The 57,671-nt window shown below is 45.5% G+C and carries 50 protein-coding genes, 2 tRNA genes, 3 rRNA genes and 1 other RNA gene; 21 read left to right on the top strand and 35 right to left on the bottom strand.

Going from position 1 to position 57,671, the window contains the following annotated elements:
- Positions 1-94 precede the first annotated feature (94 nt).
- Positions 95-862, top strand: a complete 768-nt coding sequence (locus AC6R00_RS18300; protein ID WP_500641479.1) for a potassium channel family protein — start codon at positions 95-97, stop codon at positions 860-862.
- A 15-nt stretch (positions 863-877) separates the two neighbouring features.
- Here AC6R00_RS18300 and AC6R00_RS18295 read toward each other — a convergent pair whose 3' ends face one another.
- Complete coding sequence (locus AC6R00_RS18295; RefSeq protein ID WP_500641478.1) at positions 878-2,395, bottom strand: CYTH and CHAD domain-containing protein; 1,518 nt, start codon at positions 2,393-2,395, stop codon at positions 878-880.
- A 206-nt stretch (positions 2,396-2,601) separates the two neighbouring features.
- Here AC6R00_RS18295 and AC6R00_RS18290 point away from each other — a divergent pair, with 206 nt between their 5' ends.
- The 3 genes from AC6R00_RS18290 (at position 2,602) to AC6R00_RS18280 (ending at position 5,460) form a co-directional block, all read left to right on the top strand.
- On the top strand, positions 2,602-3,282 hold the full coding sequence (locus AC6R00_RS18290; RefSeq protein WP_004744740.1) for a TIGR00153 family protein: 681 nt from the start codon (positions 2,602-2,604) through the stop codon (positions 3,280-3,282).
- Positions 3,283-3,414: 132 nt separating this feature from the next.
- Positions 3,415-4,674 carry an inorganic phosphate transporter gene (locus tag AC6R00_RS18285; RefSeq protein WP_500642206.1) on the top strand — a complete coding sequence of 420 codons (1,260 nt, stop codon included), beginning with the start codon at positions 3,415-3,417 and terminating at the stop codon, positions 4,672-4,674.
- Between the two features lie 174 nt (positions 4,675-4,848).
- Positions 4,849-5,460, top strand: coding sequence for a TIGR04211 family SH3 domain-containing protein (locus AC6R00_RS18280; RefSeq protein ID WP_500641477.1), 612 nt, complete (start codon positions 4,849-4,851; stop codon positions 5,458-5,460).
- A gap of 65 nt (positions 5,461-5,525) precedes the next feature.
- Here AC6R00_RS18280 and AC6R00_RS18275 read toward each other — a convergent pair whose 3' ends face one another.
- Together AC6R00_RS18275 and AC6R00_RS18270 are read right to left on the bottom strand one after the other, a co-directional pair.
- Positions 5,526-6,329, bottom strand: coding sequence for a general secretion pathway protein GspB (locus AC6R00_RS18275; RefSeq protein WP_500641476.1), 804 nt, complete (start codon positions 6,327-6,329; stop codon positions 5,526-5,528).
- Positions 6,322-7,944 carry an ExeA family protein gene (locus tag AC6R00_RS18270; RefSeq protein WP_500641475.1) on the bottom strand — a complete coding sequence of 541 codons (1,623 nt, stop codon included), beginning with the start codon at positions 7,942-7,944 and terminating at the stop codon, positions 6,322-6,324. The genes AC6R00_RS18275 and AC6R00_RS18270 overlap by 8 nt, the downstream gene beginning before the upstream one ends.
- 88 nt (positions 7,945-8,032) lie before the next feature.
- Here AC6R00_RS18270 and AC6R00_RS18265 point away from each other — a divergent pair, with 88 nt between their 5' ends.
- Positions 8,033-9,283 (top strand): multifunctional CCA addition/repair protein, encoded by a 1,251-nt coding sequence (locus AC6R00_RS18265; protein ID WP_500641474.1) that lies wholly within the window; start codon positions 8,033-8,035, stop codon positions 9,281-9,283.
- A 436-nt stretch (positions 9,284-9,719) separates the two neighbouring features.
- On the opposite strand, the gene eno is transcribed toward AC6R00_RS18265, so the two are convergent.
- The 5 genes from eno to rlmD form a co-directional block, all read right to left on the bottom strand.
- A complete protein-coding gene (eno, locus tag AC6R00_RS18260; protein ID WP_004744746.1) occupies positions 9,720-11,018 on the bottom strand; it encodes a phosphopyruvate hydratase in 1,299 nt (432 codons plus the stop codon).
- A gap of 77 nt (positions 11,019-11,095) precedes the next feature.
- Positions 11,096-12,736, bottom strand: a complete 1,641-nt coding sequence (gene pyrG / locus AC6R00_RS18255) for a CTP synthase (RefSeq protein WP_486787301.1) — start codon at positions 12,734-12,736, stop codon at positions 11,096-11,098.
- A 146-nt stretch (positions 12,737-12,882) separates the two neighbouring features.
- Positions 12,883-13,695 (bottom strand): nucleoside triphosphate pyrophosphohydrolase, encoded by an 813-nt coding sequence (mazG, locus tag AC6R00_RS18250; RefSeq protein ID WP_500641473.1) that lies wholly within the window; start codon positions 13,693-13,695, stop codon positions 12,883-12,885.
- 320 nt (positions 13,696-14,015) lie between these two features.
- Positions 14,016-16,235, bottom strand: a complete 2,220-nt coding sequence (gene relA, locus AC6R00_RS18245; RefSeq protein ID WP_500641472.1) for a GTP diphosphokinase — start codon at positions 16,233-16,235, stop codon at positions 14,016-14,018.
- Between the two features lie 72 nt (positions 16,236-16,307).
- Positions 16,308-17,627 (bottom strand): 23S rRNA (uracil(1939)-C(5))-methyltransferase RlmD, encoded by a 1,320-nt coding sequence (gene rlmD, locus AC6R00_RS18240; protein ID WP_494505438.1) that lies wholly within the window; start codon positions 17,625-17,627, stop codon positions 16,308-16,310.
- A 374-nt stretch (positions 17,628-18,001) separates the two neighbouring features.
- On the opposite strand from rlmD, the gene barA reads away from it, so the two are divergent.
- Complete coding sequence (gene barA, locus AC6R00_RS18235; protein ID WP_500641471.1) at positions 18,002-20,791, top strand: two-component sensor histidine kinase BarA; 2,790 nt, start codon at positions 18,002-18,004, stop codon at positions 20,789-20,791.
- An 11-nt stretch (positions 20,792-20,802) separates the two neighbouring features.
- On the opposite strand, the gene acpS is transcribed toward barA, so the two are convergent.
- The 11 genes from acpS to rpoE form a co-directional block, all read right to left on the bottom strand.
- Positions 20,803-21,183 (bottom strand): holo-ACP synthase, encoded by a 381-nt coding sequence (gene acpS / locus AC6R00_RS18230; RefSeq protein ID WP_500641470.1) that lies wholly within the window; start codon positions 21,181-21,183, stop codon positions 20,803-20,805.
- Between the two features lie 2 nt (positions 21,184-21,185).
- On the bottom strand, positions 21,186-21,917 hold the full coding sequence (gene pdxJ, locus AC6R00_RS18225; protein WP_004744753.1) for a pyridoxine 5'-phosphate synthase: 732 nt from the start codon (positions 21,915-21,917) through the stop codon (positions 21,186-21,188).
- A complete protein-coding gene (gene recO / locus AC6R00_RS18220; RefSeq protein ID WP_069667201.1) occupies positions 21,914-22,636 on the bottom strand; it encodes a DNA repair protein RecO in 723 nt (240 codons plus the stop codon). Before recO ends, pdxJ begins: the two co-directional genes overlap by 4 nt.
- A gap of 112 nt (positions 22,637-22,748) precedes the next feature.
- Positions 22,749-23,726 (bottom strand): GTPase Era, encoded by a 978-nt coding sequence (gene era / locus AC6R00_RS18215; RefSeq protein WP_069667202.1) that lies wholly within the window; start codon positions 23,724-23,726, stop codon positions 22,749-22,751.
- Positions 23,719-24,396, bottom strand: coding sequence for a ribonuclease III (gene rnc, locus AC6R00_RS18210; RefSeq protein WP_004744756.1), 678 nt, complete (start codon positions 24,394-24,396; stop codon positions 23,719-23,721). Before rnc ends, era begins: the two co-directional genes overlap by 8 nt.
- A gap of 164 nt (positions 24,397-24,560) precedes the next feature.
- A complete protein-coding gene (lepB, locus tag AC6R00_RS18205; RefSeq protein WP_239850859.1) occupies positions 24,561-25,457 on the bottom strand; it encodes a signal peptidase I in 897 nt (298 codons plus the stop codon).
- 90 nt (positions 25,458-25,547) lie between these two features.
- On the bottom strand, positions 25,548-27,341 hold the full coding sequence (lepA, locus tag AC6R00_RS18200) for a translation elongation factor 4 (protein ID WP_367937898.1): 1,794 nt from the start codon (positions 27,339-27,341) through the stop codon (positions 25,548-25,550).
- A 127-nt stretch (positions 27,342-27,468) separates the two neighbouring features.
- Positions 27,469-27,939: a SoxR reducing system RseC family protein gene (locus tag AC6R00_RS18195; protein ID WP_239850857.1), complete on the bottom strand. Its 471-nt coding sequence runs from the start codon at positions 27,937-27,939 to the stop codon at positions 27,469-27,471.
- The gene (rseB, locus tag AC6R00_RS18190; RefSeq protein WP_069667205.1) at positions 27,936-28,901 is read right to left on the bottom strand and encodes a sigma-E factor regulatory protein RseB; all 966 of its coding nucleotides are present in this window, start codon (positions 28,899-28,901) and stop codon (positions 27,936-27,938) included. The genes AC6R00_RS18195 and rseB overlap by 4 nt, the downstream gene beginning before the upstream one ends.
- Positions 28,898-29,512, bottom strand: coding sequence for an RseA family anti-sigma factor (locus AC6R00_RS18185; protein WP_275664509.1), 615 nt, complete (start codon positions 29,510-29,512; stop codon positions 28,898-28,900). The genes rseB and AC6R00_RS18185 overlap by 4 nt, the downstream gene beginning before the upstream one ends.
- Before the next feature lie 25 nt (positions 29,513-29,537).
- Positions 29,538-30,116 (bottom strand): RNA polymerase sigma factor RpoE, encoded by a 579-nt coding sequence (rpoE, locus tag AC6R00_RS18180; protein ID WP_004744762.1) that lies wholly within the window; start codon positions 30,114-30,116, stop codon positions 29,538-29,540.
- Positions 30,117-30,530: 414 nt separating this feature from the next.
- On the opposite strand from rpoE, the gene nadB reads away from it, so the two are divergent.
- Positions 30,531-32,144 carry an L-aspartate oxidase gene (nadB, locus tag AC6R00_RS18175; RefSeq protein ID WP_500641469.1) on the top strand — a complete coding sequence of 538 codons (1,614 nt, stop codon included), beginning with the start codon at positions 30,531-30,533 and terminating at the stop codon, positions 32,142-32,144.
- Positions 32,145-32,154: 10 nt separating this feature from the next.
- On the opposite strand, the gene AC6R00_RS18170 is transcribed toward nadB, so the two are convergent.
- Both AC6R00_RS18170 and AC6R00_RS18165 read right to left on the bottom strand, forming a co-directional pair.
- Positions 32,155-32,574 carry a protein YgfX gene (locus AC6R00_RS18170; protein WP_494505442.1) on the bottom strand — a complete coding sequence of 140 codons (420 nt, stop codon included), beginning with the start codon at positions 32,572-32,574 and terminating at the stop codon, positions 32,155-32,157.
- The gene (locus tag AC6R00_RS18165) at positions 32,522-32,782 is read right to left on the bottom strand and encodes an FAD assembly factor SdhE (protein ID WP_004744765.1); all 261 of its coding nucleotides are present in this window, start codon (positions 32,780-32,782) and stop codon (positions 32,522-32,524) included. The genes AC6R00_RS18170 and AC6R00_RS18165 overlap by 53 nt, the downstream gene beginning before the upstream one ends.
- A 200-nt stretch (positions 32,783-32,982) precedes the next feature.
- Here AC6R00_RS18165 and ygfZ point away from each other — a divergent pair, with 200 nt between their 5' ends.
- The 3 genes from ygfZ to AC6R00_RS18150 all read left to right on the top strand — a co-directional run bounded on the left by ygfZ (position 32,983) and on the right by AC6R00_RS18150 (position 35,269).
- Positions 32,983-33,951, top strand: a complete 969-nt coding sequence (gene ygfZ / locus AC6R00_RS18160; RefSeq protein WP_500641468.1) for a tRNA-modifying protein YgfZ — start codon at positions 32,983-32,985, stop codon at positions 33,949-33,951.
- The gene (locus AC6R00_RS18155) at positions 33,944-34,420 is read left to right on the top strand and encodes an aminoacyl-tRNA deacylase (RefSeq protein ID WP_500641467.1); all 477 of its coding nucleotides are present in this window, start codon (positions 33,944-33,946) and stop codon (positions 34,418-34,420) included. The genes ygfZ and AC6R00_RS18155 overlap by 8 nt, the downstream gene beginning before the upstream one ends.
- A gap of 642 nt (positions 34,421-35,062) precedes the next feature.
- The gene (locus AC6R00_RS18150) at positions 35,063-35,269 is read left to right on the top strand and encodes a DUF1107 domain-containing protein (RefSeq protein WP_004744768.1); all 207 of its coding nucleotides are present in this window, start codon (positions 35,063-35,065) and stop codon (positions 35,267-35,269) included.
- 39 nt (positions 35,270-35,308) lie between these two features.
- On the opposite strand, the gene AC6R00_RS18145 is transcribed toward AC6R00_RS18150, so the two are convergent.
- From AC6R00_RS18145 to AC6R00_RS18135, 3 genes are read right to left on the bottom strand one after another with little or no spacing between them, the layout of a single operon-like run.
- The gene (locus AC6R00_RS18145) at positions 35,309-36,541 is read right to left on the bottom strand and encodes an FAD-dependent 2-octaprenylphenol hydroxylase (protein WP_500641466.1); all 1,233 of its coding nucleotides are present in this window, start codon (positions 36,539-36,541) and stop codon (positions 35,309-35,311) included.
- Positions 36,542-36,565: 24 nt separating this feature from the next.
- The gene (gene ubiH / locus AC6R00_RS18140; protein WP_500641465.1) at positions 36,566-37,741 is read right to left on the bottom strand and encodes a 2-octaprenyl-6-methoxyphenyl hydroxylase; all 1,176 of its coding nucleotides are present in this window, start codon (positions 37,739-37,741) and stop codon (positions 36,566-36,568) included.
- A gap of 11 nt (positions 37,742-37,752) precedes the next feature.
- On the bottom strand, positions 37,753-38,331 hold the full coding sequence (locus tag AC6R00_RS18135; protein WP_500641464.1) for a YecA/YgfB family protein: 579 nt from the start codon (positions 38,329-38,331) through the stop codon (positions 37,753-37,755).
- A gap of 236 nt (positions 38,332-38,567) precedes the next feature.
- On the opposite strand from AC6R00_RS18135, the gene zapA reads away from it, so the two are divergent.
- The 5 genes from zapA (at position 38,568) to serA (ending at position 41,938) form a co-directional block, all read left to right on the top strand.
- Positions 38,568-38,876, top strand: a complete 309-nt coding sequence (gene zapA / locus AC6R00_RS18130; protein WP_494505447.1) for a cell division protein ZapA — start codon at positions 38,568-38,570, stop codon at positions 38,874-38,876.
- 19 nt (positions 38,877-38,895) lie between these two features.
- A non-coding RNA gene (ssrS, locus tag AC6R00_RS18125) (6S RNA) lies at positions 38,896-39,078 on the top strand.
- Positions 39,079-39,111: 33 nt separating this feature from the next.
- Positions 39,112-39,699 carry a 5-formyltetrahydrofolate cyclo-ligase gene (locus AC6R00_RS18120; RefSeq protein WP_500641463.1) on the top strand — a complete coding sequence of 196 codons (588 nt, stop codon included), beginning with the start codon at positions 39,112-39,114 and terminating at the stop codon, positions 39,697-39,699.
- A gap of 100 nt (positions 39,700-39,799) precedes the next feature.
- Positions 39,800-40,456 carry a ribose-5-phosphate isomerase RpiA gene (gene rpiA, locus AC6R00_RS18115; RefSeq protein ID WP_171323212.1) on the top strand — a complete coding sequence of 219 codons (657 nt, stop codon included), beginning with the start codon at positions 39,800-39,802 and terminating at the stop codon, positions 40,454-40,456.
- Between the two features lie 252 nt (positions 40,457-40,708).
- The gene (gene serA / locus AC6R00_RS18110) at positions 40,709-41,938 is read left to right on the top strand and encodes a phosphoglycerate dehydrogenase (RefSeq protein WP_500641462.1); all 1,230 of its coding nucleotides are present in this window, start codon (positions 40,709-40,711) and stop codon (positions 41,936-41,938) included.
- 65 nt (positions 41,939-42,003) lie between these two features.
- Here serA and ilvN read toward each other — a convergent pair whose 3' ends face one another.
- The 6 genes from ilvN to AC6R00_RS18080 form a co-directional block, all read right to left on the bottom strand.
- Positions 42,004-42,498 (bottom strand): acetolactate synthase small subunit, encoded by a 495-nt coding sequence (ilvN, locus tag AC6R00_RS18105; RefSeq protein ID WP_004744777.1) that lies wholly within the window; start codon positions 42,496-42,498, stop codon positions 42,004-42,006.
- 1 nt (position 42,499) lies between these two features.
- Positions 42,500-44,224: an acetolactate synthase 3 large subunit gene (locus AC6R00_RS18100; protein ID WP_239826463.1), complete on the bottom strand. Its 1,725-nt coding sequence runs from the start codon at positions 44,222-44,224 to the stop codon at positions 42,500-42,502.
- A 437-nt stretch (positions 44,225-44,661) separates the two neighbouring features.
- On the bottom strand, positions 44,662-46,470 hold the full coding sequence (locus AC6R00_RS18095) for an AMP-dependent synthetase/ligase (protein WP_500641461.1): 1,809 nt from the start codon (positions 46,468-46,470) through the stop codon (positions 44,662-44,664).
- 163 nt (positions 46,471-46,633) lie between these two features.
- Positions 46,634-47,593, bottom strand: coding sequence for a transcriptional regulator LeuO (gene leuO / locus AC6R00_RS18090; protein ID WP_425666086.1), 960 nt, complete (start codon positions 47,591-47,593; stop codon positions 46,634-46,636).
- A 396-nt stretch (positions 47,594-47,989) separates the two neighbouring features.
- Positions 47,990-49,036: an MJ1255/VC2487 family glycosyltransferase gene (locus AC6R00_RS18085; RefSeq protein WP_500641460.1), complete on the bottom strand. Its 1,047-nt coding sequence runs from the start codon at positions 49,034-49,036 to the stop codon at positions 47,990-47,992.
- A 3-nt stretch (positions 49,037-49,039) separates the two neighbouring features.
- A complete protein-coding gene (locus AC6R00_RS18080) occupies positions 49,040-49,567 on the bottom strand; it encodes a phosphatase PAP2 family protein (protein ID WP_425666088.1) in 528 nt (175 codons plus the stop codon).
- A 498-nt stretch (positions 49,568-50,065) separates the two neighbouring features.
- On the opposite strand from AC6R00_RS18080, the gene leuA reads away from it, so the two are divergent.
- The 6 genes from leuA to AC6R00_RS18050 all read left to right on the top strand — a co-directional run bounded on the left by leuA (position 50,066) and on the right by AC6R00_RS18050 (position 56,046).
- Entirely contained in the window at positions 50,066-51,613 is a 1,548-nt protein-coding gene (gene leuA, locus AC6R00_RS18075) for a 2-isopropylmalate synthase (RefSeq protein WP_004743519.1), read from the top strand.
- Between the two features lie 69 nt (positions 51,614-51,682).
- Positions 51,683-52,774, top strand: a complete 1,092-nt coding sequence (gene leuB / locus AC6R00_RS18070; RefSeq protein ID WP_500641459.1) for a 3-isopropylmalate dehydrogenase — start codon at positions 51,683-51,685, stop codon at positions 52,772-52,774.
- Positions 52,775-52,845: 71 nt separating this feature from the next.
- Positions 52,846-54,246 carry a 3-isopropylmalate dehydratase large subunit gene (leuC, locus tag AC6R00_RS18065; protein ID WP_500641458.1) on the top strand — a complete coding sequence of 467 codons (1,401 nt, stop codon included), beginning with the start codon at positions 52,846-52,848 and terminating at the stop codon, positions 54,244-54,246.
- An 11-nt stretch (positions 54,247-54,257) separates the two neighbouring features.
- Positions 54,258-54,860, top strand: coding sequence for a 3-isopropylmalate dehydratase small subunit (leuD, locus tag AC6R00_RS18060; RefSeq protein ID WP_500641457.1), 603 nt, complete (start codon positions 54,258-54,260; stop codon positions 54,858-54,860).
- Between the two features lie 123 nt (positions 54,861-54,983).
- Complete coding sequence (locus AC6R00_RS18055; protein ID WP_500641456.1) at positions 54,984-55,766, top strand: DUF547 domain-containing protein; 783 nt, start codon at positions 54,984-54,986, stop codon at positions 55,764-55,766.
- Between the two features lie 19 nt (positions 55,767-55,785).
- Positions 55,786-56,046, top strand: coding sequence for a hypothetical protein (locus tag AC6R00_RS18050; RefSeq protein ID WP_500641455.1), 261 nt, complete (start codon positions 55,786-55,788; stop codon positions 56,044-56,046).
- Between the two features lie 171 nt (positions 56,047-56,217).
- Here the strand turns inward: AC6R00_RS18050 and AC6R00_RS18045 are convergent.
- From AC6R00_RS18045 to AC6R00_RS18025, 5 genes are all read right to left on the bottom strand, one after another.
- Positions 56,218-56,294 (bottom strand) — tRNA-Asp (locus AC6R00_RS18045).
- Between the two features lie 70 nt (positions 56,295-56,364).
- Positions 56,365-56,480: ribosomal RNA gene (gene rrf / locus AC6R00_RS18040) — 5S ribosomal RNA — on the bottom strand.
- Positions 56,481-56,536: 56 nt separating this feature from the next.
- Positions 56,537-56,612, bottom strand: a tRNA-Thr gene (locus AC6R00_RS18035).
- A gap of 65 nt (positions 56,613-56,677) precedes the next feature.
- Positions 56,678-56,793 (bottom strand): 5S ribosomal RNA (rrf, locus tag AC6R00_RS18030).
- 90 nt (positions 56,794-56,883) lie between these two features.
- Positions 56,884-57,671, bottom strand: a 23S ribosomal RNA gene (locus tag AC6R00_RS18025); the annotation flags it as partial.

Below are 57,671 nucleotides of genomic sequence, written 5' to 3'. Positions count from 1 at the left end.
GTCAATTTTATCTTTGCAGCGCTTTGTACTAGAGTGAGCGTAACTGAGACCCAATCCTCTGGTTTCACTGCAATTTATTTATTTCGAGCCTCGTATGAATAGAGATAATATCAAAGACGATACAAAACCGATGAGCTTGCTATCACTAATCCTGTCTTTTATGGCGTTATTTGTGATCTCTGGCTTACTGTTTTTTCCGCTGCACCCCGAAACTCGACAAGTTCTTATCGGCCTCGACTTTATTATCTGTAGCATATTCCTACTACAACTCGGCGTAGATTTGATCCGCTCTACAGATCGAGTGCAATTTATGAAACGCCACTGGATAGATTTCGTGGCCAGTATTCCGATGATCGAGCCTTTGCGCTATGCAAGATTATTTTCAATTCTGCGAGTGATCTTAGTAATACGTTCAAGTCGCAGCGTGATCAAACAGTTACTGAAAAACAAACATGAAACCACATTGGCTTCGATCTTGTTGCTTATGGTGATCTTACTGACAGCAGGATCAAGCATGATGTTGTTTATTGAAGGCCACTCACCTGATGCCAATATTCATGATGGTGGTGATGCGATGTGGTGGGCGCTAGTGACGATTTCAACGGTCGGCTATGGGGATCACTACCCAGTCACCAATGCGGGGCGAATTTTAGCGGCGGGGTTGATCATCTGTGGTGTGGGCTTGTTTGGTATGATTTCAGGCTTAGTGACTTCAATGATAACCTCCCCCTCGAAAGTACAAACCACTCGTTCAGAAAACAAAGAGCGCTTACTGCTTGAGTTAGTCGAAAAACAAAACCAAATACTTGAGCGGATAGATCGGTTAGAACGACATCAAGAGAAACAAAAACGGGAACCCTGAGGCTCCCGTTATTAATTAATCTTGCCAGTATGGCTCGGCTTCAATACAGATGACTCGCGTCTGCTCCATCGCATGTAAAATAGAACTTTCTTGTCTTGCTAACCAACGCTCTAATTGTTCGCGCTCTTCACCTTCCAGCTTCTCAACCAGTTGCTCTAAGGTTTTTAGCTTAAGCAGATCGTCAGTACCATGCAGCAAATCGCTCCACGGCAAGCGGAAGCTATTCCGCTCATCAAAATCAAACAGGCTCGCAAAGCTCACCCCTGTATAGAGGTTACGCATCAAGCGGTATTGCTGCTCGATGTAATCAGCGCTAGTCAAACTTCTTTCTGGCGGAAACGCTTCCATCAACTCAGCCCAAGTACGATCCAATTGCTGAACGGAGAAATGCTCAATATTAAGTGACATCTTCTCACGTGACTTTTCATCTAAGAAAGGCTGCCAACCACGAGTAAGAATCCAGCGGCTCAAATCGAGTAAAAGACCAGTGTAGCGAGCAGAGTTGAGTAGCTCTAGAATCTGCTCGCGAGTTGGTAGCTGCTGCTGTAACAGCTTAAGCTCACCAACAAGGAATTTGCGTGCGTCCAATTTACGCAGCGCATGGCCTTTGTCATCTAACAGATCATCTAAATAGTCGTAGTCATGCAGCCATTCGAGATCTTGCTCTAACCATTTCAATTCTTGACGTAAGATTGCGCTAGCGCGACGAGGTACCACGCCACCATAAACGGTGAGGATTTGACGAATAAAACTGATCGAGTTTTTGATTTCATGAACCGCTTCAATGGAGTTACGCTCTGAAAAAATCTGCTCGTGGTAATGCCAATGAGATAGCGCATGCTCTAGAGAGTTGATAAAACAAGATTCAACCGTATCGCTTTTGTCAGTCTTAACCAAAGGCAGAGACTTAACTTCGTCACCTTGATAATCCATCGCTAAACGGTAGCCCTTAGCCGCTTTACTCAAGTTACCTAGGCGCATCCCACCTTGCTCTGAGAAACTTCTCGCCAAAGTAAACAAGGCATCGGTTTGACCCGACTTCAACTCAAGCTCCACTTCACAAATAGGATCTTCTTTGCCATTTGCTTCCACTTTACCTTGGTCAAAGGCCACTTCAACTTGGCTGCCGTCTGGCATACCAATCAACCATTGCTCGCGGGTGAAGTTAGTAGCAAACAGTGGCTCTAACTCAGCTTGTAACGTCGCAATGTCTTTGCCTGCTGGCCAAATATCTTGTGGATGAAGGGTAAGATCTGGGTCATTGCTGTCATGTTCAGCGTTGAATTCCGGTCTTTGGTGCAAACCCGCAACAACGCGTCCAGCGGTTTTAACCGTTTGCACATAGACATCATCAAAACGACGAATACGAAGGCCAATATCGTGTTGACGCAACCATTGGTCAGACGTATCGAAATAGGTGTTTCCTAACTCTCGACAACTGTGCTGAAGTACCTTAGTTTCTGATATTTTCTGACGCAAAGTCTCTGAAAATTCGGGAGAAACAAAAAACTTCAGTTCTATCTCGGTTTCCATAGCTATACCTTTCAAAGCAGATAGAGACAGGATATTGCCAATTTTCTTACTCGGCAAGAAAGAAATATCGCGCTAATGATGATCTAAAACAGTTTTAATGAGTGATTTAATGGGTTAACATGCGCGCCTTTATAGCCATCGTTCAACATTTCGCCATGAAATGGTGTATGTTAGTTTTTAGGTTATATTAATTGGGTTGAATGACCATGCCAGTAAATACAATTATGGGGTTATTTGCAAAGTCCCCTATTAAACCTTTGCAGCGCCACGTTGTGTGTGTAAACGAATGTTGCTCGCACCTAGTCAACTTTTTTGAAGTAAGTTCAACGGGAGACTGGGAAAAAGCATCTGAAATTCGTGCACAGATTTCTCACCTAGAGAAAGAAGCAGACGTACTAAAGCGCGAAATTCGTCTTAAACTTCCTCGCGGTTTGTTTATGCCAGTAGATCGTAGCGATATGCTTGAACTACTTACGCAGCAAGACAAGCTCGCAAACCTTGCAAAAGACATTGCTGGCCGAGTTTATGGCCGTCAATTGACTATCCCTGCACCTCTTCAAGAAAACTTCATTGCGTATGTAAAACGTTGTTTAGACGCAGCAGAGCAAGCGCAAAAAGTTATCAATGAGCTTGATGAGTTATTGGAAACTGGATTTAAAGGCCGTGAAGTAACACTTGTGGCTGAAATGATCCACCAACTGGATGTGATTGAGGACGACACCGACGCGATGCAGATTCAACTTCGTCAAGACCTAATGGCGATTGAAGCGGATCTGAATCCGATTGACGTGATGTTCCTTTACAAAATTCTAGAGTGGGTAGGTGGTATTGCTGATCAGGCGCAACGTGTTGGTGCGCGTCTGGAAGTCATGCTGTCTCGCTCATAAACATAAGTTAACCAAATAACGAAGAGCATCTAACTAGTTCACACCCCGATTAGGCGATAAATACTGACGCGCTGAAGGGGTTTTGTCGTGCTGAATTTTTGCTCCGCTTGTTATCAACAACTAGGTATTACGATGGATATCCTTGCGAACTACGGCACTGTCCTGATTATTATTGCAGCAGCTTTCGGTTTTCTGATGGCGATTGGTATTGGTGCGAATGACGTTGCCAATGCGATGGGTACATCAGTAGGTTCAAAAGCATTAACCGTGAAACAAGCGATCATTATCGCGATGATCTTTGAATTTGCGGGTGCATATCTTGCAGGCGGTGAAGTAACCGACACTATCCGTAAAGGCGTAATTGAAACGTCCCTATTTGCTCATCAGCCTGACGTCCTCGTCTACGGCATGATGTCAGCTCTTCTTGCAGCTGGTACATGGCTACTACTTGCCTCATACATGGGGTGGCCTGTATCAACGACTCACTCAATCATCGGTGCGATCATCGGTTTTGCGTGTGTATCTGTTGGTACGGAAGCTGTCGACTGGGGTTCAGTACAAGGTATCGTCGGTAGCTGGATTATTACCCCGGTTATCTCAGGCTTCTTTGCTTACGTAATCTTTGTCAGCGCACAGCGTTTGATATTCGATACCGAAAAACCGCTATTTAATGCCAAGCGCTTTGTGCCTGTGTACATGTTTATTACCACTATGGTTATCGCTCTGGTAACCATCAAGAAAGGTCTTAAGCACGTAGGTCTTCACCTTTCAGATGGTGAAGCTTGGATGTGGGCTGCAGGTGTTTCTGCGCTCGTTATGGCAGGTGGTTACTTCTACATTCAGAAGAAATTCGCTAGCCGCGAAGATGATCACGGCTTTGCTGGTGTAGAAGGTATCTTCAGCGTTCTTATGGTTATCACTGCGTGTGCGATGGCTTTTGCACACGGTTCGAACGACGTAGCAAACGCGATTGGTCCACTGTCAGCGGTAGTGTCAACTGTTGAACACATGGGCGAAATCACAGGTAAAAGCACGATCGCATGGTGGATTCTGCCACTAGGTGGTTTTGGTATTGTTGTAGGCCTTGCGACTCTAGGTCATAAAGTAATGGCAACCGTAGGTACTGGTATTACTGAGCTAACTCCAAGCCGCGGTTTCGCAGCTCAGCTAGCCACGGCGTGTACTGTGGTTCTAGCTTCTGGTACTGGTCTTCCTATCTCGACAACGCAAACTCTAGTTGGTGCGGTTCTTGGTGTGGGTTTTGCCCGCGGTATTGCAGCACTAAACCTGGGCGTGGTACGTAACATTGTCGCTTCATGGATTGTAACTCTACCTGCAGGTGCGCTACTTGCTGTTGTGTTCTTCTACGCAATTCAAGCAATGTTCATTTAATCAATAAGGTCAGTGATCTGTTAACTCACTGTCATTATTGACTCAAAACCGCATAAAGGGAGGCTCAGCCTCCCTTCTTTGTTGCAGTCAACCTAGAAACTACTTACTATTTGGCGTTAGCAAAGAAATAGATTATGGGTTTGCAGACCCTCTTAGACTGTTAAAGGATTTACCGTGAAAAAACTGGTTTGCTTCGTTCTGGCATCAATGCTTGCTGTTCCGGCAGCAATGGCTCAAGACCGTTACATTTCTGATAAGCTATTTACCTACATGCACTCTGGTCCTAGCAACCAATTCCGCATCATCGGCAGTGTTGACGCTGGTGATAAGGTGAAGCAAGTTTCTACAAATCGTGATACTGGCTACACACAAATTGAAGATGCGAAAGGACGTAAAGGTTGGGTTGAGAGCCGCTTCGTTACTCGTCAAGAGAGCATGGCCCTTCGTTTACCTAAGCTAGAAAAAGAGTTGGCTGATGTGAAAGAGAAGCTTGCCAATGCACGCTCGAATGCAGACCAAGAAAAAGCAGGCCTGATTGATTCTCTAGAAACACGTAACACGCAGATAAATGAGCTAGAGCAAGGCTACAGCGACATGAGTAAGCAGCTGTCGGCATCGCAAGAAGAAGTTCGTAAGCTGCGCGCTAAGCTAGATACGCAAAAAGATGACCTGCTGCTTAAATACTTTATGTACGGCGGTGGTGTCGCAGGCCTAGGTCTACTATTTGGTTTGATTCTTCCTCATATCATTCCACGCAGAAAGCGTTCTCCGTCTGGTTGGGCATAAACGCTGCTACAAAGTTAGATACTAAAAAGGTCACCTCGGTGACCTTTTTTGATCCGTTTGAAACCCTATCCTTGCCAATCATACAAAGCGGGCACTTCTATTAACTCGCCTTTAAAGCGTATTAAACAAGATTGCTGCTCAATGGCTACCAGTTCAATATTGTCATTAACCCAATCACCTTGGTTATACTCAATACCGTTAATCTTGACCCATCGCTTGCTTGGTTTGCTCGAATAGACGTGGGTTTGGAAATTTAAGGCTGGCAGCTTGCCATACCAACGCTGCGCCTGTTGAGATAGGTTCGAAGCTTCGCTGTTTTGTCTGTTTGATTCAGGTGTCGGATTGCTACTCAGCGCAGACTCAAACCGTTGCGCTAACTCTGGCGACAGCTGCGAAAGATCAAGCCCAGATAGCAGGTCATCACTGCTTTCAGAGACATGACTCTCCGCTGCATTGCTATCAACATAACTATCAACAGTACTCGCTTGCTCTAAAACTTCTTGAGGTAACGAACTGTTATCCTGCTCAATTTGGTTTAACCAATCACTCTGAGCCGAATTGCTGTTGTCACGATAAGTGACAGCCAAAGGGCCAAAATCAGGAGCTTGACTAGCCGTGTATTCAAAAGGGACTTCAACTAGAACGGTTTCGGCAACATTATGCTCCAGCCAGCGCTGTTTCTCTGCTTGATAGGTTTGAAATGCCATTACCCCTGCTACCAATATAGGCGGAAGCAGCGCGAATACGATATTACGCCCTCGGCTAGATTCTTTCTGCTGTGCGACAGCATGAGCAGGTGCTTGATGAAACGACGAAAGGTTTTGATGGCTGCGCTCAGAGTGCTCCAAGGCTTGCATGACTTTAGACATTAGAACCGACCTCACGAGACATTAATGTTGGTGCTTGTGGCTGAGAAAGCTTTTCCAAAAGGCGTAATGTTTTACGCCCCGCAATACCATCCACCGTTAACCCTTGCCAACGTTGGAACAACTCCACTTTATGTTTAAGCTGCTCATTAAATTGAGTTTTTCCTGAAGATTGTTCCCCTAAGACTTGGGAAAGGTGCTGATCCAACACCGCGATGGCTTCGCCACTCATACCCGGCTTTAAGGTTTGGTTCCAATAGCCCTGCCATATCTCGCGATATTCGCCCTGCCAAATACTACCTAGCCATTCACGCTCAAACTCGAAAACTTGATCGTTAGCCAAGAGCTGAACATGGGTGTCAGATAACCCTAACAACACAGCGAAACGAGGTTGTTGATCAATATTCAATGTCAGCACAACAGGCACATTTTTCTCGGCAAGCTGTTCCAGAGAGCCGCTCTCAAGCGCACAGCGAAACAGAGCTTCGCCATTATCAAGACACAACTGGTCCAACACTGAAGCTCGATATCCCCACACTTTGTATAAAGCGGCAATCGCTACTTCTTGATTGTTGGCTTGATTAAGTTGCTCTTTCAAAACCTGGGGGAAGACATTTTTTTTCTGCTGTACGTTTTCAACCGCTGGGTATTGCTGTTGTAGTTGATTAACGACAACTGGTGTAACAAGTGTCGGCGTTGCGTAGTATGCGCCAATCGACAAGATACTTCCGACTAGAATAGAAAGTACGCTCGGAGAAAGGGAAACTTTTTTGCTAGAAGCCCGACTCGCAGCAGGCGGCACTGAGCCAGTTTGAAAGCTCATCACATCATCGCAGGCCGTTACAACGATATTGTGAGCCGGCTGCGGTTCTCCAATGTTATAAGTTTGCTTAAGGCTCGCATCACACACCAGGTTAATAAGACGTGGAATACCCTGCGTTTGCCGGGCAATATACTTAATCGATTGAACCGAGAAGAGCTCAGGATTACCACCAGCCAAAGCGAGACGAAACTTAATATAGTCTCTGGTCTCATCTTGATTGAGGGGCAACAAATGATATCGCCCGGTAATTCGCTGCGCTAACTGCCTTAACTGTGGCATTTGCAGTTTCTGCTGTAACTCGGGCTGACCAATCAACAGCACCTTAAGTAACTTTTGGCTTTCCGTTTCAAGGTTGGTCAGTAAGCGTAATTGCTCGAGGACATCTGCTGATAAATGCTGAGCTTCATCAATCACCAATAGGGTTTGAACCCGATTCGCATGGTTATCCAATAGAAATTGATGAATCAACTGATTGAGCTGCTTTAGAGAAGTGTTTTCCTGATAATGGATATCGAACTCATCGCACACCGCCTCTAACAACTCAATATTTGAGAAAGTCGGATTTAAGATCAGCCCTGCTCGCGTGTTGTCTGCTAGAGTTTTAAGTATCGATTTTGCAATGGTCGTTTTACCGGTTCCCACTTCACCTGTCAGCATAGCGAAGCCGCCACCTTCACCTAGCCCAGCTTGGATTTGGAAGATAGCTTCTTTATGGCGTCGGCTCTGATAGAGGAAACGAGAATTAGGCACAATAGAAAATGGCAATTCTGTCAGTGCAAAATGTTGTTGATACATAACTCTCTTCTCTGGGAATTCAGTGCTAAGAAAAGTACCATTGCTAGCACGATTAGCCAATGCCAAACTGATGAAAAGGGAGAGCTAGGTGCAAAGATACCTTGTTGGCGGCGCAGTTCGCGATCAACTGCTAGATATTGAAGTCTATGATAGAGACTGGGTTGTTGTCGGTTCAACCCCAAAAGAGCTACTTAACAAAGGCTATACCGCCGTTGGTAAAGACTTCCCAGTATTTCTTCATCCGGAGAGTAAAGAAGAACATGCGCTTGCAAGAACTGAACGTAAAGTCGGCTCTGGCTATACCGGGTTTGAATGTTACTTTGCCGCCGATGTCACCTTAGAAGAAGACCTGCTCAGACGCGATCTGACCATCAATGCGATGGCGCAAGCCCCTGATGGCAATATCATCGATCCCTTTAATGGCCAGCGAGATCTCAACGATCGGATCTTGCGCCATGTTTCTCAAGCGTTTACTGAAGATCCCCTCCGTGTACTGCGAGTCGCGCGCTTTGCCGCCAAACTTCACCACCTAGGCTTTAGCGTTGCCGATGAAACTATTGAGCTAATGCGCCACATTGCCAACTCTGGTGAGCTAGAGCACTTAACCGCTGAACGGGTTTGGCAAGAGTGGCATAAGTCGTTATCAACCCAAAATCCGCAAGTATTTCTATCCGTCTTACAGCAGTGTGATGCTCTAAAAGTTGTCTTGCCTGAGCTCGATGCTTTGTTCGGTGTTCCGCAACCTGAAAAGTGGCACCCTGAGATTGATACAGGTATCCACACGCTGATGGTCGCAAAGCAAGCCGCACTGCTTAGCGAGTCTCTTCCAGTAAGATTTGCCTCTCAAGTTCATGACCTTGGCAAAGGCGTCACGCCAGAGTCTGAATGGCCGAGTCATAAAATGCACTGTCATACAGGGCTGAAGCTGATTAAAGCACTGTGCGAGCGTGTCAGAGTCCCTAATGAATATCGTGACCTCGCATTGATGGTCTGTGAGCAACACTCCAATATTCATCGAGCCGCTGAGCTTCGCCCGGAAACCAAACTCAAAGTGCTGAACAAGTTCGATGTTTGGCGTAAGCCGGAGCGCTTACAAGGCATATTGCTGTGTTGTATGGCTGATAGCCGGGGACGTACTGGATTTGAAGATATCGACTACCCGCAAAAAGCCATTTTTGAACAGGCTTACAAAGCCGCACTTTCCGTCAACGTGCAAGATATTATTAAAGATGGGTTTAAGAGGGCGGGAATCAAAGAAGAAATGGAAAAGCGTCGGGTTGAGGCGATTCGAGAGCTGAGAATCGAGAAGCGAGAAGCGAGAATAGAGAATAGAGAATAGAGAATAGAGAATAGAGATACGCTCAAAGAGTTAAGCTCTAACGTGAACAGATACGGCCAACAAGTCTCGACCATTTCACCACGAGAACTTCTCGAAGGACGAAGTCCGTTCCCGACTCTCGTAGGGCGAAGCCCGATCTCGGAGCAAAGCGCTCTGCCCCATGAAAAAAGCGCCCCACCTAAGTGGAGCACTTCGAAAGCTTTAAAGCGAATAATTCAGCAAATTGCTATGAATTACTGACCTTTAACTTCTTTAAGACCGTTGTAAGGAGCTTTAGCACCTAGAGCTTCTTCGATACGGATTAGCTGGTTGCTTTCTTTTAGGTATAGCAGCAACACGGTCAGAACGGCTCATTGCTCTTAGAGCCTAAAACGCAAAATGCCTCACTAAAAAGTGAGGCATTCATTAAAGCTATAAGCTAATAATTCAGAGTGAATTACTGACCTTTAACTTCTTTAAGACCGTTGTAAGGAGCTTTCGCGCCTAGAGCTTCTTCGATACGGATTAGCTGGTTGTACTTAGCAACACGGTCAGAACGGCTCATAGAACCAGTCTTGATTTGACCTGCAGCAGTACCTACCGCTAGGTCAGCGATAGTTGCATCTTCAGTTTCGCCAGAACGGTGAGAGATTACTGCTGTGTAACCTGCATCTTTAGCCATCTTGATTGCAGCTAGAGTCTCAGTTAGAGAACCGATTTGGTTGAACTTGATAAGGATAGAGTTAGCTACGCCTTTCTCGATACCTTCAGCAAGGATCTTAGTGTTAGTAACGAATAGGTCGTCACCTACTAGTTGAAGCTTGTCACCTAGTAGTTCAGTTTGGTGCTTGAAGCCAGCCCAATCAGACTCGTCTAGACCGTCTTCGATAGAAACGATTGGGAACTGGTTAGCTAGCTCAGCTAGGTAGTGGTTGAACTCTTCAGAAGAGAAAGTTTTACCTTCGCCCTTCATGTTGTAGATGCCTGCTTCTTTGTCGAAGAACTCAGATGCAGCACAGTCCATAGCTAGAGTTACGTCTTTACCTAGTTCGTAACCTGCAGCAGCAACAGCTTCTGCGATAACTTCTAGAGCTTCAGCGTTAGACTTAAGGTTAGGAGCGAAACCACCTTCGTCACCAACTGCAGTGCTGTAGCCTTTAGACTTAAGAACTTTAGCTAGGTTGTGGAATACTTCAGCACCGATACGTAGACCTTCTTTAAGAGTCTTAGCACCAACTGGTTGGATCATGAACTCTTGGATGTCAACGTTGTTGTCTGCGTGCTCACCACCGTTGATGATGTTCATCATTGGTAGAGGCATAGAGAACTGACCTGCAGTACCGTTTAGTTCTGCAATGTGCTCGTATAGAGGCATGCCTTTAGCCGCTGCAGCAGCTTTAGCGTTAGCTAGAGAAACAGCTAGGATTGCGTTAGCACCAAACTTAGATTTGTTTTCAGTACCGTCTAGCTCGATCATAACTGCGTCGATTGCAGCTTGGTCTTTAGCGTCTTTACCAACTAGAGCTTCAGCGATTTCGCCGTTTACAGCTTCAACAGCTTTAAGAACACCTTTACCTAGGAAACGAGCTTTGTCGCCGTCACGTAGCTCAAGAGCTTCACGTGAACCAGTTGATGCGCCAGATGGAGCAGCAGCCATACCTACGAAACCGCCTTCTAGGTGTACTTCAGCTTCTACAGTTGGGTTACCACGTGAATCGATGATTTCACGACCTAGAACTTTAACGATCTTAGACATTGAATGTTTCCTTCTCGTTGAATATATAATGTCAAAATTAAGGGCAGCAGCACTACTAACGCTACTGCCCGTATCCTTTACTTCTCTAATTCGTCGCGTTGGTATTCACCAGCCGCTTTCACGAAACCTGCAAACAGTGGGTGACCGTCGCGAGGTGTTGAAGTGAACTCTGGGTGGAATTGAGCCGCTACAAACCATGGGTGAGCTGGGTTCTCAATTACTTCAACCAGTTTCTTGTCAGCAGATAGACCAGAAACTTTCAGGCCTGCTTTTTCAATCTGTGGACGTAGGTTGTTGTTCACTTCGTAACGGTGACGGTGACGTTCGTGGATTGTCGCGCTACCGTATAGTTCACGCGCTTTCGTCCCTTTCTCAAGGTGACATAGCTGTGAACCAAGACGCATTGTACCGCCTAGGTCAGACTTCTCAGTACGCTCTTCAACGTTACCATCGCCGTCTACCCACTCAGTAATCAGACCAACTACAGGGTATTTAGTCTCTTTGTTAAATTCTGTTGAGTGTGCACCTTCCATACCCGCAACGTTACGCGCGTATTCGATCAGTGCCACTTGCATACCTAGACAAATACCTAGGTAAGGTACTTTGTTTTCACGAGCGTATTTAGCCGCAAGGATCTTACCTTCTACGCCACGGTCACCGAAGCCACCTGGTACTAAGATAGCGTCTAGACCTTCTAGCGCTTCATTACCTTTGCTTTCTACATCTTGTGAATCAACGTACTTAATCTTAACGCTTAGACGATTCTTAAGACCTGCGTGCTTAAGTGCTTCGTTTACTGATTTGTAAGCATCTGGTAGTTCGATGTACTTACCAACCATACCGATAGTCACTTCACCCGTTGGGTTCGCTTCTTCGTAGATTACCTGTTCCCATTCTGACAGATCTGCTTCAGGAGCAGTAATGCCGAAACGAGAACATACTAGGTCGTCTAAACCTTGAGATTTGATTAGTTGAGGGATCTTGTAGATTGAATCTACGTCCTTCATAGAGATAACCGCTTTTTCTTGTACGTTACAGAAAAGAGCGATCTTCTTACGTTCATTCGCTGGGATCATGCGATCAGAGCGACAAACAAGAATATCTGGCTGGATACCGATAGAAAGCAGCTCTTTTACAGAGTGCTGAGTCGGTTTAGTTTTCACTTCGCCCGCTGCTGCTAGGTAAGGAACCAGTGTTAGGTGCATGAACATTGCGCGTTCACGGCCTAGCTCTACTGCTAGCTGACGAATGGCTTCCATAAATGGCAGAGATTCGATATCACCTACCGTACCGCCCACTTCAACGATAGCAACATCATGACCTTCAGAACCTGCGATTACGCGGTCTTTGATAGAGTTAGTGATGTGAGGGATAACCTGAATCGTTGCACCTAGGTAATCACCACGACGCTCTTTAGCTAGAACGTCTGAGTAAACACGACCTGCAGTGAAGTTGTTACGCTTAGTCATTTTGGTGCGGATGAAACGCTCGTAGTGACCAAGGTCTAGGTCAGTTTCAGCGCCATCTTCAGTGACGAACACCTCACCGTGTTGAGTCGGGCTCATCGTGCCTGGATCAACGTTGATGTAAGGGTCAAGCTTCATCATAGTCACTTTAAGACCACGAGCTTCTAAAATAGCTGCAAGCGATGCTGCTGCAATACCTTTACCTAGAGAGGATACAACCCCGCCAGTAACAAAAATGTAATTTGTCGTCATGTTTAACCTGAAATTGGTTGAATGAGGGAAAATGGATTTCTTCTGGACGGGATATAAATATACCAGAAGCCCTTAACCGCCACAACGTGAAATCTATCACACTGCAATTTTTTATTTTTTGCTTCAAATCAAATTCGAGTAACGGATTAGTTGCCACTACCTTTATCTACTTCTAGCGCTTTTACTCTGTCCCAAAACGCATCTAACTGATCTAAATCGTAATCTGTTAGCTGTTTGCCTTGCTCTGCGACCATGGCTTCGACACCTTTAAATCGTTTAGCAAACTTTCGGTTGGCTTTACTCAGCGCGACCTCTGGGTCTTTTCCTAAATGACGCGATAAGTTGACCGTTGCAAACAGCAGGTCTCCGAGCTCAAGTTCAATTTTTTCTTCATCAGGAGCGACTTGCAGTGCCTCTTCCATTACCTCTTCAATCTCTTCCTGAACCTTACCGACTACCGGGCCAAGCGAGTCCCAATCAAACCCATATTTAGCGCATTTCTTTTGCATCTTTGTGGCACGAGATAACGCAGGTAGAGAATTTGGTATTGAGTCTAGAATACTTTGTTCTTTTTTGCCTACTTGAGCTTTTTCTTTTGCTTTTTCTGCTTCCCAGTTGGCATTGATCTGCTCATCTGACTCAAACTCGACATCAGAGAAAACATGCGGATGACGACGAGTCAGCTTCTCATTGACGGTTTCAACCACTTCCGAGAAATCAAACAGCTGCTGCTCTTTAGCCAGTTGACTGTAGAAGATAACTTGAAAGAGCAGATCCCCAAGCTCTTCTTTTAGGTTTGACCAATCGCGATTTTGAATCGCATCAACAACTTCATAGGTCTCTTCAATGGTGTGAGGAACAATAGTGTCGAAACTTTGTTTTAGATCCCAAGGACAACCACTTTCTGGGTCACGAAGCTGCGCCATAATCTGTTCTAACTGTTCAATCGGGTGACTCATATTCCTTCTTCCTTTAAATCTTCTGTCTAAAGAACTTTCATTCAAATAAAAAGGTGAGCAGTACAAACCACTCACCTTTCATTTTTATCTGTCATCCTCACGAATGAAACTGAACAAGTTGGGAGTATCTAATCACTTGAAGAGATTCCCTATCACGTTCGTCCCTCTCTATAGGGAATGACGATGTTTGTTTTTTTACTAAGTAGTTGGTTATTCTAGCAAGGCAGTAAACTTATGAGACTCCTGAGCATAGCTTGCCTATGTGATGGAGCGATATAAGTGCAACTAACGCCGCTAGAAAGCCAAATACAACGTAAAAATTAGCCTAGGCGCTTGACCGACATAACATCTTTAATCTGCTCAACTCGTTTAGAAACGCGCTGCAGAATCTCAACGTTGGTCACTTCCAAGTCAAAGTCCATGATCGACATTTGAGTACGATAATCAACGCGACTCTTCATACTGGTCACTTTGATCTTCTCGTTAGCAAACAAAGTCGTGATGTCTTTAAGCAGCCCACCGCGTTCCATCGCTTCAACGCGAACGGTTAAGATGTAAGAGCCAACAAAGCCACTGCCCCACACCGTGTCGATAATACGCTCTGGTGCGTGGTGGCGCAGTTCTTCAAGCTGCTCACAGTCTGCTCGGTGTACTGAAATACCGCGACCTTGCGTGATGTAACCTGCGATCTCATCACCTGGGATCGGCTGACAACAACGAGCAAGGTGGGTCATTAAGTTATCGACCCCTTCCACCACAACGGCATCTTTCTTCGGACGACTTTGCGCTGGAGCTTTGCTTTCTGCCTCTTGAAGCTTCTCTAGGGCTTGCTGATCTTCTTCTTCTGCGGTTGGCTTATTGACCAAGGCATTGATGTGGTTGATCACTTGGTTGATACGTAAATCACCACTTCCGATGCCAACGTACAGCTCATCAGTACTGTTGACATTAAAGCGCTTCAACGCATACTGCTCGGCGTCTTTTAAAGTTGCACCAATTTTCTGCAATTCTACTTCGAGAATATCGCGCCCAGCTTCGACGTTTTTCTCGCGGCTTTGTTTACGGAACCACGCGTTGATTTTCGCGCGTGCTCGACCTGAAGTCACAAAGCCCATCGAAGGATTCAACCAGTCACGAGATGGATTGGGCTCTTTAGAGGTGATGATCTCAACTTGATCACCCATTGCCAGTTTGTGGGTAAATGGAACAATACGCCCAGCGACCTTGGCACCAATACAGCGATGACCGACTTCAGAGTGAATGTGGTAAGCAAAATCGAGTGGTGTCGCTCCCATTGGTAGGTCGACCACATCGCCACGCGGGGTAAAGGCATACACACGATCATCAAACACCTGACTACGTAGTTCATCAAGCATTTCACCCGAGTCAGACATCTCTTCTTGCCAATCCAGTAGCTTACGCAGCCAAGTGATTTTCTCGTCGTAACCACTGCGGCCACCGCCACCTTCTTTGTATTTCCAGTGCGCAGCAACACCTAACTCAGAATCTTCGTGCATGTCTTTAGTACGAATCTGAATCTCAATCGTCTTGCCTTCTGGGCCAAGAATCACGGTATGAATTGACTGGTAACCGTTAGGTTTAGGGTTAGCCACGTAGTCATCAAATTCACTCGGCAGGTGCTTATACTTGGTATGCACAGTCCCGAGTGCCGCGTAACAATCTTGCAGTTTGTCGGCGATAATGCGAACCGCTCGTACATCGAATAGCTCATCAAACGCGAGGCCTTTCTTTTGCATTTTGCGCCAGATGCTGTAGATGTGCTTAGGACGCCCACTTACTTCAGCATTAATAGAAGAGCCTTTCATTTCAGATGTCAGGTCATCGACAAAGTCTTTGATGTACTGCTCTCGGACAATGCGACGCTCAGACAGCTGCTTAGCGATCTGTTTGTAGGTATCAGGTTGTTGGTAACGAAAAGCGTAATCTTCGATTTCCCACTTTAACTGACCGATACCAAGGCGGTTCGCTAAAGGTGCATAGATGTTGGTACACTCTTGAGCAGCTGCTCGGCGTACCTCATCTGGCGCTTTCTTCACTTCAATCAGGTTACAGATGCGCTCGGCAAGTTTGATAACGACGCAGCGGAAATCATCCACCATCGCAAGTAGCATGCGACGTACGTTGTCGACCTGAGACGAGGCAGCACTGCCTTCAAGGGTCACGTTCAGTTGACCAAGTGCGGCCATCTCTTCAACACCATCAATCAGCTTAATGGTCTCTTTACCGAAATCTTCTTCGAACTGCTCTCGGCTATACGCGCCGCTCGACACCAGCGGAAACAACAATGCAGCGACAAGGGTCGCTTTATCCATCGACAGAGTGATAAGGATTTCGATCATTTCACGCCCACGCCACAAAAGTAACTGACCTTGATCGTTATCTTGTAAAACCGCCTCCCCTTGGAGGTAAACTTCTTTTAAGCGCTTAGCCACTTTAGGGTCTTGCCCTAAGCTAGAAATCCACTTATCTAGCTCAAACTGTTCGTCTTGATTTAAATGTGCGCTTCTTACCGCAACCATTGTTTTCGTCCTGTTATTTTTCTATTTTCGAACTGCCCATGTTCAGACTACCGACTAGTAGGGAAGTTCGTTTTAATCCTTTACAAAGAGCGCCATAGATTCTAAATGGCTTGTATGCGGAAACATATCGAGCATACCTAATTTTTGTAATTTGTAGCCTTGGTTAAGCAAGCTTTGAGAGTCTCTGGCAAGCGTCGCTGGATTACACGACACATATACCACTCGACTCGCACCCAAAACGGAAATCTGTTCGATGATACCGCTTGCCCCTGCTCTTGCTGGATCAAGCAGTATTTTATCAAACTTTTCTGCTGCCCAGGGCTGACCAGACACATCTTGTTCCAAATTGGCCTGATAGAAAGCGGTGTTATTGATACCGTTAACTTGGGCATTGTTGGTGGCTTTTTCAACCATGACATCAACGCCTTCTACCCCGACAACACTTGCCACTTGTTTTGCCATTGGCAAACTAAAATTACCCAAACCACAAAACAGATCTAATACTCTGTCTTGCTCACTCAACTCAAGCCAAATCAACGCTTGCTCAACCATGGCTTGATTAACGTTCTGGTTAACTTGAATAAAATTATTTGGCTCAAACGGTATTGTCACACCCGCTTCTAGATAGTGAGCCGACTCCCCCACCACTCGATTAAGCTGATCGCTTTCCGGCATCAAATATAAGCTTGCCTGATTCTCTACCGCGAACTGCTCCAGCAGTTTTTGCTCACTCTCTTTGAGAGCTTTTAGATGGCGCAGAACAATCACTTTAGTATTGTCGCCTTTAACTAGCTCCACATGACCAAGGTTCTCTTGGTTGGAGAAACCACTGAGCAGGTCATAAAGTGGCGCTAATAAATTATCCAGCTCGGTATCTAAAACGGGACAATGGGTCACAGTAACAATGTCTTTGCTTTGTTTCTTGCGAAAGCCAAACTCAAGCTGACGAGTTTTCTTGTTCAGCTTGATGCTAACGCGGGCACGGCGGCGATAACCACGCTCATCTCCCACAACAGGCGCGCTTAGTGCGACGCTTTGCCCAGCAAATTTACTCATCAACTGACTCAGTGTTTGCTGCTTGTACTCTTGCTGCGCCTCTACAGATAAATGCTGCATATTACAACCGCCACACTCTGCGTAATGTTGGCAAAATGGCGCTATGCGTTGTTCGCTAGCTTTTTGAATCTTAATTAATTTGGCACGGGCAAACTTGCTCTTACTTTCTGTCAGCTGAGCAAGAACTTGTTCACCGGGCAAAGCACCTTCTATAAAAATGGGCTTTTTATTCTGGTAGGCCATACCTGCGCCGTGATGATCCAACTTTTCAATCGTCAGCGATTGGTGTTTGGTATTCAGTTGAGTTTTCTTCTTTGGTTGGAAAAAACGCGCCATGCTTTGTGCCTACTATTTATGACCTTACGGCCTATTGCTCGAATTGCTGCTTGTGTCCCAAGCTTTTACGCTTGAATCATTGTCTGAGCCGACTGAGTTGATTATGCTTAGTAACCTTAGCTTGGAATAACCTAAGCCTGCTAGCACGCTCCTTTTAGCGCCTAACTTTGTCAAAATCACCGCAATAGACCAGCTATTGGCTTGTGATTTTTCCTCGTTATGCATCTAAAATTATCGTACTAGCCTGTAAGAACATGGGCTCACGGAAGAAAATCTCTATGACTTTCTTATCCCAAGCTAAGGTTATCGATTCGACGGCTTCTTTTATTTTGGAAGTTATTTTCCCATATCCACACCACGATGTTTAGACAATAATGACAAGATATGGCTTACGCGCCCGCGTTATTACTCTTACCTTAGCGCCGACGTTAATTATCGGACTGCTTCTGAGTGCTTTTTTCTCTTTCAATCGCTATCACGACTTAGAAAAGCAGGTTATCAATTCAGGATTAAGTATTATCGAACCGCTGGCGATCGCCAGTGAAGATGGATTAAAGAATAACAGCCGCGAATCGGTACGCCGCATCATCAGCTACGCCCATCGTAAGAATTCTAAATTTGTCCGCAGTATCGCGGTGTTTGACTACAACCACGAACTGTTTGTTACTTCTAACTTCCATCCAAACTTTGAATTACTGACGTTTCCGCGCAATGCGCCTATTCCGTTGTTAGTCAGTTCAGATTTACAAGAAAACACTCTCATTCTTCGCGCCCCTGTCATTGCTGAATCAGGGCTTGTCGCGACGATGAAAGGGCCAAACGCCAACCCAGCTCTCGGCTATGTGGCTATTGAGCTCGACTTATCCTCGCTGCGTTTACAACAGTATCAAGAAATTTTCTCTGCGTTTTTAGTCTTGTTGATTGGCTTAGGTTTATCTGCCGTCTTTGCTTATCGCTTGATGTATGACGTGACACGACCAATTTCGCATATGAAAAACATGGTTGACCGGATTCGTCGTGGTCACCTTGATGTACGTATCGAAGGCAAGATGCACGGCGAGCTAGACTCGCTGAAAAACGGTATCAACGCGATGGCAGTGTCGCTATCAGAGTACCATGTGGAAATGCAGCACAGTATTGACCAAGCGACTTCTGATTTGCGAGAAACCTTAGAGCAGTTGGAAATTCAAAACGTCGAGCTAGATATCGCAAAAAAACGCGCTCAAGAGGCGGCGCGGGTTAAATCAGAGTTCTTAGCTAACATGTCCCATGAGCTACGCACGCCACTTAACGGTGTGATTGGGTTCACTCGTCAAATGCTGAAAACGACCTTGACTAATAGCCAAACGGACTACCTACAAACGATCGAGAAATCGGCCAATAACCTACTCAATATCATCAATGATATTCTCGACTTTTCGAAGCTTGAGGCGGGTAAACTGGCTCTGGAAAACATCCCATTTGATTTCCAAGGCTCGCTTGAAGAAGTGGTTAGCTTGCAAGCCACCAGCGCCCACGAAAAAGGGCTCGAACTGACACTGAAAGTTGATCCTAAGATCCCAACCGGACTGGTTGGTGACCCACTACGTATTCAACAAGTTCTGACTAACCTTGTCGGTAACTCGATTAAATTTACTGAACGCGGCAATATCGATATTAGTGTCGAGCTTCGCTCACAAAGAGACGACTCGGTTGAACTTCAATTTATGGTGCGCGATACAGGTATCGGTATTTCCGAACGCCAGCAATCGCAGCTATTCCAAGCCTTTAGCCAAGCTGACGCTAGTATTTCAAGACGTTATGGCGGTACAGGATTAGGCCTTGTTATCACCCAAAAACTAGTCAGCCAAATGGGTGGAGAAATCAGCCTAACAAGCCGATTGCACCAAGGTTCGACGTTCTGGTTTACGCTGCGACTCTCTTCTACAGATATGCCGGTCAGCGACCTGATTGAAACCCAAGTGCTCCGCCAACGCACCTTGCTGTTAGTCGAGCCAAATATGCAAGCGGCGTCGGTAATTCAGCAAACCTTGGTACAAGAGGGCTTGGTAGTGACCTATCGCTCATCTTTACCAGAGGAAGCAGAAAGCTTTGACTATGTGCTACTCAACCTTTCACCAAGTAAAGATAACGACACAACATCAGTTCAATTGATGGTTGAGCAAGCCATGCGCTGCGCACCTCATGTGGTCGTGGGCACACCGAGTACTACGCTTGCACTGTCAGATCATCTGATTCAGAAATACCATATTCACTGTATTACCAAGCCGCTATCGCGTCGAAAACTTCTGCAAACCCTAGCGGCAAATCAAGAGAGTATTCCTCTGCTTGAAAGCCCACAAGAAAACCGCGAAACATTACCACTTCGAGTGATGGCAGTTGACGATAACCCAGCTAACTTGAAACTGATCAGCGCCCTACTCCAAGAGCGAGTGGAAAGTGTGATTACTTGCACTAATGGTGTCGATGCGGTCAAGCAAGCAGAAGTTCAACACTTTGATATCATCTTAATGGACATCCAAATGCCGCATATGGACGGTGTGACCGCGTGTGGCAAGATCAAACAAACTGAGCTCAACGCGAATACGCCGGTCATAGCAGTAACTGCCCATGCGATGAGCGGTGAACGCGACCGCTTACTTCAGGCAGGTATGGATGATTACCTCACCAAACCAATCGAAGAGCACGTGCTGCAACAAGTCTTGATGCATTGGAACCCGCACACCAGCGAGCAAGAGCTGGAGAAGCTCGATATTACTTCAAGCCCTGTGACTATCGAAGCTCAAGCGGAAGAAGCAACTCAAGTTGAACACAGCAATATGATCATTGATTGGCAGGCCGCACTTAAGCAGTCCGCCAATAAAGAAGATTTAGCACGTGATATGCTCAAGATGTTGGTCGATTATATACCTGAAGTAAACGCGATTGTCGAAGGCGCTCTTGAAGATGATCATTTCGATACCGAACAGCTCATTCATCACGTACACAAGCTACATGGCAGCAGCTCTTATTGCGGAGTTCCGCGCTTGAAAAATGTCTGCGCAACGATAGAACAAACTCTTCGTTCAGGTGCTGCAATTGAGGATATAGAGCCTGAGTTATTCGAACTGCAAGATGAGATGGAGAAAGTGGTTGCGAGCGCTCAGCCCTATTTGGAGAGCTAGAGAGCTAAACTTTAACTCTCTAGAATAACCGTTGCGACTGCGTAGTGTCGCTCATCGGAAATAGAAAGGTGGATATGCTCCACCTGTTTTTGTGTAGCAATTTTCAGAGCCTTACCTGTAAGGTTTAACACTGGTTTTCCCAACTCGTCGTTGGTTATTTCAAAGTCGTGGAAACTCACGCCCAACGCAATCCCAGTGCCAAGCGCTTTCGATGCCGCCTCTTTCGCGGCAAAGCGTTTTGCAAGAAACCTTCCTTGCTGCTTAAGCGCTGAAAACTTCTCTAATTCAGTTTGAGTCAAGATACGCTTAGCAAATGGCTCACCACTTCGATCCAGAGCCTTTTCAACTCGTTCAATCTCAGCGATGTCTGTTCCTAGACCTACAATTGCCATGTTTAGCGACGCGCTTCAACCATGATGGCTTTCATGTCCGCAACCGCTTTGTGTAAACCGTCGAACACCGCTCGGCCAATAATCGAGTGACCGATGTTAAGCTCAAATATTTCCGGAATAGCCGCAATTGGCGCCACATTGTGGTAAGTCAAGCCGTGTCCTGCATTTACTGTGATACCTAAATCATCAGCGTAGCTTGCTCCTGCAGCGATCTTCTTCAGCTCATCTTGCTGATCTTCTTCAGTTTCCGCATCGGCATAGTGACCTGTGTGCAGTTCAATAAACGGTGCACCGCACGCTTTTGCTGCATCAATTTGCTCGCGGTCTGCATCAATGAACAGAGATACTTTAATGCCCGCTTCAGTGAGTGTTTGAGTTGCCGCTTTTACTTTCTCAAGATGCCCTGCGACATCCAAACCACCTTCTGTCGTTAGCTCTTCACGTTTTTCAGGCACAAGACATACGTATTCAGGCTTGGTCTTTAGAGCAATCTCAACCATTTCATCAGTCACTGCCATCTCAAGATTCATACGTGTTTGTAGCGTTTCACGCAAAATACGAACATCACGATCTACAATATGACGGCGGTCTTCACGCAGGTGGATCGTAATACCATCCGCACCTGCACGCTCTGCAATTTCAGCAGCATGAACAGGATCCGGATACTTAGTACCACGTGCATTACGTAGCGTTGCAATGTGGTCGATATTTACACCTAGGTAGATTGAGCTCATTTTCCAATACTCCGTTTGGGAACCATGCTAAGAAAGAGTTCCCTGCTTTTTAATGGTTTGCCGCCAAGATACGGCTTTAATGCTATACGTGTAAAGCGTTTTGCCGCTTTAAGTTGTTCTTTTGTGGTAAATCTACGTTCACTGATTGCAATCAGTTCACTGCCATAGAAAGTGAGGTTGTCCTTGCGCACAGAAGCGATAAAGCCTTTTTGCTCGCGGTAGCGATAAGTCATGTTGGCTTCTACTGGTTCTCCCGTCCCAGCACAGTGCATGAAATCAACGCCATAGCCCATCGCAGATAGCAGTGCGAGTTCAAACCGTCTCAGGGCGGGTTCAGGGTTTTCACACTGTGCCAGCTCCGTCAAAGCATGTAGGTAATCATGAAATAGCGCTGGCATGGCCACTTCTGCCATCAGTACTCGCCCAACTAGCTCATTCACATACATACCTGAGTAGAGGTTGATGCCTGTTAGAGGTAGCCCAAGACTTATTGGCTCGGCTTGGCGCAAGGTTTTCATTGAACCATTCCCTGACCATTTAAGTAACAACGGGGTAAAAGGTTGCAACGCGCCTTTAAGGTTCGAGCGTTTGCTACGAGCCCCCTTTGACATCAAAGTCACCCGTCCATACTCCTCACTAAATACATCGAGAATTAAGCTCGATTCGCTGTAAGGGCGGCGGTGTAACACAAAGCAGCGCTGTAAACCTTCAGAGGACATAAAATCTGCCAGAGAATTATTAAACCAATATGAATCGTTATAATAAAAAATAAGGAGCCAGATGGCTCCTTATTTCGTCATTTTCGGAGCGAAGCCTTTAGCCTCGCACGACTTATAGATCGTCAATGTAGCCTAGAGAGCGTAGTGCTCGCTCGTCATCCGCCCAACCTGATTTCACTTTTACCCAAGTCTCTAGGTAAACCTTACGGCCAAACAGTTCTTCCATATCTAGGCGTGCTTCACGACCAATCGTTTTGATCTTCTCGCCGCCCTTACCAATCACCATCTTCTTCTGGCCAAGACGCTCAACCAAAATTAGGGCATTGATGTGAAAGCCGTCAGTCTCTGGGTTGTAATCGAAACGCTCGATTTCAACCGTCACAGAGTAAGGCAGCTCTTCGCCAGTAAAGCGCATCAGCTTTTCACGCACAATCTCTGAAGCCATAAAGCGCTGAGAACGGTCAGTGACGTACTCTTCAGGGAAGTGGTGCGTCGCTTTAGGTAGATGCTCACGTACATGCTTACGCAAAACGTCAATGTTCTTGCCGTGTTTAGCCGAGATAGGTACAACATCAACAAAGTCCATTTTGCTCGACATCTCTTGCATGTGCATCATAACTTCGTTGCGGTCTTGAACAACATCGACCTTATTGACACAAAGTACGACAGGGAAGTTGGACTTCTGCAGCTTAGTCAGAACCATTTCATCATCAGCAGTCCAATGCGTACCGTCCACTAGGAAGAATACAAGGTTTACATCACTGAGTGATGAGTTAGCCGCACGGTTCATCAAGCGGTTAATGGCACGTTTCTCTTCAATGTGCAGGCCTGGAGTATCAACAAAAATCGCTTGGTAATCCCCTTCCGTATCAACACCCATAATACGGTGACGAGTTGTTTGAGGTTTACGAGAAGTAATCGAAATCTTCTGGCCAAGGATACGGTTAAGAAGCGTTGATTTACCTACGTTCGGACGACCAACGATCGCCACAAAACCACAGTGTTGGTTTTCTGGCGAACTTGCTTGCTCGTCGCTCGATGAGAAAAACGCATCGATATCAAATTCGTTGTTGTCAGTTGAATCAGTCATTGGTCAATTGCTCTAGTGCTAATTCAGCAGCCGCTTGTTCTGCCTTGCGGCGGCTGGTGCCTTTACCAATAACAGGTTGTCCAATACCTGCCACTTCACACGAAACCGTAAACTCTTGGTTATGTGCTTCACCTTTAATATTAGTCACTGTATAAGCAGGTAGCGGTTTTCTTCGCCCTTGAAGGAACTCTTGAAGACGCGTTTTCGGGTCTTTTTGTGAAACACCCGGCTTGATAGCATCAAGACGCGTTTTGTACCAGCTTAAAATAATGCCGCGCACTACTTCGATGTCGCTATCAAGGTAGATGGCACCAATAATTGCTTCCACAGCATCGGCAAGAATTGAATCACGACGGAAACCGCCACTTTTTAATTCACCTGGACCTAATTTTAAGTGATCTCCTAGTTCGAATTCACGACCTAGTTCCGCCAGTGTATTCCCACGTACTAATGTGGCACGCATGCGGCTCATGTCCCCTTCGTTCACTTTAGGGAAACGGTGATAAAGATCATCAGCAATGACAAAACTTAAAATTGAATCGCCCAGAAACTCAAGACGCTCGTTGTGTTTTCCATTAGCACTGCGGTGAGTCAGCGCTAAACTGATTAGCTCAGCATCGTTAAATTGATAGCCGAGTTTTTTCTCTAGTTTTGCAGTAGGAGAATTCATGCTCTCTCAATAATTTAATTACAATTTTCTAGATAGTTGATTTCACAGCTAGGCGACAAATAAATCCAACCCTATGAGCATAGGGGCTCTATGTGAATAGGGCGGCCGGCGTTCCGGTGGATTTATGCAGTCAACAACGCTGTGGTAACAACTATGACGAAAATTTAGTTAATACCACCGATGCGGTTAAATCGTACACCAGTTGGAATCCAAGAAGGTAAAACGCTATCTGCACCACGCTCAAATTCAAAGCTGATCCAGATACCTACCGCCTTACCCACTAGGTTTGCTTCTGGAACAAAGCCCCAGTAGCGGCTGTCAGCACTGTTGTCACGGTTATCACCCATCACAAAGTACTGGCCTTCAGGTACCACCCACTCATTAACGCCGTTACGTGGTTGATAAAGTTCAACGCGATCGCGACGTAGTGGGTTAACCAAAATTTGGTGACCTTGTTCACTCAATTGTTCATCCAACTGAATCAGTGGGATGCCATTTTGAATGAACTGGCTCTCTTCTACATTTGATAGTTTCACTGGCTTACAACTGGTATCGCCTTGAGACTGAATGCAGATTTCTTTTTTGCTGTTGTAACGCACAGTATCGCCTGGAAGACCGACTACACGTTTAATGTAATCAATGCTTGGCTGCGGCGGATACTTAAATACCACAATATCACCGCGCTCTGGCTTACCAGTTTCGACTAGCTGAGTGCGCCATACCGGATCTTTCAAGCCATAGGCATACTTTTCAACAAGGATGAAGTCACCAACCAATAGCGTTGGCATCATAGAGCCCGATGGGATCTGAAATGGTTCATAGATGAATGAACGTAGAACAAGTACTGCGGCAATCACTGGAAAAATAGAAACACTATTTTCAATCCACCATGGTTGCGTCTTCACTTTTTCTAGTACTGCGGCATCTAAGCCATTTGTTTGAGCTTCAACTTCAGCCAGTTTTTCTTGACGCTTTTTAGCAAAAACCAGCTTTTCTAGAACCCAGACAACACCCGTTACCAAGGTAACGATCACTAGGATGAGTGAAAATGTATTCGCCATTGACTTCCCTTATCTCAAAAATACGAAAGTGAAAGAGCCGAAACCCTTTCACTTATTTAGTTACCTTATTGAGCGTAGTGACCCAACAAATTAATCTTTGCCTACATGTAAGATGGCTAAGAACGCTTCTTGAGGCAACTCTACGTTACCGATCTGCTTCATACGTTTCTTACCTTCTTTCTGCTTCTTCAGTAGCTTCTTCTTACGGCTCACGTCACCACCGTAACACTTCGCGATTACGTTCTTACGTAACTGCTTAACTGTTGAGCGTGCAATGATGTGGTTACCAATCGCGGCCTGAATCGCGATATCAAACATTTGACGAGGGATGAACTCTTTCATCTTCTCTACTAGCTGACGACCACGAGTTTGCGATTGATCTTTATGAGTGATCATTGCAAGCGCATCAACCGTGTCACCGTTTAGTAGAACATCAACTCGAACCATGTTCGATGCTTCAAAACGTTGGAAGTTGTAATCTAGCGATGCATAACCGCGAGAGGTTGATTTTAGACGGTCAAAGAAGTCGAGAACCACTTCAGCCATCGGAATATCGTAAGTCACCGCAACTTGATTACCGTGGTAAACCATATCAACCTGAACACCACGCTTTTCAACACAAAGCGTGATTACATTGCCCAAGTACTCAGAAGGAACAAGAATGTTACAACGAGCAATTGGTTCGCGAATTTCTTCAATGTCGTTAACCGCAGGAAGCTTCGCTGGGCTATCAACATAAAGTAAGTTGCCGTTTGTTTCTTCGACTTCGTAAACTACCGTTGGCGCCGTTGTGATCAGATCTAGATCGTATTCACGCTCTAGACGCTCTTGGATGATCTCCATGTGTAGCATGCCAAGGAAGCCACAACGGAAACCAAAGCCCAGAGCGGCTGAGTTCTCTGGCTCATAGAACAGAGAAGCATCGTTAAGGCTAAGCTTACCAAGCGCATCACGGAAGTTCTCGTAATCATCAGATGATACTGGGAATAGGCCAGCATAAACCTGTGGTTTCACTTTCTTAAAGCCTGGTAGCGCTTCTTCACAGCCATGTTTCGCCAGTGTTAGCGTATCACCTACTGGTGCGCCTAGGATGTCTTTGATACCACAAACAACCCAACCTACTTCACCTGTACGTAGAATTTCAGTATCAACTTGCTTAGGTGTGAAGATACCAAGACGGTCAACACCCCAAACCTGACCTGTGCTCATTACCTTGATCTTGTCGTTCTTCTTCAGTTCGCCGTTTTTGATACGAACCAATGAAACAACACCGAGGTAGTTATCGAACCAAGAGTCAATAATCAGTGCTTGTAGTGGCGCTTCTGGATCACCTTCTGGTGCAGGAATCGCGGATACAATGTTCTCTAGAACATCATCAACACCGATACCGGTTTTCGCACTACAACGAGTCGCTTCCATCGCGTCGATACCAACGATTTCTTCGATCTCTTCTGCGACGCGCTCTGGATCGGCTGCAGGAAGGTCAATCTTGTTTAAGATTGGCACTACCTCTAGGTCCATTTCGATCGCGGTATAACAGTTAGCAAGAGTTTGCGCTTCTACACCTTGGCCTGCATCAACCACCAGTAGTGCACCTTCACAAGCTGCGAGAGAACGTGATACTTCATAGGCGAAGTCAACGTGTCCTGGGGTATCGATGAAGTTAAGCTGGTATGTTTCACCATCTTTAGCGGTGTAGTTTAGAGTCACACTCTGAGATTTAATGGTGATACCACGCTCACGCTCTAGATCCATGGAGTCCAGAACCTGTGCGGCCATTTCACGGTCGCTCAATCCACCACATACTTGGATCAAACGGTCTGATAGGGTCGACTTACCATGGTCGATGTGGGCGATAATCGAAAAGTTACGAATGTGCTTCATGATTTGGTGTGACTAAACTCTTTAAAATAAGGACAAGAAAGCCGCTCTAACCATTGATTCAATTCAAAAGTAGCGACGGCATTTCAATCAAGTTGGCAGATTCTACCCAATTTCTAGCCACTTCGCACTAGCTAATTGGTTCGCCCAACACCCTTAATAGTATGACTTGTTGCGAAGATTGCTGCTCTAATTTCGCAGATAATCGTTTTGCGAGGAAAATGCCAGCTGTGGTTGCTAACGCAGAGAACAAAATAACCAGCCCTTCACCTAGCGAAAGGAGAGGTGCCAACCACCACTGGGCCACCAATGCGCCCACTATCATGGCAAATAAAGGCACCAAATAAACCACAGCGGCAGATTGCAGTAAGCTCTTTTCTGGCAGACCAATTTCGACAACTTGTCCTGTTTTAACTAGCTTTTGGGTAATCAAATGCCAGTGCAAAGATTTGTTACCTACCGCTTTAGATACAATGCCAGTACCACAGCTCTTTTGTGATGAGCAACTGCTACAACTGGTTTGTTGTTCGCAGCTCAGCTCAACGTCAAAGCCTGAAGCAACAGGCTTAACACTCGATACTGTGGCTAATGCAGTCATCATTGTGTGGCACTCTCACTAGTATTAAAAGTGACAGACTGAGCGATACGCTTTGCGGTTGCTGGCGGAATATCACCAATCACAGAAATCTCTCTGTCTCCACGGACGAAGCTGTGTAAGGTACGGCGACCTTGACGAACAAGCTGCCCTTTGAGAGACAAGTTATCACTGTCTGAGACATATACCGAGAAACTAAACAGTCCATCGCTGTACATTTGGCTCTCAACCATGCGCTCTGTATTGGTCATACGATAGCGATTAAGCTCTTTAGGTTCGAACCCATTTGGGATCCAACCCACTGTCCAGAATGGATTGGTAATCTGGCCCTTTGGCAGAGAAAGGACTTCAGGCAATTTAACCTGATTCAATCCACCAAGAATCTGACTGATTCGATCGTTGACGCTGTAAGAGATCGTTCTGTACTGCTCTAAGATCTCACCGTCACGATCGACAAGATCAGCACGTAAAGGCAGTTTACTCTTCTCATCTACCCAAAGCACGTAAGAGTAGCGCTGACCATCTTTTGGTACGACACGCAGAACCTGACAAGCTGCGCCCGCTTCGCGAGCACGACCTACTTGGATAAAATCATAGAAATCACTTAGTTGGCCTACATCAGAGTTGAGTAGCGGTATCGTCGGCGCGACCATATTGCCAGATTCAATGGTAAAAGGCTCAACACCAGGTTCAATATAGCTCACTTCGTCACCACGACGAATCACTTCACGTATTGGACCACTCAGATAGACAAGATGGGCAAGCTGTTGTTCGTCTGCTTTGGCATGACGATACAGCAGAGGTTCAATACTGTTTTTCTTTATCAGTATGTAAGACAGTTCATAACTAAGTTGCTGACTGGCCTCGTTCATTTGATGCAACAAAGCCTCTGCAGCGTTGTCTTCTGCAAAGGCTATTGGTGTATTCAAACTGAACAGTGTCAGCGCACTGATCAGAAATTTTTTCATTCAACTACCGTTTCAGGATTATCGCTATATTCAATGGTTTTCTCACTGTTTAAGCGTAGTTGTAATTCGTAATCTTGTAACATCGCATTAATGCGGCGACGTTGCTCCTGAACATTAATCTCACTTGCTGGTTGTTCAACCGAAGAGCGCGTCAAGCTTACGGGCTCTGCGCTACCAGAAAATGGAATTGTTTGGAGAACAGGTAATGTTTCTGTTTCAGGTGAAGTTGTCGCGTCTGAACCGCCGTACTGCTGAACACCTAAAATTACTGCTAAAGAAACACAGGCAGCCATCGCCACTTGACCAAATTGGTTCAACCAAGCGGGTAGTTGACGGCGTGCTTGCGAAGGCGTCGGTTGAGACTCTTGCAAGCGGTGTTCTTCCAACTGAGTTACCGTAGAGTGCGCAGGTTCATTATCGAGCGCTAACGCTACGCTTTCAGCTATATTCCACTCCGGTTTTTCCGGTGCTTCACCTCGCATTACATCACCAATTAAATGGTAATTTTGCCAAGTCTGTAGGCTATCTTGGTCTTTCTCTAATTCAGTAATTAGAGCTTTATCAACCAACTCTCCATCCATGAGTGCTGAAAGTTTCTCTTTGTCAGCCATTATTTTCACCATTAATGTTACTGGTCTAGCGTTGCAAAAGGGGTTGGATTTTCTTCTCAACCGCTTCACGAGCACGGAAGATACGCGAACGTACCGTTCCTACAGGGCAATCCATAACCGCTGCTATTTCTTCGTAGCTTAAGCCATCGAGCTCGCGCAACGTCATCGCGGTTTTTAAATCATCAGGCAGTGCTTCGATTGCACTGAAAACAACACGTTTCAATTCATTGGACAACGTTAAGTTCTCAGGGTTCGAAATTTCTTTTAATGCACTTCCTGTTTCGTAATATTCAGCATCATCAGTATCCACATCTTGTGCTGGCGGTCTGCGCCCTTGGGCAACAAGGTGGTTTTTTGCAGTATTAACGGCAATCCGATATAACCAAGTATAGAAGGCACTTTCACCACGAAAGCTTGGTATCGCTCGGTACGCCTTTATAAATGCTTCTTGCGCTACATCGGGAACATCACCAGGATTATTCACATAGCGAGAAATAAGGTTGCAGACTTTGTTTTGGTACTTAGTTACCAACAAATTGAATGCTTGCTTATCCCCATTCTGAACTCGCTCAATTAATACTTGATCGGTCAGCTGCTCGTTCATTCGAGCGGGTACTCCTATCGTTATTCGCCCTTATCTTCTCAGACATGAGCATTAATTATGCAAAATGTAGTCTTGACACCACTGCTTACTTGAGCACTATTGTGACCTAGCAAATAAATATAAGTTCAAAAATTCTTCAAACTATTTTTGCGCAATGAAGCACCAATCTACTTCTTGTCTCAGATTGTGAGGATCAAGGTAGAGAAAAGCAATGCTATTTACGAAGAATTGCATTCATGCAAAGCCACTCTCACAGTGGTACTATAGTGAGTTGACTCTTTTGTTTTCAGAGTCAACGTTGCAATTCATTGAAATATTTTAGAGCGGGATCGCTCTGCTACCGTGCCAAACCAAAACGGTTTTTCGGGATGAAAGTGGCACAGGTACAAATTAACTCGGGAATTTAAAAGTTTTATGAACGCAAACCGTGAACATCAATGTGATGTGTTAGTGGTGGGTAGTGGCGCAGCTGGACTCTCTTTAGCGTTACGTGTTGCAGAGTACGGTAAAGTTATCGTACTGAGTAAAGGTCCGCGTAGCGAAGGGGCAACTTACTATGCGCAAGGTGGTATCGCCGCTGTTTTCGACGAGTCGGACAGTATTGAATCTCACGTTCAAGATACCTTAGTTGCTGGCGCAGGCATCTGTGAGCAAGAGACTGTCGAGTTCATTGCTAAAAATGCCAAAGAATGTGTCCAATGGCTTATCGATGGCGGAGTTCCATTCGATCGCGAAGAAAACGACACTGATGAAGCACCTCGCTATCACTTGACTCGCGAAGGTGGACACAGTCATCGTCGTATTCTGCATGCGGCTGATGCGACAGGCATGGCGATGCAAACTTCGCTGCAAGACAATGTTCATAATCACCCTAATATTACCGTTTTAGAGCGCCATAATGCGCTCGATCTGATTACCGAAGATAAAGTGGGTGGCGACGAGAAAAAAATCGTTGGTGCCTACATCTGGAACCGCAATCAAGAGCACGTAGAAACCGTTAGGGCTAAGTTTGTTGTTCTGGCTACTGGCGGGGCTTCTAAAGTCTATCAATACACGTCAAATCCAGATGTATCTTCTGGTGATGGTATTGCTATGGCTTGGCGCGCAGGCTGCCGTGTAGCGAACCTAGAGTTTAACCAGTTCCATCCGACCTGTTTGTACCACCCTGAAGCGCGTAACTTCTTACTAACTGAAGCACTGCGTGGCGAAGGTGCCTATTTGCGTCGTCCTGATGGTTCGCGCTTTATGCCAGATTTTGATGAGCGTGAAGAACTTGCGCCACGTGATGTTGTAGCACGTGCGATTGACTTCGAAATGAAACGCTTAGGTGCAGACTGCATGTACCTCGACATCAGCCACAAGCCGGCTAATTTTATCGAAAAGCATTTCCCAACAATTAATATGCGTTTACTCGATCTTGGCATCGATATGACCAAAGAACCGATCCCTGTTGTTCCCGCTGCACACTATACCTGCGGTGGCGTTATGGTTGATCAAACAGGGCAAACCGATCTATCACAGCTTTACGCTATTGGTGAGGTGAGCTATACCGGTCTGCACGGGGCGAACCGTATGGCGTCAAACTCACTGCTAGAGTGTGTTGTTTATGCTTGGGCAGCAGCCAATGACATCATTGCCAACATAGACCAAGCAACGCTTCCACCAGCACTTCCTGCATGGGATGAAAGCCAAGTTAGCTGCTCAGATGAAGAGGTCGTTATCCAACACAACTGGCACGAGTTACGCCTATTTATGTGGGATTACATGGGCATCGTAAGGACCGATAAGCGCCTTGAGCGGGCACTACGTCGTATCCAACTGCTCCAGCAAGAGACTCACGAGTACTACAGCAACTTTAAGGTTTCCAACAACCTGCTTGAGCTGCGTAACTTACTGCAAGTGGCAGAATTAATGGTCCGCTGCGCAATGGAGCGTAAAGAAAGCCGTGGTCTGCACTATACACTAGACTACCCAGAGCTTGCTGAAGATAGCGGTCCAACCATACTGCTACCGGAAAAACAAAAATAATAGAGGGAGCTTAATGCTCCCTTTTTAGTATCACGACTAAATGCCGATAATCTTCTTCAGGCATGCTATCACGCCATAAAATGAATCGCGTCTTATCTTGGCGAGTGATAAGTAAACCAAAAGCCACACCGATAAAATTAACGCTTCGAATTCGCTCATTCCCTTGCGCCGTCTTATACGTCGACGGAGAGGTAAATTCTACTTCGCCCTGCATTGACGGCAGCAAGACGTCATCGACTAGCGCACTCTTCACAAGCATAGCTATCAAGGCTAGAGAGGCGACGAGTGGAATAGATGATAGAACCACAATCAAAAAGACCAGCATCATAACTAAGATGCTGGTCATCGTTGCAGTATAAGAGGGGCTAAGGTAGAACCTAGCGCACTTTACTGAGGTTATGTGCGACAATCTTATCCACCATAGACGCATGACCTAGATTCTCACTACGGCCATGACCCATAATCCATGTGAACAAGTCTGGATCATCACACTCTAACAAAGACACAAAGTCCTGCTGCTCATTATCTTTTAGGGCGTCAAAACATTCCTCAAAAAAAGGCATGATAACAACATCGAGTTCTAGCATTCCTCGACGACATGCCCATTTGATACGCGCTTTTTCTTCTGCGGTATACATTCTAATTCCTCACCTAATCGGTTGTTTGCGCCGAGTGTAACAAGCAATTTCGCTCACAACTAGGGCGCTAGTCACACTCCCGAGCAAGGTCATGATTTTCCATACCAAGACATGAAAAATTCGCCTACAACTCTAAAGGTTGTTTATCACTAGGATTCAGCGCTAACATACAGTTATTAAGTTTCTATTAGGTATCAATCATGGACTGGCAGAAAGAGTTTGCTCCCCTACAACTAGCGTCAAGCGATGCACTCCCTCAACTTTCAGTTGCGTTACTCCCATCATGGAGTGCAATTACAATGTTTGGCGATGACAAGAAATCCTACCTTCAAGGCCAAGTGACTTGTGACGTAGTGACATTAGATGAGCAAGACTCTACCTTTGGCGCCCACTGTGACGCTAAAGGTAAGGTATGGAGCGCGTTTCGTCTGTTTCACCACAACGGCGGCTACGCCATGTTTCAGCCAACCTCCATTATCGATAAAGAGCTAACCGAGCTGAAAAAGTATGCGATTTTTTCTAAGGTAGAAATCAAGCAAACAGAAGATATCGCTCTGGGACTAATGGGCGACTCTGCGACAAGCTTTATTGACTCTCTTTCATCTCAAACTGGTGATGTGCGCTCTATTGAAGGTGGCACTGCCGTTAAAATTGACCAACAGCGTTGGCTACTCTTAATGGAGCAATCTAGCGCCGAGCAATTGATCGCGACTCTACAAGCAGAAAAAGTATCTGAAGAACTCTGGACATTGCACGATATTCAAGCGGGCTTGCCACTGCTCAATGCCGAACAGCAAAATGAACACATTCCGCAAGCTCTAAACATTCAAGCGCTTGGGGGAATTAGCTTTACTAAAGGTTGTTATACAGGCCAAGAGACTGTGGCTCGCGCTAAATATCGCGGCATCAACAAGCGTGCACTGTTTATCGTTAAGGGCGATGCTGAAGCGGTGATTGACGCTAACGCAGAGCTAGAGCGAGCCGTCGGTGAAAACTGGCGTAGCGCGGGCAAAATTATTGCTAGCTACCGCTACAGCGATAATAAAGCCTTGGCACTGGTTGTCTTGCCTAACAACCTAGAAGCAGACACTCGACTGCGCCTAAAAGAGCAACCTAACAGTGAATGGACATTTGCGGCTCTGCCTTACTCGCTAGAAGATAATGACTGATCCTATCTCAACGCACATTACGCAATATCTAGAAGCGCAGCAGATCAACTTTCGACTGCTGCCGCACCAAACTCCAGCGACAACCATAGAAGATGCGGCAAAGCAGCGAGGGATTAGACCAGAACAGATGGTGAAATCTATTGTACTGCGTGATATGAGTAATCGCTACGCAATTGCCTGCGCCCCAGGAAACAAGGCGGTCGACCCAAAAAAAGTCCGCGCGCTTCTAGAGTGGCGTCGAATGACCTGTGTATCTATGGAAGAGGTGGCGAGCCTGACTGGATACAAGATTGGCACGGTTGTCCCCTTGTTACTACGCACGCCAATGGTGATAGTATTCGACCAGCAACTTTTGGCAGAACCTGAGGTCACGATAAGCAGTGGCTCAAATATGGCTGGCATCGCCTTGAGTTGTGACGATCTTATTCAACTCAGTCAACCTGTCATTGGCGATATCTGCCGCGATTAAACGGTTTCTACCCATTACTAGGTAGAAACCAGTCTCTCTTGTTGCAATCGATTTCATCAAACCATGACCGTTATCGCATCATTAGCCTTTTCTTAATTAAATTATTATTCACCAATAAAGCATAAGTAGTCATAATGGTATTTTTGAAGTATGCTGTCTCTGTTGGTTAAAGTTCGCTCAGTAGCTTATACATGCTGAGCGACACAACCTTTCAATGAGTTGGTATGTGGCTCGAAAGGTATGTGAATCCTTCTCCAACTAAAAAAGTGAATCCACTGATTGTTTCAGGACATCCACTTTTTGTGTAATGCATCTGTGACTATTCGCCCGCATCAAAGCGGGCTTTTTTTTGGTAAAATTTTACAATTCTTTTACACCCACTCTGAAAGTTAAACTATTCTTAAATGTGTCATATAAATGAGGCTTAATATTTCGCGATTGAACTCTTATGCGAGTTCCGCTGTCAGAAGATAAGTGAGGTAATTATCACAATAATTTGGATATTTATCCGTGGTTTTGTCTACAGCAACACAAATATCCAAACAAACCAGTTTCATCTGCATTTTCCACCATCACAATCACAATTTTCAGGGTGGGAAAAACGTATAATTTGCAGTGCTTGCTAAACATAAGGATAACTGTATGAGACTGTTTAAGCGCTATACACCAGGTATGATTGCTAAACACATTAGTCGGCTATTTAAGGGAAGGATCTACATTTACGGGGTTGGTAAGTTTGAGTTTGATAATGGTAAGCTGATTTTGCCGGAGAAGGCTGAACGCAAACACTTTCAAGCGGTAAAAGAAATTAATCAGGAAGTGATGAAACTCCGCTGCGCTTACGCATAATAGAATTAAAAAGGGTTGGCCATTGCCAACCCTTTGCATTTAAACCGTTTGAGATTTGTGCCTTGATTGCTGAGCTAATTGAGGTAAATTGCCCTTCAAACCAAGCGCTCGTTTCATGATCTCATCTTTGGCTCCCGGTAATTGACCGGCGAGTTTCATCCCAATGCCACGGATCAGTTTTTTCGCTGGATTACTTCCCTCAAACAGATCTTTAAACCCTTGCATTGCGGCAATCATTTTGGCGGCTTCAGACTTACGCCAACGCTCATAACTACGTAGGTTACGCTTAGAGCCAATATCTTCTCCTACTTGCCAAAGTTGAAGCACTTCCTGCGCTAAACTTGCTGCATCCAGTAGACCGAGATTTACGCCTTGTCCCGCAAGCGGGTGAATGGTGTGCGCCGCATCGCCAACTAAAGCCACACGCTCTGCAACAAAATCGCGCGCATAACGCATCTTTAGTGGGAAGGCAAAACGCTCCCCTTCGACTTTACATAGCCCCAAACGATTGTCGAATTCAGCCGTCAGCACTTTGTTGAACTCCGCTGAAGACATGCTCACAAGTCGTTCAGCTCGACTTGGATCAGTCGACCAGACTATCGAACTGAGATTATCTTCACCTAGCGGCAAAAAAGCTAATGGCCCTTGCGGAGTGAAAATTTGTCTTGCGACGCGCTGGTGATCTTCTTTAGTGCGGATATTGGCAACAATGGCACTGTGGCCGTAATCCCAATGGGTTAACGGAATATCTTGCTGCTTACGAACCCAAGAGTTCGCCCCATCAGCGCCTACCACCAGCTTAGCCGTTAACGCCTGGCCGCTCTCCAAAGTTAACCAAGCTTCACTCTCCCCTATCGCCATCGAAGCACACTTCTCTGGCATAAATAGAGTCACATTGCTTTGCTGCTTAACTTGTTCAAGTAGAGCAAGCTGGATAACACGGTTTTCAACGATATGACCGAGATCGGGCTGCGCTAACTGCTGAGCTTCAAATTCGATACGAGCAAAGCTATCTTGCTCCCACACTTCCATCGCCTGATAGGGTGCCGCTCTGCGCTGGGTAATGCCTTGCCATGCACCTAAGTTTCTTAACACCGTTTCACTCGAACGGCTAAGTGCTGACACTCGCACATCTGGCAAGTCATTGAGCTCACTCTCAGGAGCTCGACTTTCAATCACAGCAATACGTAATTCAGTGTCTTTAAACGCTGCTGCAAGCGCTAAACCCACCATTCCACCGCCAACAATGGCGATATCTACACTTTGCATCATAGTTTTATATCCTTTTTAGCGCCTCTAGCGAGCCACTAAACCTAATGTTCTTCTTAACAAAGGTGTCTTAAGCACAGGTAGATTATCCATACCGAACAACCCAAGATTACGCCCAACGCGCAGTGATAGGTAATCGTTGGAGAAAATATGCACTAAGGCAGAGGTCATCGCGATGGTCGCATTACGATCATCGCGGCGAGCATTCTTAAACTGCTTAAGAGTACAATAATTACCAGGATCGTCACTGGATTGGGCAATACTTTCTGCTAACGTTGCGACGTCACGAATTCCCAAATTAAACCCTTGGCCAGCAATCGGATGTAGAGTTTGAGCCGCATTGCCAACAATGGCAAAGCGGTGCGAGACATTTTGCTCTCTGTAACGTAATAACAAAGGGTAACTCGCTCGTTGACCCACTTTTTGTAATTTACCTAGTCGCCAGCCAAAGGCCTGTTGCAGTTCAGACAGGAATTGCTCATCGTTATAGTTGATGATCTGTTGTGCTTTGTCAGGCCTTACGCACCAGACCAAAGACATCCGTCCTTGCGACATGGGCAATAGCGCCACCGGTCCTGACTCAGTAAAACGCTCGAATGCTCGCCCATTGTGTGGTGCCTGAGCACTAATATTGGCAATCACGGCAATCTGCTCAAAGTCATGCTCATTAAGCGCTATACCGACTTGCTCACAACAAGTGGAAATCGCACCGTCAGCAGCAATCAAAAGCTTTCCTTCAACAAGATGACCATCATTTAATGTGATAGAGACCTTTTCTTCACTTCGCTCGACTTGCTCAACTGCAGCGTGTAGGACTGAAATACTGTTATCTTGCTCAACTTGCTGATGGTATATACGCCCCACATCGGCAAGTTCTACAACGTAGCCTAACGCATCAACGCCCACTTCTTCAGAGGTAATATCCGTCATACCCGCGTGAGAACGATCAGAAACATGAATATGTTCAATGGGCGTTGCTACTTCCGCTATCTCTTGCCACAAGCCAAGCTGCTTTAAAATCGCAACCGTACCGTAGCACAGTGCTATTGAACGAGAGTCAAACCCTGGATGAGCCTCGTGATCGACTTGAAACGGCTCAATGACAGCAACAGACAAAGGTCGTGGGGTAAGCTTATTGATCGCAAGTGCTAGCGTCATTCCCGCCATCGCACCACCAGCAATCACCACATCAAACTGCTTCATGGAAACCCCTTTTAGTGAATCGTTGGTGCTTGCTGTGAATCAGCTTTTCTTTGCCCAAATTCAGCGTGAATGGTCAATACGCACGCTTTAACATGTTCAATGACTTGTTCTAACAGTTGAGCTTGCTCTTCCAGATCGTCATCTTCATCGATGCCTAACTTCGAGATTTCTTCTAAGTCCGCGAGCGCTTCTTTAACATCGCTTGACGCTTTCTTAAGTTCAGCATTCACCAAACCCAAACCTGAAATAAAATGGTTCACCCACTCTGCGAGACCATCTGCAATATCAAACAGGGAAGCGCTTGCTTCTTCGTCTGGTAGTAGCATTTCGATGTCCATACCAGAGCCCGTTAACTCCGCAATGCTAGCGTCCAACGTATCTTGGGCTAGTTGCAATACTTTGCTTGGCCAGCCCATCCCTTCGCTTACATAATCAAAAACCATCGGTTGCCAGCTTTTATCAGTCAAGCTTAAGCCACCACTTAGCATTCCAGTTAATAATCCGTGCAGCTCGGCAGGGTTCACCGCAAGCCCTGCAGACTGAAGCTCAGTGGCAAATGCTAAGTAATCAGGTAGTTTTATTTCGCTCATTGGATTAGCCTAAATATGTCTAAATATCCTCAATCGTATCACTTACCACCGCGAGCGAAAACGAGCGATTAGCAATTGTGGGCAGCTTTTACACAAATTGCCCAATTACTGTGTTATTGCGCCCTGATTTGCTTATCGCTGTTCTGAAAAGCTTGAATCTTAATGGGCGTTTTTCTATAGTTTCTCCCTCGGTGATTATCTGCTTTATCACCTTAGGCAACAGATATAGAGTCGATATGAGTAATCAAGCGGTAGAAGTTGAAATCTTAGGCAAACTCACTCGGGTAAATTGTCCAGCAGGGCAAGAAGAGTCATTGATTAAAGCCGCAGAGCGCCTTGAAGAACGTTTGCAAGACATGTCAGCCAAAACCAAGATTACTAATGAAGTTCAACTTTTGACCTTTGTTGCGTTAAACTTTTGTCATGAGCTTGAGGCTCGTGATAGTAATTCTAAGCAGGAACAAGATGCCATGTTTGAGCGAATGGAACTCCTTTCGGCATCACTCGACAACGCGATTAGTAAAGTAAAGCCAGGACAGCAATAAACCTTTACACCGTCAAGAATTTACCCTGGAGTGTTCGTTAGGGGATTAAGTCCCTGAGCCGATAAGCAATACCTAAGGGTTAGTACTTGATAGCTATTGAGCAAGCTCGGCTTGTACCGAGAAGCCTACGGTTATCTCTGCTGATCCGCCTTGAACCAGCTGGTTCAAGGGTCCATTTCTCCAACGGCACTCTGGGGTATCCCTTTCACGATACCCTGCAACCATGGGTAACGTCATGACGCTTTCCAGACAAGACTTCCGTAAAAGCATCCGCCAAAAACGCAACCAATTATCCAGTGATGTGCAACATCTCGCTGGTTTAGATTTGGTGCATCGATTCTCCCAGCTACCTGAGCTCGCGCAAGCGCAACATATTGCCTTGTATCTTACGACCGACGGTGAACTTGAAACCATGCCCCTCATTGAGTGGCTATGGCAGCAAGGTAAAAAGACTTACCTGCCTGTCATTCATCCCTTTTCCAAAGGTCATCTGCTGTTTCTGCACTATGACAGCTCGACCCCAATGGTGCTCAACCGTTATTCAATTGCTGAACCTAAGCTTGATCAAACGACAATCCTGCCAGCAAAGTCTCTCGACATCATTTGCACGCCACTGGTCGGTTTTGACTCTACAGGCCATCGCCTCGGCATGGGTGGCGGATATTACGACCGCACGTTAGAGCCTTGGTTTAAGACGGGCCAAGGCCCTATGCCTATTGGCCTAGCACATGATTGCCAACATGTTGAGAAACTGCCTATCGAGTCTTGGGATGTCCCTTTACCCAAAATTGTGACTCCAACCAAGATTTGGCAATGGGATTAACCCTGTTCGCTAGAATCCGTTAGCTTGGCTTCAAGTCTGCTAGAGATAGGGCTATAATCGCGCCGCAATCGTTTTTACTACCGCCTTTAGGAGATGAGCAATGACTCAAGATGAAATGAAGAAAGAAGCTGGCTGGGCAGCACTTAAGTATGTCGAAAAAGGCAGCATTGTAGGTGTTGGTACGGGCTCGACGGTAAATCACTTCATCGATGCACTAGCAACCATGAAAGAAGAGATTAAAGGTGCGGTTTCAAGCTCTGAAGCGTCAACTAAGAAACTTGAAGAGTTAGAGATTAAGGTTTTCGACTGTAATGAAGTCGCAGGTCTAGATATCTATGTTGACGGTGCTGACGAAATCAACGCGACTCGCGATATGATCAAAGGCGGTGGCGCTGCCCTAACGCGTGAGAAAATCGTTGCTGCTATTTCAGACAAATTTGTTTGTATCGTCGACAACACTAAAGCGGTTGATGTACTGGGTAACTTCCCTCTACCTGTTGAAGTGATTCCAATGGCACGCTCATACGTGGCTCGCGAGTTAGTTAAGCTAGGTGGTGATCCCGCTTACCGTGAAGGTGTTATCACAGACAACGGCAATGTGATTCTTGATGTTTACGGCATGCAGATTACTGATCCAAAAGATCTTGAAGATAAAATCAATGCCATCGCTGGCGTAGTTACCGTTGGTCTATTTGCCCACCGTGGTGCAGACGTAGTAATTACTGGCACGCCAGAAGGTGCAAAAATCGAAGAATAAGCACTTCATTTTTGTTATTTCATTACAAACGGTGCCTATTGGCGCCGTTTTTTCATTTTACTCTATAAAAATTATGCCTTATTCCGTAATTTTCTTACCCAAAGTGTATTTTTTTTGTTAACTTAATGGTCAGAAGACGCACAAGGAAAACGTTTGCGTGCTACGTAACGTCTACAAAAACGTTTGCTTTACCTGCTTTTGCTTAATGTGCGCCCGTTAAGCCCAAATTTCCCCACTTTAAGGAAGAAGACAATGGCCAAAGTTTCACTGGAAAAAGATAAAATTAAGATCCTCTTGCTTGAAGGTCTACATCCATCATCTGTAGAAGTTCTTCAGGCTGCTGGCTACACCAATATTGAATACCACAAAGGCTCACTTGCTGAGGAAGAGTTACTTGAAGCGGTGAAAGACGTTCACTTTATCGGTATTCGCTCGCGCACTAATCTATCCCAGCAAGTGATTGACGCAGCAGAGAAACTGGTTGCGATTGGTTGTTTCTGTATTGGTACCAACCAAGTTGATCTTAAAGCAGCAGCGACTCGCGGCATTCCAGTGTTCAATGCACCATTCTCAAACACGCGTAGTGTGGCAGAACTGGTTCTTGGTCAAGTCCTACTGCTACTACGTGGTATTCCAGAGAAGAACGCCTTAGCACACCGTGGTATTTGGAAGAAAAGTGCCGACAACTCATACGAAGCTCGCGGCAAGCGCTTAGGTATTATTGGTTACGGTCATATCGGTACTCAGCTGGGCATTATCGCTGAGAACCTTGGTATGCGTGTTTACTTCTACGATATTGAAAACAAGTTATCACTCGGTAACGCTACTCAAGTTCATACTATGAGTGAACTGCTGAATAAGTGTGATGTTATTTCGCTTCATGTTCCGGAAACGGCTGGAACTAAGAACATGATGGGCGCTGAAGAGTTTGCTCGAATGAAGCCAGGTTCAATCTTCATTAACGCTGCTCGCGGTACGGTGGTAGATATTGAAGCGCTATGCCACAGCCTAGAAGCCGGTCACCTTGCTGGCGCGGCAATTGACGTGTTCCCAACAGAGCCAAAAACCAACGCAGACCCATTTGAATCACCACTACAGAAGTTTGACAATGTTATCTTAACGCCTCACGTTGGCGGCTCAACTCAAGAAGCGCAAGAAAACATTGGTGTTGAAGTGGCTGGCAAGCTAGCTAAGTACTCAGATAACGGTTCTACCCTATCAAGTGTTAACTTCCCTGAAGTGTCACTGCCAGAGCACCGCGACTGTTCACGCTTACTACACATTCACCAAAACCGTCCGGGTATCCTGACGCAAATTAACACCATTTTTGCTGAAGAAGGGATCAACATCGCTGGTCAGTACCTGCAAACGGCTGCAGATTTCGGTTATGTGGTTATTGATGTGGAAACAGAGCGCTCAGAAGAAGCACTTAAAAAACTTAAGAGCATCGAAGGGACTATTCGCGCACGTATCCTGCACTAATTTAACTCTTAAGATCAAAAAAACCACCGACAAGTCGGTGGTTTTTTTATTGGATTTTTAACAAGTTAAGGTTTTAGAGCGCGCTCACCACGAGCAATGCCCACAACGCCGCTTCGCGCTACTTCAATCACTTCTGTCACTTCCGATAATGCCTGAATAAAGGCATCAAGTTTCTCACTGGTACCCGCCATCTGTACCGTGTACTGAGAGGCTGTAACATCAACTATCTGACCACGAAAAATATCGGCAGTACGTTTAACTTCCGCACGAGAGAAACCACTCGCCTTCACTTTTACCATCATCAATTCACGTTCAATATGATCAAGCTCTGAGACCTCTTGAACTTTAAGCACATCAATCAGCTTGTTTAATTGCTTCTGGATCTGCTCTAGCTCCATATCGTCTGAAATAGTGGTAATGTTCAGGCGCGATAAGGTTTCGTCATCGGTTGGAGAAACGGTCAGAGACTCAATGTTGTAAGCGCGCTGAGAGAAAAGGCCAACCACGCGAGAAAGCGCACCAGGCTGGTTTTCCATTAGTAGTGAAATAATGTGTCTCATATTAAGTTCTCTCCGTCTTGCTTAACCACATTTTGTCCATGCCTTCGCCTTTGATCTGCATTGGATATACATGCTCTGTTTCATCAACATTGATATCTACAAACACCAATCGATCTTTCATATCTAGCGCTTGCTTCAAACCAGCCTCAAGTTGGTCTGGTGACTCAATGCGAATACCCACATGTCCATACGCTTCTGCGATAGCTGCAAAATCAGGAACAGAACTCATGTAAGAGTTTGAGTGTCGGCCTTGGTAAATAATGTCTTGCCACTGCTTTACCATGCCTAGGAATCGGTTGTTCAGGTTAATAATCTTAACCGGAATATCGTATTGCATTGCCGTCGACAGTTCCTGAATATTCATTTGGATACTACCGTCACCGGTGACAACGACAACTTCTTCATCTGGTTTAGCGAATTTCACACCCATTCCCGCTGGTAGGCCAAAGCCCATAGTGCCGAGACCACCAGAGTTAATCCAACGGCGCGGTTTGTTGAATGGATAGTACAACGCAGCAAACATCTGATGCTGACCTACATCAGAGGCAACGTAAGCATCACCATTGGTCAGTTTATGCAGTGTTTCAATAACTTGCTGCGGTTTAATGCGCTCTGGAGAGGTTTCGTACGACAAGCATTGACGCTCACGCCAAACTTGAATTTCATCCCACCAGCGATTCAACGCTTCTTGATCATTAGTGCTGCCCTGCTCTTCTAGCAAGTTAACCATGCTCTCAAGGACTTTCTCAGCCGAACCTACGATGGGAAGATCTGCTTTTACGTTCTTTGAAATCGATGAAGGATCGATATCAATATGCATCACCTTGGCATCAGGACAGTACTTTTCTAGGTTGTTGGTGGTTCGGTCATCAAAGCGCACACCGACACCAAAAATCAGATCTGCATTGTGCATAGCCATGTTAGCTTCATACACACCGTGCATACCTAACATGCCTAAAGAATTCTTATGTGTGCCTGGAAACGCGCCAAGCCCCATTAAGGTACTGACCACAGGCAAGTTTAGCGCTTCAGCCAGTTTAGTAAGATGCTGCTCAGCTTCAGAAATGACGGCACCACCACCCACATAGAGTACTGGCTTCTTCGCTTCTAAAAGCGTCTTAAGACCTTTTTTGATCTGGCCTTTGTGACCAGTAGTTGTCGGTTTGTATGAGCGCATCGACAGTGACTGCGGGTATTCATATGGCAGTTTTACCTGAGGATTCATGACATCTTTCGGTAAGTCGATCAAAACTGGGCCAGGTCTACCGGTAGTAGCAATGTAGAAGGCCTTCTTCACTGTTTCAGGAATATCTTCTGCTTTCTTAACTAGGAAACTGTGTTTAACCACTGGGCGAGATACACCAACGATGTCACACTCTTGGAAGGCATCGTTACCAATCATGTTGTTTGGTACGTTACCTGAGATAACGATCATTGGAATTGAGTCCATGTATGCCGTCGCAATACCTGTAATAGTATTGGTTGCACCAGGGCCGGAACAGACTAGTACTACTCCAGGATTGCCAGTCGCACGTGCATAACCATCAGCCATATGCGTAGCGGCTTGCTCATGACGTACTAGAACGTGTTTGATTTGGTCGGTTTTGGCATGAAGCGCATCGTAAATATCAAGAACAGAGCCTCCTGGGTAACCAAAGATCTGTTCAACGTTTTCTTCGATCAGAGATTGCACAACCATCTCTGCACCGGACAACATTGCTGCCATATTTTTCTCCTTAACCAGTTTTCCGCCACATAAGGTCAACGTGATGGACTGGTTTTTCATAGTTAGGTCTTATTCGTAGCCTAAATCGAAATACTTCCACTTTTTCGGCTATGTCTTGCTCACAGGTAACATAAAGCAAGGTCACGCAACAAATGTAACGTTTTATTATCAATGGGTCTAATGCGATTTCCATCTCACTTTAAACAACATGCTATTTATCGACATCAAGTTATAGAAACTAGCTAATAATAAGACCAAAACCAGATAGTTAAACTAGAAATAAAAATAATTTCGGTTGAAAATTTTAGACTGCCTTTTCAATATTCAGCGAATCGTCGTGGTAAGTAAGTTGGAAAACCGGATAAAAAAATCCCTCAGAAAGCAAACCATCTCTCTGAGGGATTTTTAAACAGTTACGAAATTTACTATCGAGAAAGTTACTTCTTCTCTACCTTATCGCTGTACATTTCTTCAATTTCATCCTGATATTTGTCGTTAATCACTTTGCGACGCAGTTTCTGTGTCGGTGTTAACTCACCAGCATCCATTGAGAAAGCCTTTGGCAGCAGTTTAAATTTCTTCACCTGCTCAAATTTAGCCAGTTCTTGCTGTAGTTCGTTGACGCGTTTTTCTAGCATCTCAACCACTTGATGGTGCTTAATTAGCTCAACGCGATCGTGGTATTTGATATTAAGTTCTTTGGCATACTCTTCCAAAGAGTCGTAGCAAGGAACAATAAGAGCCGAAACAAACTTGCGCGTATCTGCTATTACAGCGATCTGTTCGATAAAGTGATCTTTACCAATCGCACCTTCAATCATCTGCGGCGCGATGTATTTACCACCCGATGTTTTCATCAGTTCTTTAATTCGATCGGTAATAAACAGGTTACCATTTTCATCGATATGACCTGCGTCACCGGTTTTTAAGAAGCCATGCTCATCGAATGTCTTAGCTGTCTCTTCCGGCATCTTGTAGTAGCCACGCATCACCATAGGGCCGCGAACTAAGATTTCATTGTTTTCACCAATCTTAACCTGAGCACCTGGCATCGCCATACCAATCGAATCAGGGTTAAAGCACTTATCATCCCAACACGATACCGTCGCAGTGGTTTCTGTCATGCCATAACCAAGCTTGACGTTAATCCCGATAGCATGGAAAAAACGACCTATGGTTTCATCTAGCTTCGCGCCCCCACAAGGCATGAAGTTGATTTGTCCACCGAGTAGTGCTCGTAATTTCGATAGCACTAACTTATCCGCTAAAGCATGAGACTTCTTGAGTGCGATTGAAGGCTTACGTCCTTCTTGATGACACACAGCCATCTTAGCGCCCATGTTGACAGCCCAAGTAAACAAGACTTTGCGAATAAATGGTGCTTTGGCGACTTTTTCATGAATGGCAGAGAAAATCTTTTCGTAAAAGCGCGGAACCGCACACATCACGGTTGGGCGTACTTCACTCAAGGCGTCACGTACCTGCATGGTATCTTGCAGATAGCAGTTGGTCGCCCCTTTATATAGTGCGTAGAAAGTCCAAGCACGTTCAAAAACATGAGAAAGAGGTAAGAAACAGAGAGAAACATCGCTCTGCGATAAGCTTAAACGCTGATCATGCCCTTCAAGCTGAGCACCAATATTCGCGTAATCTAGCATCACGCCTTTCGGCTGACCGGTTGTACCTGAGGTGTAAATCAAAGTAAGAAGGTCTTCCAGATTCGCTTGCTCTAAACGGATATCAAGCTCTTGCTGATGCACTTTATCAACATTGGCAATCAGTCGCTGCCAGCTAATGGCAAACTCATGTTCACCCACATCGATGTCATCAGACATAGCGACGATCAATTCAAGCTGATCACATTCGTCAAAAATCGACACGGCAGCATCAAATTGAGGCTGCTCACCAACAAACAGCACTCGGACGTCAGCATCTTGCAAGATATAAGCAGATTGAGCTGCGGTGTTGGTTGGATAAATGGGTACGGTAACCGCACGAACTTGCAGAGCGGCAAAGTCTGCGATTGTCCACTGCGGCATATTGTTAGAGAAGATACCGATCTTGTCTTGAATTCGGATACCGTGAGCCAATAGAGCAAGTGACAATGCATCCACTTGCTGACCAAACTGCTTCCAGCTAATGCCATTCCAAACATTGCCTACTTTATGCTTAAGCGCAATGCGATCATTGCCTTTTGCAATCTGGTCTCGAATACGTTTTACGATATGAAAATCTAGGTTGGCCATCTTTACTACCTTTAGCTTACACCTGTAAGCTTTAATCAGCGCACAAGTGTACATTTCGCTTTAGAAAAGGCAACTGATGAGCGTCAAAGTTATCAATATAAATAGTAAAAAACCTTGAATGGCGGGGCCATTCAAGGTTTTTAATTGCAGTAAAATGTGATGATTAATCTAGTGCGACAACTTCGCCACAAATCATCATCAGTTGGTCACGAAGCCAGATGTGACCTTTGTCTTTTTCGCTTGATTCGTGCCAGCTTAAGTAGCCGCTAATCTTGCCGTTTTCGAATGGGAAGTCGATCACTTGCAGCTGATCTTTGTTTGCTGCGTTCTCAACCATCCAACGCGGAGCAATCGTTACAAGCTCTGATTGACCAACAACGTACAGGACATTGCTTAGGCTTGTACCTTCATAGTATGCCTGAACGTCTAGGTCACGGTATGCTTGCTCAGAGAAGCTACGCTGACCATGAACTTTTGAAAGTTTGGCATGACGCTCACGAACCAATAGGTCAGGTGTCACGACACCTTGAATGCGAGGGTGAGCTTTAGAAGCCACAACAACTAACTCATCTTGGAAGATTTCTGTGCTTGAGAAGCCTTGCTCATCAAAACGTGCGTAATCAATAACAAAGTCGATCTCTTGGTAACGCATACGCTCAGCTAGCTGACGATCAAACTCAGCATCAAGGTGAAGCTGAACATTTGGTGCTAGGTCATGAATAGTCGACATGATCTTTGGTGCAAAGCGCATATCACATGGGCTACAGATCGCCAGTTTAAATAGACGCGTTGACGTTTCTGGAGAGAAAACTGAGCTAGGTAGCTCATTACGGATTAGCTGTAGCGCTTGACGAACAGGACCAAAGAGTTGGCGAGCACGCTGAGTTGGTTGAATACCACGACCCTGACGCATAAATAGCTCATCGTTAAACATAACTTTTAGGCGAGCAACTGCATTACTAACTGCTGGCTGCGACATACCTAAGTTATGTGCAGCGCGAGTGATGTTCTGCTCTTGCATAACCGCATCAAACACAGTCAATAGGTTTAGATCTACTCCTCGTAAAGTACTTTCCATGCGGTAGCTAGCGATAGCACTCATAGACTCTTTCTTATCAATCATTGGGGATGCCTCTTTAATTCTTCAGCGTATATGGTCGTTAAATTGAAATTTGAGTTAGGAATAGAAAACCCATTTCTCGCCTCATCCGTTGTATTTATTTGTTAGATGTTTATCGGCGAACCATTACTATCAGCGAATCATTCAGCGATTAGCAATAAGATTGACAATTAATCAGTATTTTTTACCTATAATCAACAATAGTTATTTAATTACAAATAGTTAAATAGATTATAAAAAGTTATAAAGCACACTGTTTTATAGATATATAGAGAAATTTGATATTAAAAGCCCCTGTTAAAACCCAGTATCAGACATGAGCCAGAGCTATGATTCAAATAGTACAAACAAAAACAGCATCAATAATTGATACTGTTGTTGGTGTGAATTGAACATTTGCTATAGGTTGGTGACATAGCTTGGAAAGTCGACCTTTTCCCATAATCTCTCAGTCAGTGTTGATTTATCTTCCCAATCCCCCAGCTTGATCCAAGCGACAATGGCCTCTGCTACATCTGGGTAATTGACACTCTCTGCGCTCGATTCATCAAGCCAGTTTCTCACCACAGCAGCGTCTAATATTTCCATGCAGGTCGCTAAGCCCAAGTCTTCAAGAGTTGCCACGTTACTCACTTGTTCAAATTGCCCCGTCAATGGCTTAAGTAACAACTTCTTTCCAAGAGTAAGTGCCTCAGAAGGAAGCTCAAAACCACCGTTAGCAATCACCCCTTTACAGCGCTGAAGATGAAGTTGAAATGAGTGTAAACTTAAGGGCATAAACTCTATGTTGTCGATTGTCTTCGGTTCAATGATCTCTGGGTGATAACAGACAAAATGCTGACCGGTAAATCTCAGCAGTAGCTCAGTGATATCAGAAACACTTTCAAACGGTAAGTAGACCAGAACGAAAGCTTCCTCCACAGTATCGCCGCTTGGGGTGTGAATGATGGGCGGCAAAATAGGCTGATCGAAATGATACCAGTGCAAACCGATATGATGCTGCGCGGGAGCAAAGTGTTTTATCACCTTTTTATCAAGCCAACTGGCTCCTTTTAGTGGCACCGAGTATCGGAACGCATTCTGATGACTAATACTGATCGACGGAACACCCTGCTTTTTCGCCGCCCACGCAGATACAGGTTCAAAATCGTTGAGGACCAAATCGTAGTGGGATAAATCAAGTTCTCGGACATCACGCCAGAGCTGCCATAAATTGTTAGATACACAGGTTTTTAAGTAGTTCACTCTACCTTTGTCTGTTGCAAAGGTTAAACCTCGCCGAGTTTGAAAGTCACCAAACTGCTCCATACAAAAGTACTTACTCTCATCTCGGCCAGTAAACAGATATTCAACCTCCATACCTGCTTCAGCCAAGCATTTCGACATTGCTCTTGCACGTGCGATATGACCATTCCCCGTACCTTGCACTCCATATAAGATTTTCATTCGTCAACTCCCGACCATGATTAGTGCCAATTGAGCACAACCAATACCAAGCAAAGCCCCTAACAAAACGTCCGTCAGAAAGTGCACTCCAAGCAAAATACGTGAACTGGCTATCAAGGTTGCCCAGATAAGCGTGACGACTTCCAGATCAGCAAAGTAATGACCTGTGATTGAAGCCATAAGAAAAGCAGCAGCAGTATGGCCTGAAGGCAAACTGTAACGATCTGAAGGCGTGATAAACGAAGTCACTAAATCGCACAGCTCTTGCGGACGGCGACGTTTAAACACGTTCTTCGCTAACCAATAGATTGGCAACTCCATTGCAAATGCCAGCAACCCAGCCAATAAAAACAACTTGCCTTCAATCCCTGCAAACAAGTACGCAAGTACACCAAAGGCTATGTATAGGTGGCCATCGCCAGTATGTGAGACAGCTTTACTGATACGTGAGACAGGATGATTAAATCTGTGCTGGAGACAGAACAGAGAAAACGCCAGATCAAACTTGGCAATAGGCTCTATTGAACGCATTACCGACTCCTTTTATTGACGGTGTTGCGATCACACTAAGTGGATTTAGTGACAGCTCGGTGAATGTTTTGCGGTAGTTCGGTTACACAAGTTCAATATGGTTATCCAATCAAGATATTCACCTTTTCAATATAAAGAGAGCTTAAAAGCGCCGATTTTGCGTGTTTTTAGGTTGAACTGATCTGACTTGAATAAAAAAACAACTTTAGGGTTGACGTTGACTCTTGAGTGCGGTACTAATTTGTTAACTTAAATTTGTGGATTATTTAACGCCCTTAAAGGAACCGTTAACAATGATGAACCGTTTTTCTATCCTGCTGAGCCTCCTCCTTATCGTGACACATTCGCGCGGGTAGGCTGTGGAAGAAAAATAACCACACAGAATTACACAAAACCCGCACTCAGGTGCGGGTTTTTTTATACCTAGCTTTTTATCGCTAAGTAACGGAAGTAAACGATTAACAGATGTGAAAACATCGAATCACTAAGGAAGCAAACATGAACGATCAAGTCATTATTTTCGACACCACTTTACGTGATGGCGAACAAGCGTTGTCAGCAAGCTTGACGGTTAAAGAAAAACTGCAAATTGCCTACGCACTTGAAAGGCTCGGCGTTGATGTGATTGAAGCAGGTTTCCCTGTTTCATCGCCTGGTGATTTCGAATCCGTCCAGACCATTGCACGCAACATCAAAAACAGTCGAATCTGTGGTCTTTCTCGTGCCGTTGCGAAAGATATTGATGCCGCAGCTGAAGCACTAAAAGTTGCCGAGCAATTCCGTATCCATACCTTCATTTCAACGTCCACGGTTCATGTCCAAGACAAGCTTCGCCGTAGCTACGATGACGTGGTTGAGATGGGCGTTAAAGCAGTTAAACACGCACGTAAATACACCGATGACGTAGAGTTTTCTTGTGAAGATGCGGGTCGTACGCCAATCGACAATTTGTGTCGTATGGTTGAAGCTGCCATTGACGCTGGCGCAAACACTATCAATATCCCTGATACTGTTGGCTACACAGTCCCTAACGAATTTGGCGGTATCATCCAAACTCTATTTAACCGCGTACCGAACATCGACAAAGCGATCATCTCAGTACACTGTCATGATGACTTAGGTATGTCTGTTGCTAACTCAATTGCCGCAGTACAAGCAGGTGCCCGACAAATCGAAGGAACAATTAACGGAATCGGTGAACGTGCAGGTAACTGTTCGTTGGAAGAGATCGCGATGATCATCAAGACTCGCCAAGAGCTATTGGGTGTTCATACCGGCCTTAAACATGATGAGATCCATCGTACCAGTAAGTTGGTCAGTCAACTTTGTAATATGCCGATTCAGGACAACAAGGCTATCGTAGGTGCTAACGCATTCAGCCACTCTTCAGGTATTCACCAAGACGGCATGTTAAAGAACAAGAACACCTACGAAATCATGACGCCTGAGTCTATCGGCCTTAAGAATCAAGCACTAAACCTAACCAGTCGTAGTGGTCGCGCAGCAGTGAAAAGTCACATGGATACCATGGGCTACAAAGAAGATGAGTACAATCTAGATGCGTTGTATGAAGACTTCTTGAAGCTAGCTGACCGTAAAGGCCAAGTTTTCGATTACGACTTAGAAGCCTTGATGCATTTCTCAAATCTTCGCGAAGAAGATGATTTCTATAAACTTAACTACCTAAGCGTTCAGTCAGGTAGTGTCATGGCGACAACAAGTATCAAACTTCAGTGCGGTGATGAAGAACAATCCGAAGCTGCTGTGGGTAATGGTCCGGTCGATGCGCTTTACCAATGTATCTATCGAGTAACCGGATATGATATTGTGCTAGATAAGTTTGATTTGACGGCTAAAGGGGAAGGTGAAGACGGTCTAGGTCAAGCCGATATCATCGCCAACTATAAAGGCCGCAAGTACCATGGTACGGGTGTTTCAACCGATATTGTTGAAGCATCGGGACAAGCGCTACTGCACGTAATCAATAGCATCCATCGTGCAGATAAGATTGCTGAAATCAAACAGAAAAAAATCGAAACCGTATAGATTTAAAAGACTCCAGGGACGCGAGTCGTCCCTTGAGCTTAAAAGAAATAAAAATACTCAAGGACTAACATGACAGACAAAACTTACAAAATTGCCGTTTTACCAGGAGATGGCATTGGCCCAGAAGTAATGGCTCAGGCACATAAAGTACTGGATGCGATCGAGAAGAAGCACGCTATCGAATTTACTCGTGATGAACACGACGTAGGCGGCATTGCGATTGATAATCATGGCTGCCCATTACCAGAATCGACAGTGAAAGCATGTGAAGATTCTGACGCCGTGCTTTTTGGCTCTGTAGGCGGTCCTAAATGGGAACACCTGCCACCAAACGATCAACCTGAGCGTGGTGCCCTACTTCCGCTACGTAAGCACTTCCAACTGTTTTGTAATCTACGTCCTGCTCAAATCCACCAAGGTCTAGAAGCTTTCTCACCTCTACGCGCAGATATCTCTGGTAACGGTTTTGATATTGTCGTGGTTCGTGAACTGACTGGCGGAATCTACTTCGGTCAGCCAAAAGGTCGTGAAGGTGAAGGTCCAAACGAGAAAGCGTTCGATACTGAGGTTTATCATCGTTTTGAGATTGAGCGCATTGCTAAGATAGCATTCGAATCAGCGCGTTTACGTCGTAAGAAAGTATGTTCTATCGATAAAGCAAACGTACTTCAGAGCTCAATTCTATGGCGTGAAGTGGTCGAAGAGATCGCTAAAGATTACCCAGATGTAGAGCTATCACATATGTATATCGATAACGCGACCATGCAGCTAATCAAAGATCCTGCACAGTTTGACGTGATGCTTTGTTCAAACATCTTCGGCGATATCATCTCTGACGAGTGTGCGATGATCACAGGCTCTATGGGCATGTTGCCATCAGCGTCGCTAAACGAAAGTAAGTTCGGCCTCTACGAACCAGCAGGCGGTAGTGCTCCAGACATCGCAGGTAAGAACATTGCAAACCCTGTAGCGCAAATCTTATCGGCGGCGCTAATGCTACGTTACAGCCTAGGTGAAGAAGCTGCAGCGCAAGACATTGAAGCAGCAGTGTCTAAAGCTCTATCGGCGGGCGAGCTAACCGGTGACCTATCGGGTGACAAACCAGCACTATCGACCTCAGAAATGGGCGATAAGATTGCAGAGTACATTTTGAATTCTTAATTTAAGCAGACAGATAATAATTATTCGCTCCTGATAAGCCGTTGTCAGGAGCTATACACAGGATAGTGATAATGGGCAAAACATTATACGATAAAGTCTACGACGCACACGTTGCCGTAGCCGCTGAGGGTGAAAACCCAATTTTATACATCGACCGCCACTTGGTTCATGAAGTCACCTCTCCACAGGCGTTCGATGGCTTGCGTGAAAAAGGTCGTCAGGTTCGTCAGGTAAGCAAGACGTTTGCAACCATGGACCACAACGTTTCAACGCAAACTAAAGACATCAATGCATCCGGTGAGATGGCACGTATCCAGATGGAAACGCTATCGAAAAACTGTGAAGAGTTTGGTGTCACCCTTTACGACATCAACCACAAATACCAAGGTATTGTGCATGTTATGGGCCCTGAGCTAGGTATCACTCTACCAGGCATGACGATTGTTTGTGGTGACTCACACACAGCGACTCACGGTGCATTTGGTTCACTCGCATTCGGTATCGGTACATCAGAAGTTGAGCACGTTCTAGCAACCCAAACGCTAAAACAAGCACGTGCAAAAACCATGAAGATCGAAGTAAAAGGCAAGGTGGCGGCGGGCATCACTGCAAAAGATATCGTCCTAGCCATCATCGGTGAAACGACCGCAGCGGGCGGTACTGGCTACGTAGTTGAGTTCTGTGGTGAAGCGATTACTGATCTTACGATGGAAGGCCGTATGACAGTGTGTAACATGGCTATCGAGCTAGGTGCTAAAGCAGGTCTAATCGCGCCAGATCAAACCACATTCGAATACATCAAAGGCCGCAAGTTCGCGCCTCAAGGTCAAGACCTAGATGCGGCAATTGAATACTGGTCGTCTCTAAAAACTGACGATGACGCTGAGTTTGATGCTGTAGTAACGCTAAACGCTGCGGATATCAAACCTCAAGTCACTTGGGGGACCAACCCTGGTCAAGTGATCGCGGTAGATGAACCAATTCCAGCGCCAGAAAGCTTCACAGACCCTGTAGAAAAAGCATCGGCAGAAAAAGCGTTGGCTTACATGGGTCTAGAAGCAGGCAAAGCACTATCTGACTATAAGGTAGACAAAGTTTTCGTGGGCTCTTGTACTAACTCTCGTATCGAAGACATGCGCGCTGCAGCTGAAGTAGCTAGAGGTCGCAAGGTCGCCGATAACGTACAAGCACTTATCGTTCCTGGCTCAGAGCAAGTAAAAGCACAAGCTGAAGCAGAAGGCTTAGATGTAATCTTTAAAGACGCTGGTTTTGAATGGCGCCTACCAGGTTGCTCTATGTGTCTAGCAATGAACAATGACCGCTTAGGTCCGCACGAGCGCTGCGCGTCTACTTCAAACCGTAACTTTGAAGGTCGCCAAGGCCGTGATGGTCGTACCCACCTAGTGAGCCCTGCAATGGCAGCGGCAGCAGCAATTGCTGGTCACTTTGTCGATATTCGTGAACTAGACTAAGGAGCAAACACATGTCAGGTTTTAAACAACACACAGGCTTAGTTGTTCCTCTAGATGCAGCGAACGTTGATACCGATGCAATCATTCCTAAGCAGTTCTTACAAAAGGTGTCCCGTCTAGGCTTTGGTAAGCACTTATTCCATGATTGGCGCTTCCTTGATGATGCGGGTGAACAGCCAAACCCTGAGTTTGTAATCAACGCACCTCGCTACCAAGGTGCATCTATTTTGCTAGCTCGTGAAAACTTTGGTTGTGGTTCATCACGTGAACACGCGCCGTGGGCACTAGCGGATTACGGTATCAAAGCGATGATCGCGCCAAGCTTTGCTGATATTTTTTACGGTAACTCGATCAACAACCAGATGGTTCCGGTTCGTCTAACCGAGCAAGAAGTCGACGAAATTTTCCAGTTCGTCGAAGCAAACGAAGGCGCAGAAGTTGAGGTCGACCTAGAAGCGAACCTAGTTCGTGCAAACGGTAAAGAATACTCGTTTGAAATTGATGAGTTCCGTCGCCACTGTCTACTAAACGGTTTAGACAATATTGGCCTGACTCTTCAGCACGAAGACAAAATTGCCGCTTATGAAGCCAACATTCCAAGCTTCCTGAAATAAGCAAAGTGAACACTCTGATAAACAAAAGGTTGGCCTCGGCTAACCTTTTTTGTTGGGCGCTGAAACAAACTTGCTTTTCGCTAGGTCTAGTAATTAAAGCACTTTTACAAAGGACTTAACCTGATGATGCGTATTATTACTTTGCTACTGACTCTTATCTCTTTTCACTCATTTGCCGCGCCAAAATCAGAGCTTTGGTCTTTTTGGCAGCATTCAAATCAAAGTAATACCACCGCGATTTCTCATCAGGACTGGCAATCTTTTCTAGATAGCTACTTAGTCAAAGATGGAGACAATACCTTAGTCAAATACGGATCTGTCTCACCTCAAGATAAGCAAAATTTAAATCAGTATATCGCGACACTAGCTACTATTGATCCTAGAGAGTACTCCTCAAGTGAGCAGTACGCCTACTGGGTTAACCTTTACAATGCGATTACGGTCGACTTGATACTTGATGACTACCCAGTCAAGTCAATCACTAAGCTAGGTGGACTATTTAGTTTTGGTCCATGGGGTGATGAAGTGGTTACAGTCGCCGGCAAGAGCCTCACTCTCAATGATATTGAACACCGCATTCTTCGCCCAATTTGGAATGACCCTCGTACTCACTATGCGGTGAACTGTGCCAGCCTAGGTTGTCCAAATCTACAAACCCAAGCTTTTACTGCTGATAATTCCGAGCAACTCTTAGAGCAAGCAGCTAAAGAGTTTATTAATAGTGATAAAGGTGTTCTTCAATTAAAAGGCAAGACTCAGCTTTCCTCTATTTATGATTGGTTTGCAGAGGACTTTGGTAACAAACAAGAGTTGATCCAACACCTAGCTAAATACCGCCCGGAGTTAGCAAATCTCAGCGGCAAGTTTAGTTATGAGTACGATTGGGATTTGAATGATAAGGAATAGCGGGAACGGGCTTCGCCCTATGGAAAACTGGAAAACTGGAAAACTGGAAAACTGGAAAACTGGAAAACTGGAAAACTGGAAAACTGGAAAACTGGAAAACTGGAAAACTGGAAAACTGGAAAACTGGAAAACTGGAAAACTGGAAAACTGGAAAACTGGAAAACTGGAAAACTGGAAAACTGGAAAACTGGAAAACTGGAAAACTGGAAAACTGGAAAACTGGAAAACTGGAAAACTGGAAAACTGGAAAACTGGAAAACTGGATGATTGTGTCTTCTAGGAGACAAGTTCTGTCAACACCTTCTAAACCATTGGCTCTATCAACTTAGCATCAACATTCACCTCTCGTAGGGCGAAGCCCGATCCCGATTCTAGAGGACGAAGTCCGTTCCAGCTCTCCTATACGCAGATACAAAAAGACCTCAGCATTTCTGCTGAGGTCTGGAATAAGTGGCGGAGCGGACGGGACTCGAACCCGCGACCCCCGGCGTGACAGGCCGGTATTCTAACCAACTGAACTACCGCTCCGTACTGGTTAGACTCTTAAGTCTAAGTTTTTTGCCTTTAGATTTTTCTAAAATCTAAAAACAGAAAGGGAACCTGGCGATGTCCTACTCTCACATGGGGAAGCCCCACACTACCATCGGCGCTAATTCGTTTCACTTCTGAGTTCGGCATGGAATCAGGTGGGTCCTAATCGCTATGGTCGCCAAGTAAAATGCTTTACGTTTTGCTTTAGGCTCTTAAAAAAGCATAAAACAAACAGTAAATGGTGCTGATACCCAGACTCGAACTGGGGACCTCATCCTTACCAAGGATGCGCTCTACCACCTGAGCTATATCAGCATCAAGATGTCCCTTTAGGACTAAAAAAGCCCGTTTTTGCAAACGGGCTCTTTTATAAATTTAAAGCCTGGCGATGTCCTACTCTCACATGGGGAAGCCCCACACTACCATCGGCGCTAATTCGTTTCACTTCTGAGTTCGGCATGGAATCAGGTGGGTCCAAATCGCTATGGTCGCCAAGCAAATTCTTAATTCGGAAAGCTGTTATTGTGTTCTCTACACATTCAATTCTGTTCTTGCTTTGAGTCCATCAAAACCCTTTGGGTGTTGTATGGTTAAGCCTCACGGGCAATTAGTACAGGTTAGCTCAACGCCTCACAACGCTTACACACCCTGCCTATCAACGTTCTAGTCTCGAACAACCCTTTAGGACCCTCAAGGGGTCAGGGAAGACTCATCTCAGGGCTCGCTTCCCGCTTAGATGCTTTCAGCGGTTATCGATTCCGAACTTAGCTACCGGGCAATGCGTCTGGCGACACAACCCGAACACCAGAGGTTCGTCCACTCCGGTCCTCTCGTACTAGGAGCAGCCCCCTTCAATCTTCCAACGCCCACGGCAGATAGGGACCGAACTGTCTCACGACGTTCTAAACCCAGCTCGCGTACCACTTTAAATGGCGAACAGCCATACCCTTGGGACCGACTTCAGCCCCAGGATGTGATGAGCCGACATCGAGGTGCCAAACACCGCCGTCGATATGAACTCTTGGGCGGTATCAGCCTGTTATCCCCGGAGTACCTTTTATCCGTTGAGCGATGGCCCTTCCATACAGAACCACCGGATCACTATGACCTGCTTTCGCACCTGCTCGAATTGTCATTCTCGCAGTCAAGCGGGCTTATGCCATTGCACTAACCTCACGATGTCCAACCGTGATTAGCCCACCTTCGTGCTCCTCCGTTACTCTTTGGGAGGAGACCGCCCCAGTCAAACTACCCACCAGGCACTGTCCTCAACCCGGATAACGGGTCTAAGTTAGAACATCAACACTACAAGGGTGGTATTTCAAGGACGGCTCCGCCGATACTGGCGTACCGGTTTCAAAGCCTCCCACCTAT

This window comes from Vibrio sp. R10-SF1-ISO8 (genome assembly GCF_059833805.1).
The sequence above is the reverse complement of the archived record's forward strand: the minus strand, read 5'-3'. Positions and strand labels throughout refer to the sequence as shown.

Coding starts and splice junctions, on each gene's coding strand:
- AC6R00_RS18300 (WP_500641479.1), top strand. CDS start 95: ATGAATAGAGATAATATCAAAGACGATACAAAACCGATGAGCTTGCTA.
- AC6R00_RS18295 (WP_500641478.1), bottom strand. CDS start 2,395: ATGGAAACCGAGATAGAACTGAAGTTTTTTGTTTCTCCCGAATTTTCA.
- AC6R00_RS18290 (WP_004744740.1), top strand. CDS start 2,602: ATGCCAGTAAATACAATTATGGGGTTATTTGCAAAGTCCCCTATTAAA.
- AC6R00_RS18285 (WP_500642206.1), top strand. CDS start 3,415: ATGGATATCCTTGCGAACTACGGCACTGTCCTGATTATTATTGCAGCA.
- AC6R00_RS18275 (WP_500641476.1), bottom strand. CDS start 6,329: ATGTCTAAAGTCATGCAAGCCTTGGAGCACTCTGAGCGCAGCCATCAA.
- AC6R00_RS18270 (WP_500641475.1), bottom strand. CDS start 7,944: ATGTATCAACAACATTTTGCACTGACAGAATTGCCATTTTCTATTGTG.
- eno (WP_004744746.1), bottom strand. CDS start 11,018: ATGTCTAAGATCGTTAAAGTTCTAGGTCGTGAAATCATCGATTCACGT.
- pyrG (WP_486787301.1), bottom strand. CDS start 12,736: ATGACGACAAATTACATTTTTGTTACTGGCGGGGTTGTATCCTCTCTA.
- mazG (WP_500641473.1), bottom strand. CDS start 13,695: ATGAGTCACCCGATTGAACAGTTAGAACAGATTATGGCGCAGCTTCGT.
- relA (WP_500641472.1), bottom strand. CDS start 16,235: ATGGTTGCGGTAAGAAGCGCACATTTAAATCAAGACGAACAGTTTGAG.
- rlmD (WP_494505438.1), bottom strand. CDS start 17,627: ATGGCGCGTTTTTTCCAACCAAAGAAGAAAACTCAACTGAATACCAAA.
- barA (WP_500641471.1), top strand. CDS start 18,002: ATGACAAGATATGGCTTACGCGCCCGCGTTATTACTCTTACCTTAGCG.
- acpS (WP_500641470.1), bottom strand. CDS start 21,183: ATGGCAATTGTAGGTCTAGGAACAGACATCGCTGAGATTGAACGAGTT.
- pdxJ (WP_004744753.1), bottom strand. CDS start 21,917: ATGAGCTCAATCTACCTAGGTGTAAATATCGACCACATTGCAACGCTA.
- recO (WP_069667201.1), bottom strand. CDS start 22,636: ATGTCCTCTGAAGGTTTACAGCGCTGCTTTGTGTTACACCGCCGCCCT.
- era (WP_069667202.1), bottom strand. CDS start 23,726: ATGACTGATTCAACTGACAACAACGAATTTGATATCGATGCGTTTTTC.
- rnc (WP_004744756.1), bottom strand. CDS start 24,396: ATGAATTCTCCTACTGCAAAACTAGAGAAAAAACTCGGCTATCAATTT.
- lepB (WP_239850859.1), bottom strand. CDS start 25,457: ATGGCGAATACATTTTCACTCATCCTAGTGATCGTTACCTTGGTAACG.
- lepA (WP_367937898.1), bottom strand. CDS start 27,341: ATGAAGCACATTCGTAACTTTTCGATTATCGCCCACATCGACCATGGT.
- AC6R00_RS18195 (WP_239850857.1), bottom strand. CDS start 27,939: ATGATGACTGCATTAGCCACAGTATCGAGTGTTAAGCCTGTTGCTTCA.
- rseB (WP_069667205.1), bottom strand. CDS start 28,901: ATGAAAAAATTTCTGATCAGTGCGCTGACACTGTTCAGTTTGAATACA.
- AC6R00_RS18185 (WP_275664509.1), bottom strand. CDS start 29,512: ATGGCTGACAAAGAGAAACTTTCAGCACTCATGGATGGAGAGTTGGTT.
- rpoE (WP_004744762.1), bottom strand. CDS start 30,116: ATGAACGAGCAGCTGACCGATCAAGTATTAATTGAGCGAGTTCAGAAT.
- nadB (WP_500641469.1), top strand. CDS start 30,531: ATGAACGCAAACCGTGAACATCAATGTGATGTGTTAGTGGTGGGTAGT.
- AC6R00_RS18170 (WP_494505442.1), bottom strand. CDS start 32,574: ATGCGTCTATGGTGGATAAGATTGTCGCACATAACCTCAGTAAAGTGC.
- AC6R00_RS18165 (WP_004744765.1), bottom strand. CDS start 32,782: ATGTATACCGCAGAAGAAAAAGCGCGTATCAAATGGGCATGTCGTCGA.
- ygfZ (WP_500641468.1), top strand. CDS start 32,983: ATGGACTGGCAGAAAGAGTTTGCTCCCCTACAACTAGCGTCAAGCGAT.
- AC6R00_RS18155 (WP_500641467.1), top strand. CDS start 33,944: ATGACTGATCCTATCTCAACGCACATTACGCAATATCTAGAAGCGCAG.
- AC6R00_RS18150 (WP_004744768.1), top strand. CDS start 35,063: ATGAGACTGTTTAAGCGCTATACACCAGGTATGATTGCTAAACACATT.
- AC6R00_RS18145 (WP_500641466.1), bottom strand. CDS start 36,541: ATGATGCAAAGTGTAGATATCGCCATTGTTGGCGGTGGAATGGTGGGT.
- ubiH (WP_500641465.1), bottom strand. CDS start 37,741: ATGAAGCAGTTTGATGTGGTGATTGCTGGTGGTGCGATGGCGGGAATG.
- AC6R00_RS18135 (WP_500641464.1), bottom strand. CDS start 38,331: ATGAGCGAAATAAAACTACCTGATTACTTAGCATTTGCCACTGAGCTT.
- zapA (WP_494505447.1), top strand. CDS start 38,568: ATGAGTAATCAAGCGGTAGAAGTTGAAATCTTAGGCAAACTCACTCGG.
- AC6R00_RS18120 (WP_500641463.1), top strand. CDS start 39,112: ATGACGCTTTCCAGACAAGACTTCCGTAAAAGCATCCGCCAAAAACGC.
- rpiA (WP_171323212.1), top strand. CDS start 39,800: ATGACTCAAGATGAAATGAAGAAAGAAGCTGGCTGGGCAGCACTTAAG.
- serA (WP_500641462.1), top strand. CDS start 40,709: ATGGCCAAAGTTTCACTGGAAAAAGATAAAATTAAGATCCTCTTGCTT.
- ilvN (WP_004744777.1), bottom strand. CDS start 42,498: ATGAGACACATTATTTCACTACTAATGGAAAACCAGCCTGGTGCGCTT.
- AC6R00_RS18100 (WP_239826463.1), bottom strand. CDS start 44,224: ATGGCAGCAATGTTGTCCGGTGCAGAGATGGTTGTGCAATCTCTGATC.
- AC6R00_RS18095 (WP_500641461.1), bottom strand. CDS start 46,470: ATGGCCAACCTAGATTTTCATATCGTAAAACGTATTCGAGACCAGATT.
- leuO (WP_425666086.1), bottom strand. CDS start 47,593: ATGATTGATAAGAAAGAGTCTATGAGTGCTATCGCTAGCTACCGCATG.
- AC6R00_RS18085 (WP_500641460.1), bottom strand. CDS start 49,036: ATGAAAATCTTATATGGAGTGCAAGGTACGGGGAATGGTCATATCGCA.
- AC6R00_RS18080 (WP_425666088.1), bottom strand. CDS start 49,567: ATGCGTTCAATAGAGCCTATTGCCAAGTTTGATCTGGCGTTTTCTCTG.
- leuA (WP_004743519.1), top strand. CDS start 50,066: ATGAACGATCAAGTCATTATTTTCGACACCACTTTACGTGATGGCGAA.
- leuB (WP_500641459.1), top strand. CDS start 51,683: ATGACAGACAAAACTTACAAAATTGCCGTTTTACCAGGAGATGGCATT.
- leuC (WP_500641458.1), top strand. CDS start 52,846: ATGGGCAAAACATTATACGATAAAGTCTACGACGCACACGTTGCCGTA.
- leuD (WP_500641457.1), top strand. CDS start 54,258: ATGTCAGGTTTTAAACAACACACAGGCTTAGTTGTTCCTCTAGATGCA.
- AC6R00_RS18055 (WP_500641456.1), top strand. CDS start 54,984: ATGATGCGTATTATTACTTTGCTACTGACTCTTATCTCTTTTCACTCA.
- AC6R00_RS18050 (WP_500641455.1), top strand. CDS start 55,786: ATGGAAAACTGGAAAACTGGAAAACTGGAAAACTGGAAAACTGGAAAA.